This window comes from Pseudomonas sp. 008, assembly GCF_016861935.1.
Taxonomy (GTDB): domain Bacteria; phylum Pseudomonadota; class Gammaproteobacteria; order Pseudomonadales; family Pseudomonadaceae; genus Aquipseudomonas.
This window is the reverse complement of the sequence record NZ_BOMA01000017.1, coordinates 57,672-114,184: the sequence shown is the minus strand read 5'-3', so window position 1 is coordinate 114,184 and position 56,513 is coordinate 57,672. Positions and strand designations below refer to the sequence as shown.

55 protein-coding genes and 1 pseudogene (1 of these 56 only partly in view) are annotated in these 56,513 nt (G+C 59.8%); 30 read left to right on the top strand and 26 right to left on the bottom strand.

All coding sequences use genetic code 11. From position 1 onward, the window contains the following. The 3 genes from JUI81_RS27965 to cysN all read left to right on the top strand — a co-directional run. Positions 1–137 carry the final stretch of a Nif3-like dinuclear metal center hexameric protein gene (locus JUI81_RS27965; RefSeq protein WP_018927191.1) on the top strand. 622 nt of this gene lie to the left of the window's left edge, so the window shows 137 of its 759 coding nt (coding positions 623–759); the start codon falls outside the window, past its left edge; its stop codon occupies positions 135–137. Between the two features lie 146 nt (positions 138–283). After that, the gene (cysD, locus tag JUI81_RS27960) at positions 284–1,201 is read left to right on the top strand and encodes a sulfate adenylyltransferase subunit CysD (RefSeq protein WP_007941268.1); all 918 of its coding nucleotides are present in this window, start codon (positions 284–286) and stop codon (positions 1,199–1,201) included. Positions 1,202–1,210: 9 nt separating this feature from the next. Then, a complete protein-coding gene (gene cysN, locus JUI81_RS27955) occupies positions 1,211–3,109 on the top strand; it encodes a sulfate adenylyltransferase subunit CysN (RefSeq protein WP_019581161.1) in 1,899 nt (632 codons plus the stop codon). 83 nt (positions 3,110–3,192) lie between these two features. Here cysN and JUI81_RS27950 read toward each other — a convergent pair whose 3' ends face one another. The 3 genes from JUI81_RS27950 to JUI81_RS27940 are packed head-to-tail and all read right to left on the bottom strand — an operon-like array spanning position 3,193 to position 6,597. Then, entirely contained in the window at positions 3,193–4,098 is a 906-nt protein-coding gene (locus tag JUI81_RS27950; protein WP_096479550.1) for an acyltransferase, read from the bottom strand. Continuing rightward, complete coding sequence (gene pta, locus JUI81_RS27945; RefSeq protein ID WP_019581159.1) at positions 4,099–6,198, bottom strand: phosphate acetyltransferase; 2,100 nt, start codon at positions 6,196–6,198, stop codon at positions 4,099–4,101. It abuts the gene before it with no gap. Between the two features lie 60 nt (positions 6,199–6,258). Further along, the gene (locus JUI81_RS27940; RefSeq protein ID WP_204125458.1) at positions 6,259–6,597 is read right to left on the bottom strand and encodes a DUF3565 domain-containing protein; all 339 of its coding nucleotides are present in this window, start codon (positions 6,595–6,597) and stop codon (positions 6,259–6,261) included. On the opposite strand from JUI81_RS27940, the gene JUI81_RS27935 reads away from it, so the two are divergent. From JUI81_RS27935 to JUI81_RS27925, 3 genes are all read left to right on the top strand, one after another. After that, positions 6,566–7,051 (top strand): peptidylprolyl isomerase, encoded by a 486-nt coding sequence (locus tag JUI81_RS27935; protein ID WP_007942189.1) that lies wholly within the window; start codon positions 6,566–6,568, stop codon positions 7,049–7,051. The two genes, JUI81_RS27940 and JUI81_RS27935, sit on opposite strands and share 32 nt — an antisense overlap. Before the next feature lie 124 nt (positions 7,052–7,175). Then, positions 7,176–7,658, top strand: coding sequence for a glutathione peroxidase (locus JUI81_RS27930; RefSeq protein WP_018927186.1), 483 nt, complete (start codon positions 7,176–7,178; stop codon positions 7,656–7,658). A gap of 189 nt (positions 7,659–7,847) precedes the next feature. Beyond that, positions 7,848–8,951 (top strand): NADH:flavin oxidoreductase, encoded by a 1,104-nt coding sequence (locus tag JUI81_RS27925; protein WP_204125457.1) that lies wholly within the window; start codon positions 7,848–7,850, stop codon positions 8,949–8,951. Positions 8,952–9,021: 70 nt separating this feature from the next. Here JUI81_RS27925 and JUI81_RS27920 read toward each other — a convergent pair whose 3' ends face one another. Beyond that, positions 9,022–10,221, bottom strand: a complete 1,200-nt coding sequence (locus JUI81_RS27920) for a glycosyltransferase family 1 protein (protein ID WP_204125456.1) — start codon at positions 10,219–10,221, stop codon at positions 9,022–9,024. A gap of 40 nt (positions 10,222–10,261) precedes the next feature. Next, entirely contained in the window at positions 10,262–11,017 is a 756-nt protein-coding gene (gene cysZ / locus JUI81_RS27915; protein ID WP_019581155.1) for a sulfate transporter CysZ, read from the bottom strand. A gap of 314 nt (positions 11,018–11,331) precedes the next feature. Here cysZ and trxB point away from each other — a divergent pair, with 314 nt between their 5' ends. Further along, positions 11,332–12,294: a thioredoxin-disulfide reductase gene (gene trxB, locus JUI81_RS27910; RefSeq protein WP_028940302.1), complete on the top strand. Its 963-nt coding sequence runs from the start codon at positions 11,332–11,334 to the stop codon at positions 12,292–12,294. A 59-nt stretch (positions 12,295–12,353) separates the two neighbouring features. Here trxB and JUI81_RS27905 read toward each other — a convergent pair whose 3' ends face one another. The 7 genes from JUI81_RS27905 to JUI81_RS27875 form a co-directional block, all read right to left on the bottom strand. Then, positions 12,354–13,604, bottom strand: coding sequence for an aspartate aminotransferase family protein (locus tag JUI81_RS27905; RefSeq protein WP_204125455.1), 1,251 nt, complete (start codon positions 13,602–13,604; stop codon positions 12,354–12,356). A gap of 171 nt (positions 13,605–13,775) precedes the next feature. Next, positions 13,776–14,114 (bottom strand): HopJ type III effector protein, encoded by a 339-nt coding sequence (locus JUI81_RS27900; protein WP_018927180.1) that lies wholly within the window; start codon positions 14,112–14,114, stop codon positions 13,776–13,778. Then, on the bottom strand, positions 14,107–14,403 hold the full coding sequence (locus JUI81_RS27895; protein ID WP_018927179.1) for a DUF1244 domain-containing protein: 297 nt from the start codon (positions 14,401–14,403) through the stop codon (positions 14,107–14,109). Before JUI81_RS27895 ends, JUI81_RS27900 begins: the two co-directional genes overlap by 8 nt. Positions 14,404–14,471: 68 nt before the next feature. Beyond that, a complete protein-coding gene (gene folX / locus JUI81_RS27890) occupies positions 14,472–14,843 on the bottom strand; it encodes a dihydroneopterin triphosphate 2'-epimerase (RefSeq protein WP_007942179.1) in 372 nt (123 codons plus the stop codon). Positions 14,844–14,845: 2 nt separating this feature from the next. Then, entirely contained in the window at positions 14,846–15,421 is a 576-nt protein-coding gene (gene folE / locus JUI81_RS27885) for a GTP cyclohydrolase I FolE (protein ID WP_204125454.1), read from the bottom strand. A gap of 23 nt (positions 15,422–15,444) precedes the next feature. Continuing rightward, complete coding sequence (folM, locus tag JUI81_RS27880) at positions 15,445–16,155, bottom strand: dihydromonapterin reductase (protein WP_204125453.1); 711 nt, start codon at positions 16,153–16,155, stop codon at positions 15,445–15,447. A gap of 72 nt (positions 16,156–16,227) precedes the next feature. Next, positions 16,228–16,797, bottom strand: coding sequence for an antibiotic biosynthesis monooxygenase (locus JUI81_RS27875; protein ID WP_019581151.1), 570 nt, complete (start codon positions 16,795–16,797; stop codon positions 16,228–16,230). 210 nt (positions 16,798–17,007) lie between these two features. Here JUI81_RS27875 and JUI81_RS27870 point away from each other — a divergent pair, with 210 nt between their 5' ends. Then, positions 17,008–17,967: a MerR family transcriptional regulator gene (locus JUI81_RS27870; protein ID WP_239077739.1), complete on the top strand. Its 960-nt coding sequence runs from the start codon at positions 17,008–17,010 to the stop codon at positions 17,965–17,967. Between the two features lie 3 nt (positions 17,968–17,970). Here the strand turns inward: JUI81_RS27870 and JUI81_RS27865 are convergent, their stop codons facing one another. After that, a complete protein-coding gene (locus tag JUI81_RS27865) occupies positions 17,971–18,576 on the bottom strand; it encodes a hypothetical protein (RefSeq protein WP_018927173.1) in 606 nt (201 codons plus the stop codon). Positions 18,577–18,630: 54 nt separating this feature from the next. Then, positions 18,631–19,107 carry a PAS domain-containing protein gene (locus JUI81_RS27860; RefSeq protein WP_019581149.1) on the bottom strand — a complete coding sequence of 159 codons (477 nt, stop codon included), beginning with the start codon at positions 19,105–19,107 and terminating at the stop codon, positions 18,631–18,633. Positions 19,108–19,210: 103 nt separating this feature from the next. Here JUI81_RS27860 and JUI81_RS27855 point away from each other — a divergent pair, with 103 nt between their 5' ends. The 7 genes from JUI81_RS27855 (at position 19,211) to JUI81_RS27825 (ending at position 29,021) form a co-directional block, all read left to right on the top strand. Then, positions 19,211–19,666 (top strand): flavodoxin, encoded by a 456-nt coding sequence (locus JUI81_RS27855; protein WP_019581148.1) that lies wholly within the window; start codon positions 19,211–19,213, stop codon positions 19,664–19,666. Positions 19,667–19,838: 172 nt separating this feature from the next. After that, positions 19,839–20,621 (top strand): class II aldolase/adducin family protein, encoded by a 783-nt coding sequence (locus JUI81_RS27850; protein ID WP_204125451.1) that lies wholly within the window; start codon positions 19,839–19,841, stop codon positions 20,619–20,621. Beyond that, positions 20,622–21,524, top strand: a complete 903-nt coding sequence (locus JUI81_RS27845) for an alpha/beta fold hydrolase (protein ID WP_204125450.1) — start codon at positions 20,622–20,624, stop codon at positions 21,522–21,524. Between the two features lie 110 nt (positions 21,525–21,634). Next, entirely contained in the window at positions 21,635–22,546 is a 912-nt protein-coding gene (locus JUI81_RS27840) for an SDR family oxidoreductase (RefSeq protein WP_028940307.1), read from the top strand. A 588-nt stretch (positions 22,547–23,134) separates the two neighbouring features. Continuing rightward, positions 23,135–24,928 carry a DUF1302 domain-containing protein gene (locus JUI81_RS27835; protein ID WP_204125449.1) on the top strand — a complete coding sequence of 598 codons (1,794 nt, stop codon included), beginning with the start codon at positions 23,135–23,137 and terminating at the stop codon, positions 24,926–24,928. 23 nt (positions 24,929–24,951) lie between these two features. Then, entirely contained in the window at positions 24,952–26,319 is a 1,368-nt protein-coding gene (locus JUI81_RS27830; RefSeq protein ID WP_019581143.1) for a DUF1329 domain-containing protein, read from the top strand. Between the two features lie 149 nt (positions 26,320–26,468). Next, complete coding sequence (locus JUI81_RS27825; protein WP_204125463.1) at positions 26,469–29,021, top strand: LuxR C-terminal-related transcriptional regulator; 2,553 nt, start codon at positions 26,469–26,471, stop codon at positions 29,019–29,021. Positions 29,022–29,061: 40 nt separating this feature from the next. Here the strand turns inward: JUI81_RS27825 and JUI81_RS27820 are convergent, their stop codons facing one another. Further along, positions 29,062–29,850: an IclR family transcriptional regulator gene (locus JUI81_RS27820; RefSeq protein WP_096479560.1), complete on the bottom strand. Its 789-nt coding sequence runs from the start codon at positions 29,848–29,850 to the stop codon at positions 29,062–29,064. 163 nt (positions 29,851–30,013) lie between these two features. On the opposite strand from JUI81_RS27820, the gene hmgA reads away from it, so the two are divergent. From hmgA to maiA, 3 genes are read left to right on the top strand one after another with little or no spacing between them, the layout of a single operon-like run. Beyond that, positions 30,014–31,318, top strand: a complete 1,305-nt coding sequence (gene hmgA / locus JUI81_RS27815; protein WP_019581140.1) for a homogentisate 1,2-dioxygenase — start codon at positions 30,014–30,016, stop codon at positions 31,316–31,318. A 3-nt stretch (positions 31,319–31,321) separates the two neighbouring features. Then, the gene (gene fahA, locus JUI81_RS27810) at positions 31,322–32,629 is read left to right on the top strand and encodes a fumarylacetoacetase (protein ID WP_204125448.1); all 1,308 of its coding nucleotides are present in this window, start codon (positions 31,322–31,324) and stop codon (positions 32,627–32,629) included. A gap of 12 nt (positions 32,630–32,641) precedes the next feature. Then, positions 32,642–33,277 (top strand): maleylacetoacetate isomerase, encoded by a 636-nt coding sequence (gene maiA, locus JUI81_RS27805; RefSeq protein WP_018927159.1) that lies wholly within the window; start codon positions 32,642–32,644, stop codon positions 33,275–33,277. Positions 33,278–33,302: 25 nt separating this feature from the next. Here the strand turns inward: maiA and JUI81_RS27800 are convergent, their stop codons facing one another. Next, complete coding sequence (locus JUI81_RS27800; RefSeq protein ID WP_018927158.1) at positions 33,303–34,106, bottom strand: SirB1 family protein; 804 nt, start codon at positions 34,104–34,106, stop codon at positions 33,303–33,305. Positions 34,107–34,289: 183 nt separating this feature from the next. Between JUI81_RS27800 and JUI81_RS27795 the strand changes: the two genes are divergently transcribed. The 4 genes from JUI81_RS27795 (at position 34,290) to JUI81_RS27780 (ending at position 38,665) form a co-directional block, all read left to right on the top strand. Continuing rightward, the gene (locus tag JUI81_RS27795) at positions 34,290–35,309 is read left to right on the top strand and encodes a Glu/Leu/Phe/Val dehydrogenase dimerization domain-containing protein (protein ID WP_018927157.1); all 1,020 of its coding nucleotides are present in this window, start codon (positions 34,290–34,292) and stop codon (positions 35,307–35,309) included. Positions 35,310–35,441: 132 nt separating this feature from the next. Next, a complete protein-coding gene (gene pdhA / locus JUI81_RS27790) occupies positions 35,442–36,536 on the top strand; it encodes a pyruvate dehydrogenase (acetyl-transferring) E1 component subunit alpha (RefSeq protein ID WP_019581136.1) in 1,095 nt (364 codons plus the stop codon). Further along, positions 36,529–37,515, top strand: coding sequence for an alpha-ketoacid dehydrogenase subunit beta (locus JUI81_RS27785; protein ID WP_028940313.1), 987 nt, complete (start codon positions 36,529–36,531; stop codon positions 37,513–37,515). The genes pdhA and JUI81_RS27785 overlap by 8 nt, the downstream gene beginning before the upstream one ends. A 40-nt stretch (positions 37,516–37,555) precedes the next feature. Then, on the top strand, positions 37,556–38,665 hold the full coding sequence (locus JUI81_RS27780) for a dihydrolipoamide acetyltransferase family protein (protein WP_028940314.1): 1,110 nt from the start codon (positions 37,556–37,558) through the stop codon (positions 38,663–38,665). A gap of 173 nt (positions 38,666–38,838) precedes the next feature. Here JUI81_RS27780 and JUI81_RS27775 read toward each other — a convergent pair. After that, a pseudogene (locus JUI81_RS27775) lies at positions 38,839–39,078 on the bottom strand (YebG family protein); the annotation flags it as partial. Between the two features lie 316 nt (positions 39,079–39,394). Here JUI81_RS27775 and JUI81_RS27770 point away from each other — a divergent pair. Continuing rightward, entirely contained in the window at positions 39,395–39,895 is a 501-nt protein-coding gene (locus JUI81_RS27770) for a phosphate-starvation-inducible protein PsiE (RefSeq protein ID WP_018927152.1), read from the top strand. Here the strand turns inward: JUI81_RS27770 and JUI81_RS27765 are convergent. From JUI81_RS27765 to JUI81_RS27755, 3 genes are all read right to left on the bottom strand, one after another. Further along, a complete protein-coding gene (locus JUI81_RS27765) occupies positions 39,892–40,209 on the bottom strand; it encodes a DUF3509 domain-containing protein (protein ID WP_019581133.1) in 318 nt (105 codons plus the stop codon). The two genes, JUI81_RS27770 and JUI81_RS27765, sit on opposite strands and share 4 nt — an antisense overlap. 210 nt (positions 40,210–40,419) lie before the next feature. After that, positions 40,420–41,721 carry a serine/threonine transporter gene (locus JUI81_RS27760; RefSeq protein WP_019581132.1) on the bottom strand — a complete coding sequence of 434 codons (1,302 nt, stop codon included), beginning with the start codon at positions 41,719–41,721 and terminating at the stop codon, positions 40,420–40,422. A 203-nt stretch (positions 41,722–41,924) separates the two neighbouring features. Further along, positions 41,925–43,301 (bottom strand): L-serine ammonia-lyase, encoded by a 1,377-nt coding sequence (locus JUI81_RS27755; RefSeq protein WP_019581131.1) that lies wholly within the window; start codon positions 43,299–43,301, stop codon positions 41,925–41,927. 135 nt (positions 43,302–43,436) lie between these two features. Between JUI81_RS27755 and JUI81_RS27750 the strand changes: the two genes are divergently transcribed. Continuing rightward, positions 43,437–44,399, top strand: coding sequence for a LysR substrate-binding domain-containing protein (locus JUI81_RS27750; protein ID WP_019581130.1), 963 nt, complete (start codon positions 43,437–43,439; stop codon positions 44,397–44,399). Between the two features lie 199 nt (positions 44,400–44,598). Beyond that, a complete protein-coding gene (locus tag JUI81_RS27745) occupies positions 44,599–45,009 on the top strand; it encodes an HPF/RaiA family ribosome-associated protein (RefSeq protein ID WP_204125447.1) in 411 nt (136 codons plus the stop codon). 190 nt (positions 45,010–45,199) lie between these two features. Here the strand turns inward: JUI81_RS27745 and JUI81_RS27740 are convergent, their stop codons facing one another. After that, complete coding sequence (locus JUI81_RS27740) at positions 45,200–45,679, bottom strand: hypothetical protein (protein ID WP_204125446.1); 480 nt, start codon at positions 45,677–45,679, stop codon at positions 45,200–45,202. A gap of 133 nt (positions 45,680–45,812) precedes the next feature. Next, a complete protein-coding gene (locus JUI81_RS27735; RefSeq protein ID WP_028940317.1) occupies positions 45,813–46,685 on the bottom strand; it encodes an AraC family transcriptional regulator in 873 nt (290 codons plus the stop codon). Between the two features lie 138 nt (positions 46,686–46,823). On the opposite strand from JUI81_RS27735, the gene JUI81_RS27730 reads away from it, so the two are divergent. Further along, positions 46,824–47,726, top strand: a complete 903-nt coding sequence (locus JUI81_RS27730; RefSeq protein ID WP_019581128.1) for a DMT family transporter — start codon at positions 46,824–46,826, stop codon at positions 47,724–47,726. Between the two features lie 28 nt (positions 47,727–47,754). Here the strand turns inward: JUI81_RS27730 and JUI81_RS27725 are convergent, their stop codons facing one another. The 4 genes from JUI81_RS27725 to JUI81_RS27710 form a co-directional block, all read right to left on the bottom strand. Then, positions 47,755–48,264, bottom strand: coding sequence for a DUF2165 family protein (locus JUI81_RS27725; RefSeq protein WP_028940318.1), 510 nt, complete (start codon positions 48,262–48,264; stop codon positions 47,755–47,757). Positions 48,265–48,403: 139 nt separating this feature from the next. Beyond that, positions 48,404–49,378 carry a D-glycerate dehydrogenase gene (locus tag JUI81_RS27720; RefSeq protein ID WP_204125445.1) on the bottom strand — a complete coding sequence of 325 codons (975 nt, stop codon included), beginning with the start codon at positions 49,376–49,378 and terminating at the stop codon, positions 48,404–48,406. Between the two features lie 230 nt (positions 49,379–49,608). Next, complete coding sequence (locus JUI81_RS27715; protein WP_019581125.1) at positions 49,609–49,983, bottom strand: DUF6124 family protein; 375 nt, start codon at positions 49,981–49,983, stop codon at positions 49,609–49,611. Positions 49,984–50,317: 334 nt separating this feature from the next. Continuing rightward, positions 50,318–51,286 (bottom strand): LysR family transcriptional regulator, encoded by a 969-nt coding sequence (locus tag JUI81_RS27710; protein ID WP_019581124.1) that lies wholly within the window; start codon positions 51,284–51,286, stop codon positions 50,318–50,320. Between the two features lie 272 nt (positions 51,287–51,558). Between JUI81_RS27710 and JUI81_RS27705 the strand changes: the two genes are divergently transcribed. The 4 genes from JUI81_RS27705 to JUI81_RS27690 are packed head-to-tail and all read left to right on the top strand — an operon-like array spanning position 51,559 to position 56,389. After that, entirely contained in the window at positions 51,559–53,058 is a 1,500-nt protein-coding gene (locus JUI81_RS27705; protein ID WP_204125444.1) for an efflux transporter outer membrane subunit, read from the top strand. A gap of 59 nt (positions 53,059–53,117) precedes the next feature. Further along, positions 53,118–55,310, top strand: coding sequence for an FUSC family protein (locus JUI81_RS27700; protein WP_204125443.1), 2,193 nt, complete (start codon positions 53,118–53,120; stop codon positions 55,308–55,310). Continuing rightward, positions 55,300–55,500 (top strand): DUF1656 domain-containing protein, encoded by a 201-nt coding sequence (locus tag JUI81_RS27695; protein ID WP_007896379.1) that lies wholly within the window; start codon positions 55,300–55,302, stop codon positions 55,498–55,500. Before JUI81_RS27700 ends, JUI81_RS27695 begins: the two co-directional genes overlap by 11 nt. A gap of 25 nt (positions 55,501–55,525) precedes the next feature. Further along, positions 55,526–56,389: an HlyD family secretion protein gene (locus JUI81_RS27690; protein WP_028940321.1), complete on the top strand. Its 864-nt coding sequence runs from the start codon at positions 55,526–55,528 to the stop codon at positions 56,387–56,389. Positions 56,390–56,513: the final 124 nt, after the last annotated feature.

Here is a 56,513-nt window from a genome sequence, read left to right as displayed (position 1 = left end):
CCCGGGAAAACGACATCAGTTTCATCGCCGCGGGCCACCATGCCACCGAGCGTTACGGTGTGCAGGCTTTGGGTGATTACCTGGCGCGACGTTTCGCCCTCGAGCACATCTTCATCGATTGCCCGAACCCGATTTGACTACAGGGCTGGAGCCCAAACGAGGGGGTATATTCATATACCCTTTCGATCTAGCCACCGTCCTGATTAGAAGAGGGCGCTGTGCTAGGATTCCCCGCTCGAACACGGCCCGCAGGCCGTCCATAAGATCGTTTTCGTGAGTAGCCATGGTCGACAAACTGACGCATCTGAAACAGCTGGAGGCCGAAAGCATCCACATCATCCGCGAGGTCGCCGCCGAGTTCGATAACCCGGTGATGCTGTACTCCGTCGGTAAAGACTCCGCCGTGATGCTGCACCTTGCGCGCAAGGCATTCTTCCCGGGCAAACTTCCGTTTCCGGTGATGCACGTCGACACCCAGTGGAAGTTCAAGGAAATGTACGCGTTCCGCGACCGCATGGTCGAAGAGCTCGGCCTAGACCTGCTGGTACACGTCAACCCCGAGGGTGTTGCGCAGGGTATCAACCCGCTGACCCACGGCAGTGCCAAGCACACCGACATCATGAAGACCGAAGGCCTCAAACAGGCCCTCGACAAGTACGGCTTCGACGCTGCATTCGGTGGCGCCCGTCGTGACGAAGAGAAGTCCCGTGCCAAAGAGCGCGTGTATTCCTTCCGTGACAGCAAGCACCGCTGGGACCCGAAAAACCAGCGCCCGGAGCTGTGGAACGTCTACAACGGCAAGGTCAACAAGGGCGAATCGATCCGCGTATTCCCGTTGTCGAACTGGACCGAACTGGACATCTGGCAGTACATCTATCTGGAAGGCATCCCGATCGTGCCGCTGTACTTCGCTGCCGAGCGTGATGTCATCGAGATGAACGGCACCTGGATCATGATCGACGACGAACGCCTGCTCAATCACCTGAGCGACGAAGACAAGGCGCGCATCGTCAAGAAGAAGGTCCGTTTCCGTACACTGGGCGACTACCCGTTGACCGGTGCTGTCGAGTCCGAGGCCACTAGCCTGACCGACATCATTCAGGAAATGCTCCTGACGCGAACTTCCGAACGCCAGGGCCGAGTCATCGATCACGATGGCGCCGGTTCCATGGAAGAAAAGAAACGTCAGGGTTATTTCTAAGGGGTTGTCATGTCGCACGCATCTGATTTGATCAGCGAGGACATCCTCGCCTACCTGGGCCAGCATGAACGCAAGGAAATGCTGCGCTTTCTGACTTGTGGCAACGTCGACGACGGCAAGAGCACCCTGATCGGGCGCCTGCTGCACGACTCCAAAATGATCTACGAAGATCATCTGGAAGCCATTACCCGCGACTCGAAAAAAGTCGGCACCACCGGCGAAGACATCGACCTGGCGTTGCTGGTCGACGGCTTGCAGGCCGAGCGTGAGCAGGGCATCACCATCGATGTCGCCTACCGCTATTTCTCTACCGCCAAGCGCAAATTCATCATCGCCGATACCCCCGGCCATGAGCAGTACACCCGCAACATGGCCACCGGTGCATCCACCTGTGACCTGGCGATCATCCTGGTCGACGCCCGTTACGGCGTGCAGACCCAGACCCGTCGCCACAGCTTTATCGCCTCGTTGCTGGGCATCAAGCACATCGTGGTCGCTATCAACAAGATGGACCTCAACGGCTTCGACGAAAGCGTATTTGAGTCGATCAAGGCCGATTACCTGAAGTTCGCCGAAGGCATCGCGTTCAAGCCGAGCACCATGGCGTTCGTGCCAATGTCCGCGCTCAAGGGCGACAACGTGGTGAACAAGTCCGAGCGCTCGCCGTGGTACACCGGCCAGTCGCTGATGGAAATCCTCGAAACCGTCGAAATCGCCAGCGACCGCAACTACACCGACCTGCGTTTCCCGGTGCAGTACGTCAACCGTCCGAACCTGAACTTCCGTGGTTTCGCCGGCACCCTGGCCAGCGGCATCGTGCACAAGGGTGACGAAGTCGTTGTGTTGCCATCGGGCAAGAGCAGCCGCGTGAAATCCATTGTCACCTTCGAAGGTGAGCTGGAGCATGCTGGTCCTGGTCAAGCGGTGACGCTGACCATGGAAGACGAGATCGACATCTCCCGCGGCGACCTGCTGGTGCACGCCGATAACCAGCCGCAAGTGACCGACGCCTTCGACGCCATGCTGGTGTGGATGGCCGAAGAACCGATGCTGCCGGGCAAGAAATACGACATCAAGCGCGCCACGACTTACGTGCCGGGCTCGATCACCAGCATCGTCAATCGCGTGGACGTGAACACCTTGGCCGAAGGGCCTGCCAGCTCGTTGCAGCTGAACGAGATCGGTCGGGTCAAGATCAGCCTCGACGCGGCCATTGCGCTGGACGGTTACGACAGCAACCGCACCACCGGTTCGTTCATCGTCATCGACCGTTTGACCAACGGCACGGTCGCGGCCGGCATGATCATCGCTCAGCCGCTGGCGCATGGCAGCAGCTCCCACCACGGTAAACTGGCCCATGTAGCCACCGAAGAACGCGCCCAGCGCTTCGGTCAGCAACCGGCTACCGTGTTGTTCAGCGGCCTGTCGGGCGCGGGCAAAAGCACCCTGGCGTATGCGGTTGAACGCAAGCTGTTCGACATGGGTCGCGCGGTATTCGTACTCGATGGCCAGAACCTGCGCCATGACCTGAACAAAGGCCTGCCACATGACCGCGCCGGGCGTACCGAGAATTGGCGTCGTGCGGCGCACGTTGCGCGTCAGTTCAACGAAGCCGGCCTGCTGACACTGGCGGCGTTCGTTGCCCCGAGTGCCGAAGGTCGTGAGCAGGCCAAGGACCTGATTGGCAAGGAGCGTCTGCTGACGGTCTACGTCCAGGCCTCGCCGACGGTCTGTGCCGAGCGTGATCCGCAAGGTCTGTACGCGGCGGGTGGCGACAACATCCCGGGCGAATCCTTCCCGTACGACGTGCCGCTGAATGCCGATCTGGTGATCGACACCCAGTCGCTGTCGCTGGAAGAAAGCGTCAAGCAAGTGCTGGATCTGCTGCGCAAGCGTGGCGCGATCTAAGCATTAGCTGAAAACAAAAAGCCCGCAGATGAGCGATCGTCTGCGGGCTTTTTTGTGTCCGGGAGGACACCTTCGCGAGCACCTCAAGAATTCACTGGATACTCACGGTGCATCTGCCCCAGCAGCGCATCCTTGTCCTGCCACAGCTGATTGATCCAGCCCTGAAACTCCAGGCGATACACCCCGTCCTGGTCATAGTTCTTGCCGACGAACTGCGGCGGAATCTTCAGCTCCTGAAAGTGCACCACCACGTCTTTCACATTACCGCAGAGCAAATCCCAGTAACCCGGACGCCCCGCCGGGTAGTGGATGGTCACGTTGACGATGGCTTCCAGCTGGTCGCCCATGGCATCCAGCACGAATGCAATGCCGCCCGCTTTCGGCTTGAGCAGGTAGCGGAACGGTGAACTCTGCTGGGCGTGCTTACCCTTGGTAAAGCGCGTGCCTTCGACGAAGTTGAAAATCCCCACCGGGTTATTGCGGAAGTTGTCGCAGGTCTTGCGGGTGGTTTCCAGGTCTTTGCCTTTCTTCTCCGGATGCTTTTCCAGATAGGCCTTGGAGTAACGCTTCATGAACGGAAAACCCAACGCCCACCACGCCAGGCCAATCACCGGTACCCAGATCAGTTCCTGTTTGAGGAAGAACTTCAGCGGGCGGATGCGACGGTTGAGCACGTACTGCAACACCATGATGTCGACCCAGCTCTGGTGGTTGCTGGTGATCAGATAGGAGTGCCGATAGTCGAGGTCTTGCAAACCGCTGAGGTGCCAGCGTGTGCGGCAAACCAGATTCATCCAGCCCTTGTTGTTACTGATCCACGCTTCGTGGGTATGACTCATCAGCCAGCGCGCGAAACGTTGGGTGAGGGCGAACGGCAGCACTTTGAACAGCGCCACACAGAACAGAAACGAGCAGAGCAGAATCGTATTCAGCGCCAACAGCAGCGAGGCGATCACACCGCGCACGGGTGCAGGTAGAAAATCCAGCATTTAAACATCCATAGGTCGGTTGGCAGCTTGAATCGCGGTCAACGCGATGGTGTACACGATGTCGTCGACTTGCGCGCCACGCGGCAGGTCGTTCACCGGTTTGCGCAGGCCTTGCAGCATCGGTCCGAGGCTGACGCAGTCGGCGCTGCGTTGCACGGCTTTGTGGGTGGTGTTGCCGGTGTTCAGGTCGGGGAACACGAACACCGTGGCGCGACCGGCCACCTGACTGTTCGGCGCCAGTTGCCGGGCCACGGTTTCGTTGGCGGCGGCGTCGTACTGCAACGGGCCGTCGATCAGCAGTGAGTGTTGCTGTTCGTGGGCGAGCAACGTGGCCTCGCGAACCTTCTCGACTTCTTCGCCGCTGGCCGATTCACCGCTGGAGTAGCTGATCATTGCCACTCGCGGAGTGATGCCGAACGCCGCTGCCGAATCGGCGCTTTGCAAGGCGATCTCGGCCAGTTCGCTGGCACTCGGGTGCGGGTTCATCACGCAGTCGCCGTAGACCAGCACTTCTTCGGGAAACAGCATGAAGAATACCGACGACACCAGGGTGCAACCCGGCGCGGTCTTGATCAGTTGCAGGGCCGGGCGGATGGTGTTGGCGGTGGAGTGAATGACCCCGGACACCAGCCCGTCGACTTCATCCAGCGCCAGCATCATGGTGCCGATCACCACGGTGTCTTCCAGTTGCTGCTCGGCCATCGGCGCGTTGAGGCTTTTGGTCTTGCGCAGCGCAACCATCGGCTCGACGTAACGCTCGCGGATCAGGTCCGGGTCGAGGATTTCCAGCCCCGGTGGCAACTCGATGCCTTGGGCGCGGGCGACCGCCTCGACGTCTGCCGGCTTGGCCAGCAACACGCAACGGGCGATGCCCCGTGCCTGGCAGATCGCGGCGGCCTGGACGGTCAACGGCTCGCTGCCCTCGGGCAACACGATGCGCTTGTTGGCGGCCTGGGCACGCTGGATCAGTTGATAGCGGAACACTGCAGGCGACAGGCGCATTTCCCGTGGTGTGCCGCAGCGCTGGTGCAGCCAGTTGGCGTCGAGGTGGCTGGCGACGAAATCGGTGATGATCTCTGCGCGCTCGCGGTCGTCGATCGGGATTTCCTTGTTCAAACCGTTCAACTGGTTGGCGGTGTCGTAGGAACCGGTGCTCACCGACAACACCGGCAGGCCGGCCTGCAAGGCGCCACGGCACAGCTCCATGATGCGCGGGTCGGGCAGGGTGTCGCTGGTCAGCAGCAGGCCGGCCAGGGGCACACCGTTCATCGCTGCGAGGCTGACCGCGAGGATGATGTCGTCGCGATCGCCGGGGGTCACCACCAGCACGCCGGGCTTGAGCAGCTCCACGGTGTTGCGCACGGTGCGGGCGCAAATGATGATTTTGGTCATGCGCCGGGTTTCGTAGTCACCGGCATTGAGCACCTGAGCGCCCATCAGCTCGGCCACGTCACGGGTGCGCGGCGCGTTCAGCTCCGGTTGAAACGGGATGCAGCCGAGCAGACGGAAGTCGCCACTGCGCAGCAACGGCGAGTGCTCTCTCAGGCGCGAGGCGAAGACGTCCATGCTTTCGTCGGTCTTGACCTTGTTGAGGATCACGCCCAGCACTTTCGGGTCTTTCGGCCCGCCGAACAATTGCGCCTGCAATTCCACCCGGCCGGACAATTCGGTCAGCACTTCGTTTTCCGGCGCCGAAACCAGAATCACGTCGGCGTCGAGGCTCTTGGCCAAGTGCAAGTTGACCCGCGCGGCGTAGCTGGCGCTGCGGGTCGGGACCATGCCTTCGACGATCAGCACGTCCTTGCCGACAGCGGCTTGCTGATAAAGGGTGATGATTTCTTCGAGCAATTCGTCCAGCTGACCGTCGCCGAGCATCCGCTCGACATGGGCCAGGCCCAATGGCTGAGGCGGTTTCAAGCCGTGGGTGCGGGCCACCAGTTCGGTGGAGCGTTCAGGGCCGGTGTCGCCCGGGTGCGGTTGGGCAATCGGTTTGAAAAAGCCGACTTTGAGGCCGGCCCGCTCAAGGGTACGCACCAGCCCGAGGCTGATGGAGGTCAGACCCACACCAAAATCGGTGGGCGCGATAAAAAAAGTTTGCATGCGGATTCTCTAAGGGTGCATGGCAATGGTGAACGCCTATGGCTGGCGTTCTACCGATATTCAGTGGTCAAGGTTATCGCTAACCGAGCCTTGTGCGCACCAACCGCAATCAAAGGGCTGGCCTATTTTTTCATTGCGCAGCACAGGGTCCAGCACCCAGGCCCGGGATTGCCACGGCGGCTGGTGCCGCAGGTGTTGGGTATGGCCGCAGGACAGCTCGGCCACCCAGTGCCCGTCCTCGTCCTGATGGAAACCTGTAATGGTCGAGGCTTTCATCGCACCCCGTTTGTCCGGGTTGTGTTCGCTTTCGGGCGATTGCTTCGCTAAACTTGGACATTCATCATTCTTATGCAAAAGGTCTCGCCCCATGCTGATCGCCGCCAATAAGGCTGTCTCCATCGACTATACCCTGACCAACGACGCTGGTGAGGTCATCGACAGCTCCGCCGGCGGCGCGCCGCTGGTCTATCTGCAAGGCGCAGGTAACATCATTCCGGGCCTGGAAAAGGCGCTGGAAGGCAAAGCAGTTGGTGACGAACTGACTGTTGCCGTAGAACCTGAAGATGCCTACGGCGAATACGCTGCCGAACTGGTCAGCACCCTGAGCCGCAGCATGTTCGAAGGCGTCGACGAACTGGAAGTGGGCATGCAGTTCCACGCTTCCGCTCCGGACGGCCAGATGCAGATCGTCACTATTCGCGATCTGGACGGCGACGATGTCACCGTCGACGGCAACCACCCGCTGGCCGGTCAGCGCCTGAATTTCCAGGTCAAGATCGTTGCCATCCGTGATGCCAGCCAGGAAGAAATCGCTCATGGTCACGTCCATGGCGAAGGTGGCCATCACCACTGATTTTCTGCGCTAAGCTTTCGAGAACTGGAGAGGCGCCCGAGGGCGCCTTTTTAGTCCGCGGCTGTCCTTGGCGACATGACCAAGTGGCTGTTTCGAGAAGAACACGGGAAATCTGGAGTCCGTCATGAGTGCTTTTCACGACCTTACATTGAAAACTTTGGATGGCCAGGAGTTACCTCTGGCGCCCTTCAAAGGGCACGTCGTGCTGGTGGTCAACGTCGCCTCCAAATGTGGCTTGACCCCACAGTACGCTGCTCTGGAAAACCTCTACCAGCAATACAAGGGCAAGGGTTTCAGCGTGCTGGGCTTGCCGTGCAACCAGTTTGCCGGGCAGGAACCGGGTACCGAGCAGGAGATCCAGGCGTTCTGCAGCCTCAACTATGGCGTGACCTTTCCGTTGTCCAGCAAGCTGGAAGTCAACGGTCACGAACGTCATCAGCTGTACCGCCTGCTGGCGGGCGAGGGCGCGGAGTTTCCGGGCGACATCACCTGGAACTTCGAAAAATTCCTGTTGGGCAAGGACGGTCGCGTATTGGCGCGGTTCTCGCCACGTACGGCGCCGGATGATCCTTCTGTTATCCAGGCGATTGAAAAAGCTCTGAGTTAAAAGCGCAGATCAAGATCAAAAGATCGCAGCCTTCGGCAGCTACAGGTGTTCACATTCCTCTGTAGAAGCTGCCGAAGGCTGCGATCTTTTCGTTTCTAATCCTTAATCACTAAAATCAATAGTGCTGTTCAAGGCAGGGCGCTCTCCATATTATCGTCGTCATAAAGTCTATGTTCCGTGGAGCGTCCAATGCCTGTCAAAGCCCTGTTCAAGCCTTTTCACCTCGGCGCTCTCGAACTGCCGACCCGCGTCGTCATGGCACCGATGACCCGCTCGTTTTCGCCGGGCGGCGTGCCCAACTCCAAAGTGATCGAATACTACCGTCGCCGCGCTGCCGCCGGAGTTGGCCTGATCATCACCGAAGGCACCACCGTCGGTCACAAGGCCTCCAACGGCTACCCGAACGTGCCGCACTTCTACGGTGAAGCTGCGCTGGCCGGCTGGAAAAAAGTCGTCGATGCAGTGCATGCCGAGGGCGGCAAGATCGTTCCCCAACTGTGGCATGTGGGCAGCGTGCGCCGTATCGGCACCGAGCCGGATGCCAGCGTGCCGGGTTACGGTCCGTCGGAAAAACTGAAAGACGGACAGGTCGTGGTTCACGGCATGACCCAGCAGGATATTCAGGAGGTGATCACTGCGTTCGCCCAAGCCGCCAAAGACGCCCAGAGCATCGGCATGGACGGCGTGGAAATCCACGGTGCCCATGGTTATCTGGTGGACCAGTTCTTCTGGGAAGGCAGCAACCAGCGCACCGACGAATACGGTGGCAGCCTGGCCAACCGTTCGCGCTTCGCCATCGAACTGATTCAGGCGGTGCGCGCAGCAGTCGGCGAGGGATTCCCGATCATCTTCCGTTTCTCCCAGTGGAAGCAGCAGGACTACACCGCGCGTCTGGTGCAGACGTCAGAGGCGTTGGGCGAATTTCTCAAGCCGTTGTCCGACGCCGGCGTGGATATTTTCCACTGCTCGACACGCCGTTTCTGGGAGCCGGAGTTCGACGGTTCCGAACTGAACCTGGCCGGCTGGACCCGCAAGCTCACCGGCAAGCCGACCATCACCGTTGGCAGCGTCGGCCTGGATGGCGAGTTCCTGCAATTCATGGTCAACACCGACAAGATCGCACAGCCCGCCAGCCTGGAAAAACTGCTGGAGCGTTTGAATAACGATGAGTTCGACCTGGTGGCGGTGGGTCGTGCGTTGTTGGTGGACCCGGACTGGGCGCAGAAAGTGCGTGACGGTCGTGAGCAGGACATTTTGCCGTTCAGCCGTGATGCGTTGATGACGCTGGTGTAAACGGCGACTGAAAAGGCCTTTTCGCGGGCAAGCCTCGCTCCTACAGGGGCGAGGCTTGCCCGCGAAGCTTTTAAGGCAACAACGCTGCATCGGATAGAACTTGTTCCTGCGCACAAGCCCCCCGCAACTGCCCCTCGAACTGCTCGATAATCGCCGCCCAGCCCTGACGGCTTGCATGCTGGCGGGCATTGAGCCGCACGCAGCGCAAGGTTTCGCGCTCCTCCAGCAGCCAGCGTGCCGCATCGCAGAACGCCTGCTCATCCCCGGGCATGGCCAATACGCCGTTGTAGCCATGGCGAATATGCTGAGCCGCCGCAGCCTGATCGTACGCCACCACCCCCAGCCCTGAGGCCAATGCCTCAAGCACCACATTGCCGAAGGTCTCGGTCAGGCTCGGAAACAGAAACACATCCCCCGAGGCATAGTGACTGGCCAGCGCTTCGCCGCGTTGTGAGCCGCAAAAAATCGCCTCGGGCAATTCCTTTTCCAGCGCCGATCGTTGCGGACCGTCGCCGACCACAATCAATTTCATGTTCCGCTGTGGATAAGTGGTTTTCAGCATGTCGAAACTGCGCTTGAGCAGACCAAGATTCTTCTCCTGGGCCAAACGTCCTACGTGGATGAAGGCGATGTCATCCTCGGCCAGTCCCCATTGCTCACGCAGTGATTTCAGTCGTCTGGCCGGATGGAACAACTGGCTGTCGACGCCTCGAGAGAGCAGCGCCAGGCGCTCGAAACTGCGCCGCTCCAGTTCCAGTCGCTGGCTGGCGCTGGGCACCAGGGTCAGGGTCGAGCGATTGTGAAACCAGCGCAGGTAGTGGGTCAGCAAACGCGTCAGCAACCCGAGCCCATACTGGCTGGAATACTGCTGAAAATTGGTATGAAAGCCGCTGACCACCGAAATCCCCAAACGCCGTGCCGCGCGTAACGCCGACAACCCCAGCGGTCCTTCGGTGGCGATGTACAGCACGTCCGGGCGATGGCGCTTCCAGCGCCGCAGCAACTTGTGCATTGACGACTGCCCCCATTGCAGGCCGGGATAACCCGGTAGCGGCCAGCCCCGACACAGTAGCAACTCATCATTGCTGCCCATCAGCGGGTCGCCGCCCTGACGTGGCCGCACCAACTCGATCTGATGCCCGCGCGCGCGCAAACCGTCGAACAAGCGGCCAAGGGTATTGGCCACGCCGTTGATTTCCGGGGGGAAGGTTTCGGTGATCAGAGTGATATGCAGAGCTGTCGTCATGACCTCAGTGTCGACTGAGGCCATGTCGTCATTGTGACGGTGGGATGATGGATATGTGACGCGATTAACGGCGCTCTGCCACCAGATTCTCCGCGCCACGCTCACGCACCCAGAACAGCGTCGCCCCGGCCACCGCAGCCGGCATCATCAGAATGTTGACCACCGGAATCAGCAGCACCAGATAAACGATCCCGCCGAAGCTCATGCTCTGCCAGCGCTTCTTGCGCAGCCAGGCGAGCATCTCGTTCCAGCCCAGCTTGTGGTTGTCCGCTGGGTAGTCGATGTACTGGATCGCCATCATCCACACCCCGAACAGCAGCCACAGCGGTGCGGCAATGATGTTGACCACCGGGATGAACGACAGGATGAACAGCCCGATGGCCCTTGGCAGGAAATAGCCTAGCTTGCGCATTTCCCGGGACAGGGTGCGGGGGATCATGGCAATCAGTTCACTCCAGCTGAAGGTCGGGAAATCGTCGGTGCCGCGCACCACCACTTCGACTTTCTCCGCGAGGAAGCCGTTGAACGGTGCGGCGATGACGTTGGCGAGCATCGTGAAGGTGAAGAACACCATCAACACCACCAACACCACGAATATCGGCCAGAGGATATAGCTGAGGAAGCTCAGCCAATCGGGCAGGGACGGCATCAGCGTATCGACCCATAGGCTGAACTGATGACCGGCCAGATAGATCAATCCGACGAACAGCACCAGGTTGATCGCCAGCGGCAGCAACACGAACAGACGCAGACTTGGGCTCAGGACCAGATTGAGGCCTTCGCGCAGGTATTGCGGGCCGGAGAGAACGGGGGCGGGCATAACGAGCTCCGAACAAGAGGGAAACGCGCCGACCTTACCGGCTTTGCCTGAGGTGCGAAAGCGCGGTAGCGGCATCGACATTAACTGTAACAAAGGCGTCTATACATTCACTGCAACGGAATAGAGACCGCCTATGAGCTGGATTGTTAAACCGTATTTCCTTAATCTTCGCCCCCTCGATACGCTGCACCCATTCTTTTACAGGACTGTCGAGTTCAAGCCTTCCCCAAGTGCTTTCAACGGTCCTTTTTTATTCCCGCCGGCAATCCGGCGTTCCGCGCCCAGTGTTTCGGGCCGGTCAACAGGAGCAGGTCATGTCTGAAGTTCGTCATTCGCGAGTGATTATTCTCGGTTCCGGCCCTGCCGGTTACAGCGCTGCGGTCTATGCTGCCCGTGCCAACCTCAAGCCACTGCTGATCACCGGCATGCAAGCCGGCGGTCAACTGACCACCACCACCGAAGTCGACAACTGGCCGGGCGACGTCCACGGCCTGACCGGCCCGGCGCTGATGGAACGGATGAAAGAGCACGCAGAGCGCTTTGAAACCGAGATCGTGTTTGATCACATCAATGCCGTGGACTTCGCTGCCAAGCCGTACACCCTGATTGGCGACAGCGCGACTTACACCTGCGACGCCCTGATCATCGCTACCGGTGCCAGCGCTCGTTACCTGGGCCTGCCGTCGGAAGAAGCGTTCATGGGCAAAGGCGTTTCGGCCTGCGCGACCTGTGACGGTTTCTTCTATCGCAACAAGCCAGTGGCTGTGGTCGGTGGCGGTAATACCGCTGTCGAAGAAGCACTGTATCTGGCCAACATCGCCAGCACCGTGACCCTGATTCACCGTCGCGAAACGTTCCGCGCCGAGAAAATCCTGATCGACAAGCTCAATGCCCGGGTTGCCGAAGGCAAGATCATCCTGAAGCTGAACGCGACCCTGGACGAAGTGTTGGGCGACAACATGGGCGTGACCGGTGCTCGCCTGAAGAACAACGATGGCAGCTTCGACGAAATCAAAGTCGACGGCGTGTTCATCGCCATCGGCCACACCCCGAACACGTCGTTGTTCGAAGGTCAGCTGACGTTGAAAGACGGCTACCTGGTTGTACAGGGCGGCCGTGACGGCAACGCCACTGCCACCAGCGTCGAAGGTATCTTTGCTGCCGGTGACGTGGCCGACCACGTTTACCGTCAAGCCATCACCTCGGCCGGCGCCGGCTGCATGGCGGCACTGGACACTGAGCGTTACCTAGACGGCCTGCAGAACGTTTCGTTCTGATTCCGTAGTAAACAAAAAACCGGCCTTGGCCGGTTTTTTTGTGGGCAGACGATTTTGCCTCAGGACAATTTCGCCAGGCACGCCTCAAAAATATCCAGCCCTTCCTCCAGCACGGCGGCCTCAGTGGTCAATGGCGCGAGCAGCCGAATGATGTGGCGCGACTTGCCGCTGGGCATCAGCAGCAAGCCCGACTCTCGCGCCAGGGCCAGCAACTGTGTCAGTTGCGCCGAAGCCGGTGTGCCGTCGGCATTGATCAACTCAATGCCGCGCATCGCACCCACGCCGGTCAAACGGCCTAGATACGGTGACAGTCCGCGTGCCCGCCAGGCTTCGTAGCGGCTGACAATCGCTTCTTCCTGCTGCGAGCCCCAAGCGTGCAGATGTGCATCACTCATTTCGTCCAGGGTCGCCAACGCGGCGGCGCAGGCGATGGGATTGCCTGAGTAGGTGCCGCCCAATCCGCCCTTGGGCAAGTTGTCGACTAGCGATTTGCGCCCGACAACCGCACCCAGCGGCACGCCGCCGGCAATGCTTTTGCCCAGCAGGATCAGGTCCGGCTCAATGCCCAGTCGCGAGAACGCAAACCGCTGGCCGGTGCGGCCGAAGCCGGACTGGATTTCATCGGCGATCAGCAAAATGCCTTTGTCATCACAGAAACGCCGCAGTGCCTGGGCGAATTCCACATCCATCGCCAGAAACCCGCCTTCGCCTTGCACCGGTTCGACGATAAAACAGGCCACGTCATTCACGTCGATCTCGACGCTGAACAGCCGATCCATCGCCTTCAGTGCCTCGGCGCAGGTCACGTCATTGTCTTTGCTAGGGAAGGGCAGGTGGTACACCGGACCCGGCAGCACGCCGACTTTCTGCTTGTAAGGCGCGACCTTGCCGTTGAGGTTGAGGGTGGCCAGCGTGCGGCCGTGGAAGGCGCCGTCAAAGGCAATGATCGCGGTGCGGCCGGTGGCGCCACGGACGATCTTCAGGGCGTTTTCCGCCGCTTCCGCGCCGCTGTTGGTAAGCATGCCACTGACCGGGTAATCCACCGGAATAAACGCAGCCAGGCGATCCATCAGGTCGATGTAAGGCATATGGGGCGCTGCGTTGAACGCGTAGTGAGTCAGGCGGGTGGCTTGTTCGCGAATAGCCTCGACGATGCGCGGATGGCAATGGCCGAGGTTCAGTACGCCGATTCCCCCGACAAAGTCGATGTAGCGCTTGCCATCGGTGCCCCAGACTTCGGCATTTTTGCCGTGGCTGAGACTGATGGGGTGAACAATGGAAATCGACTGACTGATGGTTTCGCTGCGCATGGATGGCTGACTCTGAAGAAGGGATACTTCTTTTTATCTAAGCCGCGAGCAGAGGTGCCCGGCAAACGAAATAAAGTTGCCGGGTCAATCTTAAAAGTCGGGATGTGCCCTGATGCCGATCGATGGCGACGCATAATCCGTGGCGAGGGAGCAAGCTCCCTCGCCACAGGTTTAGCGACGAGTCAGTGGCTGCTGAGCGAACTTCACACCCGCCAAGCCATGGGCAATCAACGCCCGGATATTGCCGTGGTCGCTGCCTTCGGGCGTGGCCACCACCGAACGATAATGCTCGCCAAACGCCAACAGCGCTTCTTCATCGCTCAGACCTTCCAGCAGCGCCAGGCCCAGGGTCTTGCACGAGCCTTCGTTCTGCCCGGCTGCGTTTTCCACGCCACCGTTGTTGAAAGCCTGGGGCTGGTAGTCATAACCGGCGGCAATGAACGCCAGGGTATCGGCGAAAACGTGTTCGCCACTCTTGAGGCTGGCGCGCAGGGTGTTCAAATCACTCATTGGGTTTTCCTTTGGCGAACGCCGCTTGTTGGTCGGCGCTGGCTTCTTTCTGGTATTGGGCTTTCCACTCGGCGTACGGCATGCCGTAAACCACTTCGCGGGCTTCATCGAGGCTGACGTCGATCTGGCGTTCGTCAGCGGCGGCCTTGTACCACTTGGACAGGCAGTTGCGGCAGAAACCCGAGAGGTTCATCAGGTCGATGTTCTGCACGTCCTTGCGGCTGTCCAGGTGGGCAACCAGCCGGCGAAAGGCGGCGGCTTCAAGTTCCAGGCGTTGTTGATCGTTCATGATGGGCTCTGTGCAATCAAATCGTGGCGCGGATGATAAAAGCCTGGCGAGCGATGCGCCAGACGCGGTCAGCGGCTTGCGGCCAGGGTAATCGACACCGACTCGGCGAAGCGCAAGGCGTGGGGCTTGTCGACTTCGACTTCGGCATACAGCACCGACTCGTTGGCCATGATCAGGTCCAGCAGCTCCTGGGTCAGGCGCTCGAGCAGGGCAAAGCGATTGCCTTCCACGTGGGCAATGATCGCCTTGGTGATGGTGCGGTAGTTCAGCGCGTGATCGATGTCGTTGTCACGCACGGCGTCCTGGGCGGCATACAGGATGGTCAGGTTGATCAGCACATCCTGCTTGTTGAGGATCTCGTCCTCGTTGATCCCGATGAAAGTTCGCAAACACAGGTCCTTGACCCGGATGCGTGCCATTCCTGGTTGAAGTTGTGGCATTGCTACTTGCTCCGTCCAATCAATTGCAGGAACTCCTGGCGGGTGTTGCTCGACTCGCGGAAGGCGCCGAGCATCACCGAGGTGTTCATGGTCGAATTCTGTTTCTCGACGCCGCGCATCATCATGCACATGTGCTGGGCTTCGATGACCACCGCGACACCGGCGGCATCGGTCACTTGCTGCACGGCCTCGGCGATTTGCCGGGTGAGGTTCTCCTGGATTTGCAGGCGGCGGGCGAACATATCCACAAGCCGTGCAATCTTCGACAGGCCGAGCACCTTGCCCGTTGGAATATAAGCCACATGCGCCTTGCCGATGAAGGGCAACATGTGATGTTCACACAGCGAGTACAACTCGATGTTGTCGACAATGATCATTTCATCGTTGTCGGAGGCGAACAGTGCGCCGTTGACGATCTCTTCGACACTCTGTTCGTAACCATGACACAGGTATTGCATCGCCTTGGCGGCGCGCAACGGGGTGTCTTGCAGCCCTTCGCGGTCGGGGTTTTCACCGAGGCCGATGAGGATCTTGCGATAGCTCTGGGACAGGGTGTTGTGGGGCAGGGATAACGTCATGGGGACATCCTCGCGGGGGCGGCTTATTTGACGTGCCGTCCGCCATTGACGGTCAGGGTCGTGCCGGTGACATAAGGGTTGTCGAGCAAATAGCGCAGGCTCTGGTAGATCACTTCGCTGCCGGGCTCGATGCCCAGTGCGGATTTGGCCAGGACCCTGGCGCGGTACGCCGCGTCGTCGTCGGGATTGAACAGTAGCAGGGCTGGCGCGATACCGTTGACCTTGATGTCTGGCGCGTACTTGGCGGCAAAGGACAGGGTCATGCTGTCGAGCCCGGCTTTGCTGGCGCAGTAGCCGATGTGCTTGCTGCTGCCCTTGCGGGTCACGTCATCGCTGATGTGCACGATGTCGGCGGGGCTTGAGCGTCTGAGTAAATCGGCACAGTGCAGGTTGATCAGGTAGGGCGCCAGCATGTGCACGCTGAACATGCGGGTGAAGGCTTCGACTTCGGCGCCCGGGGTTTCGGCCAGCCATTCGGAGGCGTTGTGGACTATCGCCCGCAGGCTGTCGGTGTGGTTCTTCAGTTCACCGATGAACGCGAGAATCCCGGCCTCGCTGGAAAAGTCCGCGAACACCGCGGTCGCTCCCAGATCGCGCAGGGTTTTTACGCCGGGGCGTTCGCTGCGGTAACTGAAAATGACCGGATGGCCGTCTTCGAGCAAACGCTGCGCGCAGTGCAAGCCGACACGCTGGCCGGCACCGGTGATGAGGATGGGGGCTGCGGAAGAGGTCATGAACGGCTCGCGTCGCGGTTAGAGCAAAACTATACCAGCGACGGGAGTCGTGCACCTACGCTCCTGCAAGCGTTACTGATTTTGGGTAGTAGGCGTTGCGGGCAACGGTTGTTGCGGTGCGGTGTTCAGCCAGCCGGCCAACAGATGGGTCGACAATGGAATGAAGAAATAGACCATCAGCGGCGTCAGGCACAGGGTGCTGACGAACACCCGGGCCAGCAATCCCGTTTCAGCCAATAACGGTCCCAGCACAAAGTTGAACAGCAGGGACACCGGAAAGAACGCCAGCCAGATCGCCACGGCCTGCTTCCAGCGTGGCGGGCGTTGCCCTGCTGCACCGAACCAGCCATCGATGCCACTGACCCGATGCTCCGAAGGATGGGCGAACAGATTGCTGCCGCGTCCCAGCCAAGCGGTACGCGAGGCGGAATGCTCCCAGGCGTGCAGGGTTTGCTCGTCGGCGAAGCGGAAAATAATCTGGAATTCGTCATCCTCGGGCGGCGGAGCAAGCACGCCAGAACCGAGATAGCCGGGGAAGTCGGTGGCCAGTTGTTCGCCTTCGCGCAACCAGGCCATCAGATCCTGATAACGCCCATCGGCGACGCGACGCGCAACCATCAGCGTGACGGGGGAAGTAGACATTGTGTATCTCCGTAGGGCAAACGCGTCGCTCCGGATAAGAGCTTCGCCAGACACAGCGCCGGGGTAGTGGGCTGCGTCTTGGGACAAGCAAGGATTATTCCTGATTGTGTCTTGGACGTCAGTGCTAATTAAATCAACGGCGTGTTGAATACTGCCGGGGCAGGAGAGTTAGAATGGGATCCAATATTTTGCATGGACGTAAATCCAAAGATGCCTGTGCTGACCGACGTTACGCCTGGCTTGTCCTCTGGTATCTCCCTGATTCGAGAAGAGCTGTTCCCGATTCGTGAGGTCGCGCGCATGACAGGGGTCAACCCGGTTACGCTTCGAGCCTGGGAGCGACGCTACGGGCTGATACAGCCCACCCGCACCGAAAGCGGGCACCGTTTGTATTCAATGATCGATATCGAGCGCGTTCGCAGCATCCTTGGCTGGATCGAGCGTGGTGTCGCGGTCAGCAAGGTTGGCAAGATACTGGCCAAGACCGAACCGCTCCAGGTGCTGGAGCGGATCATTCCCGACGAGCTCGTTCAAGCCGACTACGGCCAATGGCAGCAGCAGGTCAAGGCGGCGGTGAGTGTTTTTGACGAAGCTCAGCTGGAACACATCTACGGTCAGATTTTTTCCAGTTATCCGCTGACGGTTGTGTTCCAGGACATCCTGATTCCGATCTGGAAGCAATTGCTGCAACGCCATGATGCGTTCGGTCAGACCAGCGAGTGGCTTTTTCTGGATGGCTTTCTGCGTTCTCGAGTATTGCAACGCTTGCTGCTGGTGCGTGTCATGCAGCCGCGACGAGTGATTGTCTGCGCCTTGGCCGACCAATGTCGTGAACTCGAAGTGTTGGTCACGGCGCTCTATCTGAGCAGCATCGATTCGGCTATTCAGTTGTTGGCGATCGGGCAGCCCTTCGACGAGTTGATCCTGGTCTGTGAGAAGATCAAGCCCAGGGCGCTGGTGTTGATTTCCAATCACGCGCCGACTGCCGAACTGCCTCGACGTTTGAACCGTCTGGCCATGGGGCTGGAATGTCAGCTGTTTCTGGCCGGGGATGCGTCCGACCTGGCGCAAGAGAGTCTGGCCGGGTCGTCGGTCGGTTGCCTTGGAAACGAGGGGGGGGTGATGCGCCAGCGTCTGAAACAGTTCCTGGCGGGAAACCTGGATACCTGAGATTCAAATATGCAAAGCAGGATGGGTCAGGCGATGTTGCTGAAGGATGTACTGACGCAGACGCTCGGTTTCGTCCTTGTCACTCTGGCTCAACTCGTAGGCGTAGAAACCTTGCTCGGTCTCACGCTCCAGGGTGCCGCGCAACGCAATCCGCTCATAGCCTGACGGGCTGAACCACAGCGCGAAGTGCTTTGGCGCCTTGGTCTTGTTGCGAACTTCCAGCAAAACCCCTTTGAACGATATTTCGTGCACCCACATCGTGCCGGGTTGCCCCTTGGCATTTTCCAGCGCCACTGGCTCTTCGAGCGCCAGGCGCCATGGCCGAATCATTGGCCCGTCTTCATAAATGCTGGGGACACCGAGGCGTAGATGCATTGCGTGAAACTCATCTTCCACCAGGTGCAGCGGGAAGGTCATTTGCTGATTTTCGAAAGTGGCCTGGATGGTGACTTGCTCATGGGCGGCCAGGCGTGTGAGCAAATCACGGATCTGCGAGCCGCCGTTGACCAGCAAACTCGACGTCGCATCCCGCACATTGAGTTGCGGGTTGTGTTGCATGGTCTGGATAAAGTCCAGCTCATCCTGGGTCAGGAGTGCGTCGCGCTGCATGATTTGCTCGAAAGAAATAATTACAAAGTCATCGGTGATTGTAGTAAATGACCACTAATTCTCAGATTGGTTTGATCCGTTCGTCGACTTGAGATCAGCAAGTTCTGCCTGTACCTCGGCCAATTGCGCTTCCAGCTGTGCAACTCGCTGCTGTGCCTTGACCTGAACCGTGACGTCTTTCTGCACCCCGACAAAATAGGTTTGTCCGTCGTGCGGGTTTTTTACCGTGGAAAGCGACAGTTCGTTCCAGAACGGGGTGCCGTCCTTGCGGTAATTCCTGAGAATTTCCCGGCAGGAACCGCCATTGCCCAACGCCTGGCGAATCAATGCGAGGGCGGGCTGATCCCGGTCTCCTGCCTGCAAAAAACGGCAATCCTGATAGAGGATTTCTTCGCTCGTATAGCCCGTCAGGCGTTCGAACGCCGGGTTTACGTAAATCAGGATGTTGTCCTGTTCGCCTTCCTTTTCGGCAATCACGATGCCGTCGTTGGACGCCTCGATCACCATTTGCAGCAGTGAGGCATTGATCATCGCAGAGTCCTTTGCGTATTGATGGGTACGCTGCATTCTAAAAGATCAATGAGGGCTGTGCTGTTAATATCTTGGCCTTTTACTCAGCTTCAGGATCAGATTGATGAAAGTCGCCATTCTTTCCGGCTCGGTGTACGGCACGGCTGAAGAAGTCGCCCGCCACGCCGCAAGTCTATTGAACGCCGCCGGTTTTGAAACCTGGCACAACCCGCGCGCGACACTTGCCGATGTCCAGGCCTTTGGCCCGGAAGCATTTCTGGCGGTGACTTCGACCACCGGCATGGGTGAGTTGCCGGACAACCTGCAACCGTTGTATTCGACGATTCGCGATCAATTGCCCGCCGCCTGGCGTGGCTTGCCGGGTGCCGTTATCGGGTTGGGCGACTCGAGTTACGGCGATACGTTCTGCGGTGGCGGTGAGCAAATGCGTGAATTGTTCGGCGAACTGGGCGTGCGTGAAGTGCTGCCGATGTTGCGTCTGGACGCCAGTGAAACCGTAACGCCGGAAACCGACGCCGAGCCTTGGCTGGCGGATCTGGTCAGCGCTCTGCGGGGCTGACCGGCTTTTATTGGCGGCAGTGTTCTGACATGGATCCAGGCTCCCCCGCGCACTGACTCGCTCGGCCACCAAGCTGGCTGCCAATGCAACTAGCCGATCTCCGGGGGCTGACTAGACTGCTGTAACGTCAGTGAACATTAAGAACCCAGAACAATAAAAAGAGATCCTTGCCGTGAGCGTAACCCCCATCCAGTCGCCACACAGTCTCCAGGATAAAGTCAGTGCCGCCGAATGGCAGGCCCGCGTCGACCTGGCGGCCTGTTATCGCCTGGTCGCCCTCCACGGCTGGGACGATCTGATCTTCACGCACATTTCAGCCAAGGTGCCAGGCACTGAAGACTTCCTGATCAACCCGTTCGGGATGATGTTCCATGAAATCACCGCGTCGAGCCTGGTCAAGGTCGATCAGGCCGGCAACAAATTGATGGACAGCCCCTACGAGATCAACCCGGCGGGTTACACCATCCACAGCGCGGTGCATGAAGTCCGGCATGACGTCGTGTGTGTACTGCATACCCACACGGCGGCGGGCGTGGCGGTATCGGCGCAGAAACAGGGCATTTTGCCGATCAGTCAGCAGTCATTGTTCGTCCTGTCCAGCCTGGCTTATCACGCCTATGAAGGCGTGGCACTGAACCATGAAGAGAAGGCGCGGCTGCAAGCCGACCTGGGTGAAAACAATTTTCTGATGCTGCACAACCACGGTCTGCTGACCTGTGGCGGCACCATAGCCGACACGTTCCTGATGATGTTTACCTTTCAGCGCGCCTGCGAGATTCAGGTGCTGGCGCAGAACGGTGGCGCGGAGTTGATCGCCATCGAACCGCAGATTCTGGCGGGCGCCAAGGCGATGATCGCCGGCGTCACCAAAAGTGCTCAAGGGATGGGTGGCGCGCTGGCCTGGCCGGCGCTGCTGCGCAAACTCGATAAACAAGACCCGGGTTATAAACTCTAAATGGCACTCGCCGAAATTCCTCTGTGTGTCTGGCGTAAACGCGGCCAGACGTTCGTCTTCCGCGGTCAGACCATCCGCTATTGGGCAGCGGGGCAGGGCGAACCGCTGTTGTTGATCCATGGTTTCCCGACCGCCAGTTGGGACTGGCATTACCTGTGGCAGCCGCTGGCGCAGCGCTATCGGGTGATTGCCTGCGACATGCTTGGCTTCGGCGATTCGGCCAAACCGGTGAACCACAACTACAGCCTGCTGGAGCAGGCCGATCTGCAACAAGCGTTATTGGCGCACTTGAACGTCGAGCAACCCGTTCACGTGTTGGCACACGATTATGGCGACAGCGTGGCCCAGGAACTCTTGGCCCGGCATTACGAAGCACACGCTCATATCGCCAGTTGCGTGTTCCTCAATGGCGGGTTGTTTCCCGAAACCCATCGCCCGGTGTTAATGCAAAAACTCCTGCTAAGCCCCTTGGGCTGGATGATCGGGCTAGCTTTTACCCGTGACGCTCTGGTGAAGAGTTTCAAGCAGATTTTCGGTCCGCAGACCCGGCCCACGGAAAGTGAGCTGGATGATTTCTGGAGCCTGGTCGATAGCAATCACGGGCAGCGGATCATGCATAAATTGATCGGTTATATCCCGCAGCGGCGGGTCCAGCGTGAGCGTTGGGTCAGCGCCATGCAGCGCGGCGAGGTGCCGCTGCGCGTTATCGATGGTGAGGTCGATCCGGTTTCCGGTGCGCACATGGTGGCGCGCTATCGGCAACTGATTCCCGCCCCGGACACTGTCCTGCTGTCCGAGATCGGCCATTACCCACAGATCGAAGCGCCGGCGCAGGTGCTCAAGCACTATCTGGAATTTCGCGATCAGTTGATTTCACCGCCGCTCAAGTTGGCGTGTTCCTGACTATCCCGCTGCCTTATCGCGCACCATTCAGCCGCCCCCGTGTTCATTGTGACCGGCAGCCCCGTGCCTGACACTCGCTCCCATTGTCCCCTGGCCTGCTGGAGTTCCCCATGAATGAGTCTGTGCGCTTCGAAGATAAAGTCGTGATCGTCACCGGCGCGGGCGGCGGCTTGGGGCGAGCGCATGCATTGCTGTTCGCCAAACAGGGCGCCAAAGTGCTGGTCAATGATCTCGGCGGCTCGGCTCAGGGTGAAGGCGCCAATGCATCGGCGGCCGATCGGGTGGTAGCGGAAATTCGTGAAGCGGGCGGCATTGCCGAGGCAAACCATGACTCCGTCACCGACGGTGACAAAATAGTCCAGCACGCCCTCGATACGTTCGGTCGTATCGATGTCGTGGTGAACAACGCCGGCATCCTGCGGGACAAGACCTTTCACAAAATGGACGACAGCGATTGGGACCTGGTTTACCGCGTTCACGTCGAAGGCGCCTACAAGGTCACTCGCGCCGCCTGGCCACACATGCGTGAGCAAAACTATGGCCGCGTGATCTTCACCGCGTCGACCTCGGGCATCTATGGCAACTTCGGCCAGTCCAACTACGGCATGGCCAAGCTCGGCCTATACGGCCTGACCCGCACACTGGCCATCGAGGGCCGCAAGAACAACATCCTGGTCAACGCCATCGCCCCCACGGGTGGCACCCGCATGACCGAAGGCCTGATCCCGCCGCAAGTATTCGAGCAACTCAAACCGGAACTGGTCAGCCCGTTGGTGGTGTACCTGGCCAGCGAGCATTGCCAGGAAACGTCGGGTCTGTTCGAGGTCGGTGGTGGCTGGATGGGCAAGGTGCGCTGGGAGCGCAGCCTGGGTGCCGGGTTCGATCCGCGGGTCGGCTTCTCGCCGGAGGATGTGGCGGCGCATTGGCAGCAGATCTGCGATTTCGAAGGCGCGGCGCATCCGAAGGACAACATTGAGGCGCTGAAGGAAATGATGGAGAACTTGCAGAAGCATTCCCTCTGACGCTGATTTGCGCGACATCTGGCGGGGCTTGCCTGAGCCCCGTCATCTCCTCCCGATTGCTTCCTGCCTGAAAACCTTTCGCCCATAAAAAAGGCCGCTGCAAACGCAGCGGCCAAAGTAAGACGTGGATCCAGGAGCTACAAATCAACGTCAGTGAACACAGGGCGATGAGTCGAAAAATACGCTTCAAATCATCTGGATTCTGTCGCCAATGGGGGTGGTCTATCATCCCCATTGCTTTGTGCTTTCGGGCCGTTTTCCGTGAAAGCCAGGCAAGAATAAGGTATTGATCGCAAAGGAAAAATAGCGATTTCAGACATGCACTGTTACAGTCTTGGCAACAGTCTTCGGCTGACCTTTTGTAACAGCTGCCGTTAGCTGCGCCAGCTGTTACACATCCAACTTCAATCATGTCCCATGCACTTCACTGATAACCCTCCATCCAGCCCATCCATACCCCGCGCAAAACCCCGCCTCATGCGGGCCTTCATCCTTTGGAGGTACATCGCGAATACCTCCTTGGTGCGCTTATCGCTCCCGGCGAGCGGCAGTAGGGTGGGGTCTTCTGTCACTCACCGGGGAAGACGCATGACAAAAACAACAATGCGCGCCATCTTCAAGCCGCAAGCGCTGGCCGCTGCGGTGGCCTTGGGCTGCTGTGCCCAGGCGCAGGCTGTTTCATTCAACATCGGCGAAATCGAGGGGCAGTTCGATTCCTCGTTGTCCGTCGGCGCGAGCTGGGGCATGCGCGATGCCGACAAGTCGCTGGTGGGTACCGTCAATGGCGGGACCGGCCAATCCTCGACCGGTGATGACGGACGCCTGAACTTCAAGAAAGGCGAAACCTTCTCCAAGATCTTCAAGGGCATCCACGACCTCGAATTGAAGTACGGCGACACGGGCGTGTTCGTCCGTGGCAAGTACTGGTACGACTTCGAGCTCAAAGACGAAGACCGCGAGTTCAAGCAGATCAGCGACAGCGGTCGCAAGGAAGGCGCCAAGTCTTCGGGCGCGCAGATTCTCGATGCCTTCGTCTATCACAACTATTCCATCGCCGATCTGCCGGGCACCGTGCGTGCCGGTAAACAGGTGGTCAGCTGGGGTGAAAGTACTTTCATCGGCAACTCGATCAACAGCATCAACCCGGTCGACGTTTCGGCGTTCCGACGTCCCGGCGCGGAGATCAAGGAAGGCCTGATTCCGGTCAACATGCTGTTCGCTTCCCAGGGCTTGACCGATCAACTCACGGTGGAAGGTTTCTACCAACTGGAGTGGGATCAGACGGTTCTCGACAACTGTGGCACCTTCTTCGGTAACGACGTTGTGGCGGACGGTTGCAACAATAACTACACCGTCGGCAGCCCGGCGATTGCTCCGCTGGCACCGCTGGCGGCAGCCTTTGGCCAACCTATCCAGGTCACCCGTGAGGGCGTGATCGTGCCCCGTGGCGGTGACCGCGATGCACGGGATTCGGGGCAGTGGGGCGCGGCTTTGCGCTGGCTCGGTGACGACACCGAATATGGCCTCTACTTCATGAACTACCACAGTCGCACACCGACCGTCGGCACCACCACCGCCGGGCTGTCCACATTGGCCAGCCTGCCGGGCATGGTCAGCGCTGCCAACCGTCTGGCCCCGGGCAGCGGTTCGGGCCTGGCGCAAAGCGTGATGCTCGGGCGCGGCCAGTACTACCTCGAATACCCGGAGGACATTCGCCTGTACGGTGCGAGTTTCTCCACCACGTTGCCCACCGGCACTGCCTGGACCGGCGAAATCAGCTACCGGCCTAACGCTCCGGTGCAGGTCAACACCAACGACCTGACCCTGGCGTTGCTCAACCCGATCGCCGGCGGCGCGGCATCGCCTGTTGCGACCCGGCCTGGCGCCGACAATACCGGTTACCGCCGCAAGGAAGTGACCCAGGTGCAAAGCACCCTGACGCATTTCTTCGATCAAGTGCTGGGCGCCCAACGGCTGACCCTGGTCGGTGAAGCGGCGATGGTCCATGTCGGTGGTCTGGAGCCGCGAAGCAAGCTGCGTTACGGCCGTGATTCGGTCTACGGCCAGTACGGTTTCGGTGGCGATACCGACGGCTTCGTCACCTCGACCTCCTGGGGCTATCGCGCCCGGGCGATCCTCGATTATGCCAACGTGATTGGCGGGATCAACCTCAAACCCAACCTGTCCTGGTCCCATGACGTCGCCGGCTACGGCCCCAACGGGCTGTTCAACGAAGGCGCCAAAGCGGTCAGCGTCGGTGTCGATGCCGACTACCGCAACACCTATACCGCAAGCTTGAGTTACACCGACTTTTTCGGCGGGAATTACAACACCCTGACCGACCGCGACTTCCTGGCGCTGAGCTTCGGCGTGAACTTCTGATCTGGCTGAGAAGGATGATGTTAATGCGCAAGATGATTCTGCAATGCGGCGCCCTGGCACTGAGTCTGTTGGCTGCCAACGTGATGGCTGCGGTCTCGCCGGAAGAGGCCAGTAAGCTCGGCACCACCCTCACGCCGCTAGGCGCCGAGAAGGCCGGCAACGCCGATGGTTCGATCCCGGCCTGGACCGGTGGCATCCCGAAAAACGCTGGCGCGGTCGACAGCAAAGGCTTCCTGGCTGACCCGTTCGCCAGTGAAAAACCGCTGTTCACCATCACCGCCGCAACGGTCGACAAGTACAAGGACAAGCTTTCGGACGGTCAGGTGGCGATGTTCAAGCGCTACCCGGAAACCTACAAGATTCCGGTCTACCCAACCCATCGTACTGTGGCCGTGCCGCCGGAAATCTACGAGTCGGCCAAGCGCAGCGCGCTGAACGTGACCAGCATCAACGACGGTAACGGTCTGGCCAATTTCACCGGCAATCGCTACTACGCGTTCCCGATTCCGAAGAATGGCGTCGAGGTGCTGTGGAACCACATCACCCGTTACCACGGTGGTAATCTGCGACGGATCATCACCCAGGTGACCCCGCAGACCAACGGCAGCTACACGCCGATTCGCTTCGAAGAAGAGATCGCCGTACCGCAACTGATGAAGGACCTGGACCCGGACAAAGCCGCCAACGTGCTGACCTTCTTCAAACAGTCGGTGACCGCGCCGGCGCGGTTGGCGGGTAACGTATTGCTGGTGCACGAAACCCTCGATCAGGTGAAAGAGCCGCGACTGGCGTGGATCTACAACGCCGGTCAACGTCGTGTGCGTCGTGCACCGCAAGTGGCCTACGACGGACCGGGCACCGCCGCTGACGGCCTGCGGACTTCGGACAACTTCGACATGTTCTCCGGTGCGCCAGATCGCTACGACTGGAAACTGATCGGCAAAAAGGAAATGTACATTCCCTACAACAGCTACAAACTAGATTCGCCGAGCCTCAAGTACGATGACGTGGTGAAAGCCGGGCACATCAACCAGGACCTGACCCGCTACGAGTTGCACCGGGTCTGGGAAGTGGTCGGCACGGTCAAGCCGAGTGAGCGGCACATCTACGCCAAACGCCACATGTACCTCGACGAAGACAGCTGGCAAGTGGCGCTGGTGGACCACTACGACGGTCGCGGCCAACTGTGGCGAGTGGCCGAAGGTCACGCCCAGTACTACTACGATCACCAGACTCCGGCCTATACCCTCGAGGCGCTCTACGACATCATCGCTGGCCGATACATTGCCCTGGGAATGAAGAACGAAGAGAAGCACAGTTTTATATTTGGCTTTGACGCCAAGGCTGCCGACTACACACCGTCGGCTCTGCGCGCCGAGGGCGTTCGGTAAGGGTTTTGATACATTGGCATCACAAAAGGCGACCGGTGGGTCGCCTTTTTTATGGGCGCCAATCAGCGCGCTGAATACCTCTCAACAAGCGGGTTGGAGAGGGTTAGGGTTGTCGGACAATTATAAAAAGGCACGCTGCAATGACCGCAATGACCGCCATGACCCCGTGTCTGGACCGTTCTGGATTCCTGCCCCGCCTGTCCTCTCATCACCTGTCGCGGGCTCGCTTGACCGAGCAGCTACTGACCTCAACGGCCCGGGTGAAATTACTCTGCGCTCCCGCCGGCAGCGGCAAGAGTGCGCTGCTCGCCGAGTGCCTGTTGCGGGCGCCATCCCAGTGCCGGGTGCATTGGCTGCCCTTGTCTGGCGTGGTGTCGAGCGCGGCCGATTTTCGTCATCGTCTGGCACAGGTGCTGGGGTTAACCTCGTCGGGTGAAACCGAATTGCTGAGCAATCTGGCGCGATTGCAGACGCCGACCTGGCTGTTCCTCGATGACTACTGCCGTCTGCCGAACCCGGAGCTGGACTCGTTGCTGGATCGTATGTTGGCGATCAGCAGCCCGATGCTGACCTGGTGGCTCGGCACTCGTCGCCGGCCGCAATGCAACTGGCCACGGCTGTTGCTTGATGATGAATTGTACGAATGCGAGAGCGCTTCGCTGGCTTTTACTTCAGGTGAAGTGGAGCAGCTGTTGCGTCCCTGGGTGCCGGATCAGGCCAACAAGGTGGCCAGTCGGGTCATCCAGCGCACCGGCGGCTGGTGTGCCGGTGTGCGGATCGCGCTGTTGCAGAAGTGCGACTGGTCGCGTCAGGACAACCTCCAGGGACGGGCGGACACCTTGCTCGATTATCTGGAGCACGAGTTGTTCAGCTCGCTGACGCCTGAGTTGAGCGAGGCCTGGCGCGTGCTGGCCCACTTGCCACGCTTCAATGCCCGACTGTGTGATCACCTGTTTGGGGCCGGGGAGGGCGCGCAGTACCTGAGGACCTTGCAAGCACTGGGTTGTTTTATCGAACCCTGGCGCGACTCCACCGACTGGCTGCAGGTGTTCACCCCGTTCACCCAATTGCTGCGCGATGAGCAATGGCCGGCCGGACGCTCCTGGCATCGGCGGGCCTGCCAGTGGTTCTGCGCCGAGCAGGACTGGAAATCAGCCTTCGAACAAGCATTGCTCGCCGAGGAATACGAAGTGGCGGTCAGCCTGTTGCAGCACTTCAGTTTCGAGCAGTTGTTCGAGGAGCAGACGGTGGTGCTGTTGTTGCGTTTGCACGAGCAGCAAGGCGAGGAACTGACACTGGGCAGTCCGCAGTTGGTCGGATTGACTACCGCCGCCTTGTTGTTCGCCGGACGTTTCGAACAGGCGACCACCTGCATCGCTCGTTTGGCGCATTTCACGCCGCAACCCTCGGCCGTGCTTCAGCGTCGATTGATTGCCCGCTGGCAGTCCCTGCAGGGTTGGCTACTGCATTTGCAGGGGCGCATGGAGCCTTCTCGCGCGCACTTTCTTGACGCGTTGAGCGCACTCGATCCCGACTGTTGGACGGCGCGGTTGATGTGTTTGTCGGGGCTGACGCAACAGGCGTTGTTAAGGGGCGAACTCGACGTCGCACAAGCCCATAACCGTGAGGCCTTGTGCCTGGCGCGGGCGCAAGGTTCGCTGGTGTTCGAGGGCTTGATGGAACTCGATCATGCGCAGTTGCTGGAGCAACGGGGCGCGGCGTTACGGGCCGAAAGCCTGCTGTGTGACATCAATGAACTGCTCAGTCAGCGTTCGGACCGACCTGCTCCCTTGCTGGGACGAATTGCGTTGCGTCGTGGGCGGCTGGCCATGAGTCTGGGGGCAGACGAACACGCCGCCGAACTCTTTCAGACGGGGCTGGACGATTGCTTGCACAACCATGACAAGCGCGTGCTGTATGGGTTTCTCGGTCTGGCGCAACTGGCGGCCAATCATCGAGATTATGCGGCGGCGTTTGTTCATCTGCGCGACGCCGAACGATTGATGCAGCAGCGGCAGATTCCCGAAACGGTTTATCGGGGTGTACTGCTGCAAATCAGCAGCCATATCTGGTTGCAGCAGGGGCGCCCCGAGTTGGCCTGCGAAGCCTTGAGTCGGGTGCTCCGTCATTATCATGGCTCCCCCGTGCGGCAGGCACCGCCAGCGACACTAGAGCTGATACCGGTTCTGGAATACCTGTTGATACTGGCCGAGGTTCATCTAGGACTGGCCCAAGCGCCGTTAGCCCGGCTCGAGGCCCAGTTGCAATGGGCGCGACAGCGAGGCATGTCGCGACTACAAGCACAGTTGCATTTGGTCATGGCCGAAGTGGCCTGGTTGACCGACGACCCTTCTGCTCAGCAGTCGTTGCAGGACGGATTGGCCCTGGTTGAGCGCTGCAACCTCCAACAAGTCTTGTGCGATTTGCAACTACGCCAGCCTGAATTACTTGGCGCAATCCGTCTTGCCACAACGGGAACCCCTTTGAATGGGGAGACCTTCCCACAAAGTCAATTGAGTCTGCGTGAAATAGAAGTATTGAAGTTAGTGGCGCAGGGTAATTCCAATCAACAGATTGCCGATCTTCTATTTATTTCATTGCACACCGTTAAAACCCATGCGCGGAGAATTAATGTGAAGTTGGGGGTGGAGCGAAGAACTCAGGCGGTTGCTCAGGCAAAGTTGTTGGGGATGCTCGGTTAGTGTTGGGTTTTCTTTGTATGGGTTCGGCTTCTGATAACGATCAATCGGCCAGGGCGGGTGGCTGATACCCCATCCGCCAACTCACGGCCCGGGTCGCCGCCAGCAAGCGCTGTGCCGCCGGGCCGTTTTCGTCAGCGTGGAACAACGAGGTTGGGCCGACGATAGTCATCACTGCCGCCACCTGGCCGACAGCGTTGAACACCGGAGCCGACAACGCATCCACGCCGGGCATCAGCAAACCGTGCACATGATGCAAACCGCGTTCGCGGATCTGTTCGCATAGGGTGGCATAGGCTTTTTCGTCGGCCAGGGGATGGGCATCGACAGTGATTTCCTGTTCGCGCAATTCATCGGTTTCCCGATGTGGCAGGTAGGCACTGAACACCAGCCCTGTCGACGAACTGAGCAACGGCAACACCGAGCCCAATTGCGTGACCACCGTCACCGCTCGCACCGCCGGCTCGATGTGCACCACCGTCGCGCCCTGATTACCCCACACCGCCAAAAAACAGGTTTCGTTCAGATCGTCGCGCAGTTCGGCCAAGGGCAGGGCGGCGACTTTCAGCACGTCCATACTGTTCAGGGCAGCCAGGCCGACCCTAAGCGCTTCACGACCGAGGCCGTAATGGTTGGTGGCCGCGTTCTGCTCGGCAAAACCGCTGGCGATCAACGCCTGTAGATAACGGTGAACCTTGCTCGCCGGCATCTGCACGTGTTCGGCCAAGCGCGACAACGAGGTCGAGGGCGACAGCTCGGCGAGGGCCTTGAGGATGTCGGTGCCGACTTCGGCCGAGCGGACTTTCTGTTTACCGTTGCTTTCGCTGGTCATGGAGGCGGTGTGATCCCGGGACGAATGGGCGTCTTTATAGCTTGACGGTCAATACCAATCAAATTACGTTATGCGTAATTGAATTACGATAAAAATAACCCGGGCGTGCCAAGACCTCATCGCAGAGCAACTGGCCATTGCCTACTCCCGTTCAGGAGGCTCCATGAACCTCGATTCAACGGCGCCAGCGCTGGCTTATCAGTCAGGCTTTGGCAACGAATTCAGCAGCGAAGCGTTGCCCGGCGCACTGCCCGTCGGCCAGAACTCCCCGCAAAAAGCCCCTTACGGCCTGTACACCGAGCTGTTCTCCGGCACTGCGTTCACCATGGCCCGCAGCGAAGCACGCCGGACCTGGATGTACCGCATTCAGCCGTCGGCCAATCACCCGGCATTCGTCAAACTGGATCGGCAACTGGCCGGTGGTCCGTTGGGTGAAGTGACCCCCAATCGCCTGCGCTGGAACCCCTTGGACATTCCGACCGAGCCCACCGATTTCATCGACGGGCTGGTGAGCATGGCCGCCAATTCGGGCGCGGATAAACCGGCCGGGATCAGCATCTACAACTACCGCGCCAACCGTTCCATGGAGCGGGTGTTCTTCAACGCCGACGGCGAACTGCTGTTGGTACCGGAACTGGGCCGCCTGCGCATCGCCACCGAACTGGGCGTGCTGGAACTGGAGCCGCTGGAAATCGCCGTGTTGCCTCGCGGGCTGAAATTCCGCATCGAACTGCTCGATCCGCAAGCGCGGGGCTATGTGGCCGAAAACCACGGCGCGCCACTGCGCCTGCCGGACCTGGGGCCGATCGGCAGCAACGGTCTGGCCAACCCTCGCGACTTCCTGACCCCGGTGGCGCATTACGAAAACCTCAAGCAACCGACCACCCTGGTGCAGAAATTCCTCGGCCAATTGTGGGGCTGCGAGCTCGATCATTCGCCGCTGAACGTGGTCGCCTGGCACGGCAATAACGTGCCGTACAAATATGACCTGCGTCGCTTCAACACCATTGGCACGGTGAGTTTCGATCACCCGGATCCGTCGATTTTCACCGTCCTGACCTCGCCGACCAGCGTGCACGGTCTGGCCAACCTCGACTTCGTGATCTTCCCGCCACGCTGGATGGTGGCCGAGAAAACCTTCCGTCCGCCGTGGTTCCACCGCAACCTGATGAACGAATACATGGGCCTGATCAAGGGCGAGTACGATGCCAAAGCCGAAGGTTTCGTGCCGGGCGGCGCCTCGTTGCACAGCTGCATGAGTGCTCACGGCCCCGATGGCGAGACCTGCACCAAGGCGATCAACGCTGAACTGGCGCCGGCTAAAATCGACAACACCATGGCTTTCATGTTCGAGACCAGCCAGGTGCTGCGCCCGAGCCGGTTCGCCCTGGATTGCCCACAGCTGCAAAACGATTACGACGCCTGCTGGGCCTCGTTGCCCGCCACTTTCGACCCGACCCGGAGATAACCCATGACTCAGACTTCCATCACTCGTAGCTGGGTTGCCTCCGCCAACGGCCACGCGGATTTCCCGCTGCAAAACCTGCCGTTGGGTGTGTTCAGCGTAAAGGGCGGAGCGCCGCGCAGTGGCGTGGCGATCGGCGACCATATCTTTGATCTGGGAGCGGCACTCGATGCCGGGCTGTTCGACGACGGTGCCGCGCGGACCGCCGTCGAAGCCACCCGTGGCGGCCAGTTGAATGCATTTTTCGAGCTGGGTCGCGAGGCTCGCGTCGCCCTGCGTGAACGCTTGATCGAGTTGTTCAAGGAAGGCAGCACCCTGCACGGCAAGATCGAAGCCCAGGGCGCTAAACTGCTGCCGCTGGCGGCGGATTGCCAGATGCACCTGCCGGCGAAGATCAACGACTACACCGACTTCTACGTCGGCATCGAGCACGCGCAGAATGTCGGCAAACTGTTTCGCCCGGATAACCCGTTGCTGCCGAACTACAAGTACGTGCCGATCGGTTATCACGGCCGCGCCTCGACCATTCGCCCGTCCGGCACCGACGTGCGGCGTCCGAAAGGCCAGACCCTGCCGGCCGGCCAGATCGAGCCGACGTTTGGCCCGTGCGCACGCCTGGATTACGAACTGGAACTGGGTATCTGGATCGGTCCGGGCAATGCCATGGGTGACTCGATCGCCATCGGTGACGCCGCCGATCACATCGCCGGTTTCTGCCTGCTCAACGACTGGTCGGCGCGGGATATCCAGGCCTGGGAATACCAGCCGCTGGGGCCGTTCCTGTCCAAGAGTTTCATCACCAGCATTTCGCCGTGGGTGGTGACGGCCGAAGCGCTGGAACCGTTCCGTCGTGCGCAGCCGGCGCGCCCGGAAGGCGACCCGCAGCCGCTGCCTTACCTGTTCGACAAACGTGATCAGGCGGCCGGTGCCTTCGACATCGAACTCGAAGTGCTGCTGCTGACCGAATCGATGCGCGAACAGAATCTGCCGGCCCATCGCCTGACCCTCAGCAACACCCAACACATGTACTGGACCGTTGCGCAGATGGTGGCGCATCACAGCGTCAACGGCTGCCAGTTGCAGGCCGGCGACCTGTTCGGTTCGGGCACGTTGTCCGGCCCTGAAAGCGGTCAGTTCGGCAGCCTGCTGGAAATCACCGAGGGCGGTAAAAAGCCGATCGAACTGGCCTCGGGTGAGGTGCGTAAATTCCTCGAGGATGGCGACGAAATCATCCTGCGGGGACGTTGCAGCCGTGAGGGTTTTGCTTCCATCGGTTTCGGCGAGTGCCGCGGCAAAGTGCTGCCGGCGCGCTAAGAGGATCGGCCCATGGAACTCTATACCTATTACCGTTCGACCTCGTCTTTCCGGGTACGCATTGCGCTGGCGTTGAAGGGGCTGGATTACCAGGCACTGCCGGTCAACCTGATCGCGCCGCAGGGGGGCGAACATCGCCAGCCGGCGTATCTGGGCATCAACCCGCAAGGCCGGGTGCCGGCCTTGCGCACCGATGAAGGCGAATTGCTGATCCAGTCACCGGCGATCATCGAGTACCTGGAGGAACGTTATCCACAGGTGCCGCTGCTGTCCAAAGACCTCGCCGCCCGCGCCCACGAGCGTGGAGTGGCGGCGGTGATCGGCTGCGACGTTCACCCACTGCACAACGTCAGCGTGCTCAATAAGCTGCGGCAGTTGGGGCACGATGAGCCGCAAGTGGTCGAGTGGATCGGTCACTGGATCAGTCAAGGGTTGGCGACGGTGGAGCAGTTGATCGGTGACGCCGGTTATTGCTTCGGCGATCAACCGGGGCTGGCGGACGTTTACCTGATCCCGCAGCTGTATGCGGCCGAGCGTTTCAATATTTCACTGGACGCCTACCCGCGTATTCGTCGAGTGGCAGCGTTGGCGGCGCAACATCCGGCGTTCATCAAGGCGCATCCGGCGAACCAGCCCGATACCCCTTGATGGCTTCACATTGACCCCTGTGGGATCAGTGGACGATGGCGTTGGGCGGCAAGTGCCCCAACCGTTCGGTCAGGCGAATCCGCTGGATCGGGTCGTCGCAGAGCAGCAGCGCGTGTTCCAGGTCAAAACGCTCGGCATTCGGGCAATCCAGCCGTTGATAGAGGCTGGCCCGGGCCAGGTAGTCGGAGGCGTTGGCGTTGCCCAGCTCCAGCACGCGCTCGGCGTCGATCAGGGCGTCGATGTAGTCATCGTTCGTGAGGTACAACTGGCGCAGGTTGCGTGACAGCCGTTGCAGCATCTGCGCAGGTTCGGCGGTCTGCAAATGCTCGGCGCTGAGCTGCATGTTCGGGCCGTACTGGCGTTGCAGCAATTCACGGCAATCGTTGGGGTACAGCCGGCGCCCGCCGCACGGGTCGAGCAGGTGATCGGCGCCTTGCACCCGCAGCAGGAAATGCCCGGGGAAGTTGACCCCGACCATGGGGATTTCCAGTCTTCTGGCCAGCTCCAGGGCAATCAGGCCCAGCGCCAATGGCTGACCGCGCCGGCGTTCCAGCACTTTATGGAGCAACGCCACTTGCGGGCGCAAGGGCGTGAAGTCGTCCTGGGCGAACCCCAGGTCATTCATGCGCCGCAACAACGGTTGCGCCAACTCATTTACCGGCAGCATCGGCAATCCGTAGCTGACCCGCTGTTGCAGGTCCTTGAAGTCCGCCAGCACAGCTTCGGGATTCAGCTCTTTATCGTGTTCGGCGGCGATCCACAACGCCGCCTCGAACAGCGCGGGCGGTGATCGTTGCAGACAGTCGAAAAAGCGTTGGCGCGGGGTCATCAAAATCTCCGGGGAATGCCTCGTTTTAGCCCCGTCGCAGGCTTTCGTCCAGTGCTGAACACAGGCCGTAACAGGTTATGTCCGAAAACCTTTAAAGCCGCGCTGCTTATTCCTGTGCGCTTCTGCAATTTTTGTGCGCAAGCCTATACTGGCGACTACAAGAAGTGATTCGGGAGCCCTACGATGTTCGCTCTCATGCAAAGCACTCGCCTTGAATCGCTGCACCTGAGCGTCGATCCGGTCACCGGGTTGAAGGCGGTGATTGCCATCCATAACAGCCGCCTGGGACCTGCCTTGGGCGGGTGTCGTTACCTTGCCTACCCCAGCGATGAATCCGCGATCGAGGATGCCGTGCGCCTCGCCCAAGGCATGAGTTACAAGGCGGCCCTGGCTGGCCTGGCTCAGGGCGGTGGCGTTGCGGTGATTATTCGCCCGGCCCATGTGGAAAACCGCGCCGCTGTATTCGAAGCGTTCGGGCGCTGGATCAATCAGCTCGACGGTCGCTACATCACCGCCATCGACGCCGGCACCTCGGTGGCGGACATGGACTGCATCGCCCAACATACGCAATTCGTCACCAGCACCACCGCTGCGGGGGACCCAGCACCGCATGCCGCCATGGGCGTATTCGCCGGCATTCGCAGCACCGCCATGGCCCGCTTGGGCAGCGATAATCTGGAAGGGCTGCGCATTGCCGTTCAAGGCCTGGGCAATGTTGGTTATGCCCTGGCCGAACAGCTGCACGCGGCTGGCGCCGAGCTGCTGGTCAGCGACATCGATCACGGCAAAGTACAACTGGCCATGGAGCAGTTGGGCGCTCATCCGATCGCCAACGAAGCGCTGCTCAGCACCCCTTGCGACATTCTCGCGCCTTGTGGCTTGGGCGGTGTGCTTAACAGGACCAGCGTGACGCAACTGCGCTGCTCGGCGGTCGCAGGTTCGGCAAACAATCAACTGACCCATCTGGAAGTCGCCGATCAGCTGGAACGCCGGGGCATTCTGTATGCGCCGGATTACGTGATCAACGCCGGCGGGCTGATCTACGTGTCGCTCAAACACCGTGGGGAAGAGCTGACGACCATCACCGCGCACCTGTCGAAAATCAGTTCACGGCTGACCGAAGTCTTCGCCCATGCCCAGGCGGAAAAACGTTCTCCGGCCAGGGTCGCGGATGAGTTGGCGGAGAAAGTGTTGTACCGGTGATGCTGTACCGGTGAAAAGTTTTGAACCGATGAAGGAGTGAGCGCTTATCCGGCCAACTTGCTCCCCAAGCCCTGCGCCACAAACGTCGGGCCTGACAATCGCACGCCGACCCCGCGTGCCAGGAGCCCTGTGATGCTTCACAAGGTTGAGCTGCCCTACACCCGTTTTTTATCCCCTGACGGCCAGGTGCTCTGCGATCTCCCTCCCTGGGCCGACGACTTCAATCTGTTGACGCGCTTGTATCGGCAGATGGTCCTGACCCGCCTTTTTGACCAGAAAGCGGTCGCCCTGCAACGCACCGGGCGCATCGGTACCTACGCGCCGACCCTGGGCCAGGAAGCCATTGGCGTTGCGGTCGGCAGCCTGATGCACGCCGAAGACGTGCTGATCCCGTATTACCGCGACACTGCCGTGCAGCTGATGCGTGGTGTGCGCATGGAAGAAATCCTGTTGTATTGGGGCGGCGATGAGCGTGGTAGCGACTTTGTCGACCCGGCGGTGGCGCAGGATTTCCCGATCTGTGTGCCGATCGCCACCCAGGCCCTGCATGCCTGCGGTGTTGCCAGCGCATTCAAGATCCGTGGCGAGCATCGGGTCGCCGTCACCACCTGCGGCGATGGCGGCACCAGCAAAGGTGATTTTCTCGAGGCCCTCAATGTCGCTGGCGCCTGGCAGTTGCCGGTGGTGTTCATAGTCAACAACAACCAATGGGCGATCTCGGTACCGCGGCGCATTCAGTGCGGCGCTCCCACGTTGGCGCAGAAAGCCATTGGCGCCGGGTTCCACGGCGAGCAAGTCGACGGCAATGACATACTCGCCGTGTATGACCGCGTGCAAGCGGCCCTCGAACGGGCGCGCCACGGCAAAGGCCCGGTGTTGCTCGAATGCCTGAGTTATCGCCTCGGCGATCACACCACGGCCGACGATGCCACACGCTACCGGTCGGCGGACGAAGTCAAGCAAGCCTGGCTCGAAGAACCGATCAAACGTCTGCAGCGTTTCATGGTCGGGCAGGGCGTGTGGGATGAAAGTCGCGAGCAGGCGCTGATCAGCGAATGCCAGGGGTTGGTGCAGGTTGCTGTGGATAACTTCGAAGCGGCGGGCCTGCAGGCGCCGGCATCAGTGATCGATCATGTCTACGCCCAGTGGCCGCCAGCCTTGGCCGAGCAGCGTGAAGACTTCCTCGAACGAGTGGCGCGCCGGACGGGAGGTTCGGGCCATGAGTAACGGTAAGGTAACGCTGCTGGAGGCGGTGAATCTGGCGTTGCATCGGGCCATGCGCGAGGACGAGAACGTTATCGTCCTCGGTGAAGACGTCGGGGTGAACGGTGGCGTGTTTCGCGCCACGCTGGGCCTGCGCGACAGCTTTGGTTTCAAGCGGGTCATCGATTCGCCGCTGGCCGAAACCATGATCAGCGGGCTGGCAGTGGGCATGGCGGCCCAAGGCTTGAAACCGGTGGTGGAAATCCAGTTCATGGGGTTTATCTACGCCACCATGGAGCACCTGGTGTCCCACGCCAGTCGCATGCGCAATCGCACGCGCGGGAGGCTCACTTGCCCGATGGTGCTGCGCTCGCCGATGGGCGCCGGGATTCGTGCGCCGGAACATCACAGCGAAAGCACCGAAGCACTGTTCGCGCACATTCCGGGGTTGCGGGTGGTGATCCCGTCCTCGCCGGCCCGGGCCTATGGTTTGTTGCTCGCGGCCATCGACGACCCGGACCCGGTGATCTTTCTCGAACCGACCCGACTCTATCGCATGAACCCGCAACCGTTGTTGGATGACGGTAAACGCTTGCCGCTGGACAGCTGCTTCACCCTGCGCGAAGGCAGCGACATCACCTTGATCAGTTGGGGCGCCAGTGTGATGGAAACCCTGCAAGCTGCCACGGCGTTGGCCGAGCAGGGCATCTCGGCGGAAGTGATCGATGTCGCCAGTATCAAACCGTTGGACCTCGACACGATGGAGGCCTCGGTGCGCAAGACCGGTCGCTGCGTGATCGTGCATGAGGCGCCGCGCTCCTGCGGGGTCGGCGCGGAAATCGCCGCCAGTCTCTACGAACGGGTGTTTCTACAGTTGCAGGCACCGATCCAGCGAGTCACCGCGCCGGACATTCCGCCACCGCTGTATCGACTGGAATCGCTGTACATGCCTGGCGTCGAGGACATTCTTCACGCCTGTGACACCGTGTTGCGCCACGCCTGAAGAAGCCCTTGAAGAAACGCCAGAGGCCGAGGAGATTGCGATGAAATATTTCAAACTGCCGGATCTGGGCGAAGGCTTGCAGGAGGCGGAAATCGTCCGCTGGCACGTCAAGATCGGCGATACCGTCAAGGCTGACCAATTGCTGGTGTCGGTGGAAACCGCCAAGGCGCTGGTGGACATTCCCGCGCCTTACGACGGCGTGGTGGCGAAAACCTTCGGCGGCGAGGGCGACATCCTGCATGTGGGTGAGCCGTTGCTCGGTTACGAAGGTGAAGCGGACGCGGGCACCGTGGTCGGACGGCTTGAGGGCGGCGGCACGAATCAGGAGGATGCCTTTTTTATCGGCGCCGCTCCATCGACCCGCGAATACCTGGCGAACCGCGCCACGCCGGCAGTGCGTCAATTGGCGCGACAACTGGGCGTTGAATTGAGCGCCTTGATCGGCTCCGGCCAGGACGGCCAGATCACCCGCAGCGATGTGGAAAATGCGGCCCAGACGGAACGTGAGCGTTTCGGCGGTGAGAAGCTGCGCGGTGTGCGGCGCAGCATGGCGCTGAACATGGCCAGGTCCCATGCCGAAGTGGTGCCGGTAACGATTTTCGGCGATGCCGATCTGCATCGCTGGGGGCAGGCGCGAGAACCACTGATTCGTCTGGCCAAAGCCATGGCAGCGGCCTGTGCGGTGGAGCCGGTACTCAACAGCGGCTTCGATGGCAAAACCCTTTCGCTCAAACAACACGAACGGCTCGACCTGGGCATCGCCGTGGATACGCCGGACGGTTTGTTCGTGCCGGTGCTGCGCGATGTCGGCAATCGCACGTCGGCGGATTTAAAGGAAGGTGTGATGCGCCTGCGCGCTGATGTGCAGGCGCGCTCGATTCCGCCCAAGGAGATGATGGGCGCGACCCTGACCCTGTCGAATTTCGGCACCTTGTTCGGTCGCTACGCCAACCCGGTGGTAGTGCCGCCGCAAGTGGCGATCCTCGCCGCCGGGGCGATCCGCGATGAACCGGTGGCGGTCGAGGGGGCGGTGGCGGTGCATCCGATCCTGCCGCTGTCCCTGACCTTCGATCACCGCGTGGTCACCGGCGGCGAAGCGGCGCGGTTTTTCAAGGCGTTGGTCGACGCACTGGAGCAACCTGACGCCTGATTTTGTGCGGGCATGAAAAAGGCCCTGAGCCATTGGACTCAGGGCCTATTCAATTCGGGTATTGCTTACTTCGGCGTCTTGGCGGCTTTGGCTGGCTTGGTCGGCTCAGCTTGCTCCACTTCAACAGGTGCAGCCACTTCAACAGGTTTAGCGACTTCAGCCGGCACGTTGAGCAATTCGGACAGTGCGTCCGGCTGGCTCTTGAACGCCTTGGCGAACACATCGCGGTTTTTCGCCATGTAGATCCCGGCTTCTTCCACTTGCTGTTCGGTCAGGGACGGAACGGCTTTTTGCAACACTTCAGCCAGCAATTCGGCCAGTTCGAGCATTTTGTCATGACGGTCAGCTTCGGCTTTATCCATGAACAAGCGCTCCAGATCTCGGCTGCTGCGGTATACCACTTCGACGGCCATTCACCACCTCACATGCCTTCACATTTAGTTGTCTTTGCGACTACTGTATCTATATACAGCGAAAAGGATAAGCGAATCCCTGAGCTTTGGGTAGTGGCTTTTTAATGTAGACCGGATTCGGGGTTTGTCAGGTGAACGGTGGCGCTCCATTCGCGGCTACAGGTTTGGTGTTGACCTGCGACCAAACGCCACGGAGCGTGTTTTAAAGCACCTCGCCATCATGTGGCAGGCAACCCCTGGCCTTTTTTCTGCATGCAGAACAACCGTCACGTCCAACCCGCATCATCCGCTCGAACCGAGCTAAGGAACAATCATCGTGAAAATCAACTGGGCCGAGAACCTGCGGCAGAACGTGCATCAACTGGCCGAGTCCCTGGGCAACCTGTTCGTCGAGACCTTCCACTACCTGGCGCTGTTCGCCATCGGTGCGGTGACTGCCTGGGCGGCGGTCATGGAGTTCATCGGGATGCTGGAACAGGGGCACATCAAGATCGATGACATCCTGTTGCTGTTCATCTACCTGGAACTGGGGGCGATGGTCGGGATTTACTTCAAGACCAACCATATGCCGGTGCGGTTCCTGATCTACGTGGCGATCACCGCGCTGACACGGCTGCTGATCTCCAACGTCTCGCACCACAATCCGCCGGACCTGGGGATCATCTACCTGTGCGGCGGGATCCTGCTGCTGGCGTTTTCGATTCTGGTGGTGCGTTACGCCTCGTCGCAATTTCCTTCGGTGAAGATCGAACACCCGCAGCGCAAGATCGGTGCGGGTTCCGGTGAGCATCCCGAAGTGGAGAAGGGCGAGCTTTAAAACCCGATTTCAGGTCGGGGCCGGGCTTTGGCCTGTGGCGGCGGCAGCTTACGGTTGTCGCCGTCGGTCATGGCTTCGAGGATGGCCACGGCACATTCACCCTGTTCGATGGCGATGCCGAACTGAATGCTTTGTACCAGACGTTTGAGGCGCTTGGGGTCATTGCGTTGTTCGGCGCTGATCATCCGTTTGGCCACCACGCGGCCAGCGTTGGAGAGGGTCAGCATGATGCTGCCGTCCAGGCCCTGGATGCTCAGGTTGATTTGATAATCCGCTGCAAAAGCATCGGTAATGAGCTGAAAAGGGTTGTCCATAATGCGTCACCGCCTGATTGAACGTGCAGTTGTTGACGGCCATGATCGGGATTAGTTCGCAATACCAGACCACCGGCCTTCCATGTTCATGCGCTTTCTTCCGTGCCGCACAAGGGAGATAGCAAGGGGCATGCCGGAAAAACTGTCGGACAATGTTTACGGCAAAAAAACGGCGGGCACTCTGGCCCGCCTTCTTTTTGCCTGCCCGTTTCAGGGCATAAATGAATAGATGATCGCAGACAGTGCAATCAGACCGACCAACACCACGAACACGTTGGAGGCCTGGCCCGAGTACTGGCGCAAGGCCGGTACGCGGCGGATGGCGTACATCGGCATCAGGAACAACAGGCAGGCGATGATCGGCCCGCCGAGGGTTTCGATCATGCCCAGGATGCTCGGGTTGAAGGTCGCCACGGCCCAGCAACTGAGGATCATGAACAGCGCAGTGAGGCGGTTCAGCCAGCCGGCAGAGACGACTCGACCACGGCCACGCAGGCTTTTCACGATCAGGCCCTGAAAGCCTTCGCTGGCGCCGATGTAATGGCCCAGGAAGGATTTGGTGATTGCCACCAGCGCAATCAGCGGCGCGGCGTAAGCGATGACCGGTGTCTGGAAGTGGTTGGCCAGGTACGACAGGATCGAAATGTTCTGCGCCTTCGCCGCGGCCAAATCAGCCGGGGACAACGCCAGCACGCAGCTGAAGCAAAAGAACATCACCGTGACGACCATCATGGCGTGAGCGATCGCCAGAATGCCGCTGCTTTTGCGTTCGGCTTGCTTGCCGTAACGCTGCTTCTGATCGACGGCGAAGGCGGAAATGATCGGCGAATGGTTGAACGAGAACACCATCACCGGGATCGCCAGCCACAAGGTCTTGAAGAACAGCGGCAACGGCATGCCCTCGCTGGCGGTGGCGAAGAACGCGCCGTTCCAGTTCGGGATCAGGCTGATGCCCAGTAGCAGCAATGCCGCGACGAACGGGTAAACCAGCACACTCATGCATTTGACGATGACGCCCTGACCACAACGGACGATGGCCATCAGGCCGAGAATCAACCCCAGTGACAGGATCGCCCGAGGCGGTGGCGTCATGTGCAACTGGTGCTCCATGAGGCTGCTCAGGGTATTGGTCAGCGCTACGCTGTACACCAGCAGAATCGGGAAAATCGCGAAGAAATACAGCAGCGTGATCAGCTTGCCGGCACCGATGCCGAAGTGTTCTTCCACCACTTCAGTGATGTCCCCGGAACGACCGGACAACACGAAACGAGTCAGGCCGCGGTGTGCAAAGAATGTCATCGGAAACGCCAGCACTGCCAGGATCAGCAGCGGCCAGAAACCACCCACGCCGGCGTTGATCGGCAAAAACAGCGTGCCGGCGCCAATCGCTGTGCCATAGAGGCCAAGCATCCAGGTGGTGTCGTGTTTACTCCAGCCTTTGTGGGTTATTTCGCTACTGCGTGTGAGGTCTACAGCGGGATTATCGGCAGCAGGTGTACGTACATCGGTCATCGTTTTCGCCTCGTTATTGTTTTTACTCGGGCTCACGGCGGGCAGACCGTTTGAAACTACTGCGCTCGACAATCCTGCGTTAAAAACAGGCTCGGAATGCTCATTTACAGCCAGTAAACTCCGCGTCCTCGCCTGTTTTTACCTTGTCTTGTCTTCGCTCGCTACGTTTCAAACGGCCTGCCGGGACGGTCAGGAGATGCTCCTCAGCATTCCACCCAGCTGACAGCCAGGCCGCCCCGTGAAGTTTCTTTGTATTTGTCGTGCATATCGGCGCCGGTATCGCGCATGGTGCGGATCACCCGGTCCAGGGAAATGAAGTGTTTGCCGTCACCGCGCAGGGCCATTTGCGTGGCGTTGATCGCCTTCACCGCGGCAATCGCGTTGCGCTCGATGCACGGCACTTGCACCAGACCGCCGACCGGGTCGCAGGTCAGGCCGAGGTTGTGTTCCAGGCCGATTTCAGCGGCGTTTTCCAGTTGCTCCGGGGTGGCGCCGAGCACGTCGGCCAAACCGGCGGCGGCCATGGCACAGGCGGAACCGACCTCACCCTGGCAGCCGACTTCTGCGCCAGAGATCGAGGCGTTTTTCTTACAGAGAATGCCTACGGCGGCCGCGCCCAAAAAGAACGCCACGACGTCATCGTCCGACGCGTCCGGGTTGAATTTCATGTAGTAGTGCAGCACGGCCGGAATGATCCCCGCCGCCCCGTTTGTAGGTGCGGTGACCATCCGTCCGCCCGCGGCGTTTTCTTCGTTCACGGCGAGGGCGAACAGGTTCACCCACTCCATGGCAGACAGGGTGGAGCTGATGACGTTCGGTTTGCCGATTTCCAACAGGCTGCGATGCAATTTCGCGGCGCGGCGCGGAACATTCAGACCGCCGGGAAGGATGCCTTCGTGACGCAAGCCTTGCTCGACGCACTCGCGCATTACCGACCAGATGTGCAACAGGCCCTGACGGACTTCGGCTTCGCTGCGCCAGGCCAATTCATTGGCCATCATCAATTCGGACACCCGCAGACCGTGCTGTTTGCAGAGCTTGAGCAATTCGGCGGCGCTGGAAAAATCGTACGGCAGCACGACGTCGCTGGCCGGCGCAACGCCGGACTCGGCTTCGGCCGCGTCGATGATGAAACCGCCGCCCACCGAGTAGTACGTCTGCTCGAACAGCTCACCGGTTTCGCCGAAGGCTGTCAGGGACATGGCGTTAGGGTGGTAGGGCAGGCTCTCGTCGAGCAGCAGGAGATCGTGCTGCCAGTTGAAGGCGATGGTCGCTTTGCCGGCCAGGGACAGCTTGCCGGTTTCCCGCAGGTGCTGGATGCGCGAATCGATGGTGGTCGGGTCGATGCTATCCGGCCATTCGCCCATCAGGCCCATGACACAGGCGCGGTCGGTGGCATGGCCGACGCCGGTGGCTGAAAGCGAACCGTAAAGGCGGATTTCTACCCGACGTACGGCGGCCAGTAAATTCTGGTCAATCAGTGCTTGGGCAAAGGTCGCTGCAGCGCGCATCGGGCCGACGGTGTGGGAACTGGACGGACCGATGCCGACTTTGAAGAGATCGAAAACACTGATAGCCATGCTAAAGCCTATACAAGCAATGGAAGAGAAATCGCCGCCATTTTTGTAGGCCAAGCGCAATGTCGGCGATACTGCCTACCTCGGTCCTACGTGACCAACGAAACTTCCTAAGATAGCCTTTAGCAGGACTAAACGATGAGTCGTCAATTGCACGCCCAGACTTATGTCTGGCTGCACGTGTTTTCCTGTGCCGCGCGGCACCTGTCGTTCACCCGTTGTGCCGAAGAACTGCACATCACGCCGGGTGCGGTCAGTCAGCAAATTCGGCAACTGGAGGAGCGGCTGGGTTTTCGCCTGTTCCACCGTCGCGCTCGTGGCGTGGAATTGAGTGCGCAAGGCCAGCGCCTGGCCATTACGGTCAACGAGGCTTACGGCAGCATCGACGCAGAATTGCGACGACTGGATGCGGGAATGATCAGCGGGATTTTGCGGGTGCGTTCGATTCCCTCGTTCCTGAGCAAATGGCTGACCCCGCGTTTGCCGCGTTTGCAGCAGCGCTTCCCGGACATTCAATTGCGCCTGGTGGCGGAGGACAGCAGCGTGCCGTTGCACGAGGGAGATTTCGACCTGGCGATCGATCTGAATGACGGCAGCTATCCCGGATTGTTATCCACAGCCTTGCTCGACGAGCAGATATTTCCGGTGTGCGCCCCGAGCCTGTTGCGAGGACGTCCGCCGCTGCACGGGCCGGCAGACTTGATGCACTTTCCGTTGTTGCACGACATCACCGCGTGGCGCGGTAGCTACGAGTACGCGGAATGGGAGTTTTACCTCAATGCCATCGGCTTCGAAGGCGCGGATGTGCGGCGCGGGCACACCTTCAACCGCAATCACCTGACCATCGAAGCGGCGATTGCCGGGATGGGCGTGGCGATTGCGCGGCGAACGCTGCTTAACGATGAGCTGGAACGGGGTACGCTGATCGTGCCGTTTGGCTTGGCGGTGCCTAATCACAAGCGCTACGTGCTGCTCTACGCGCCGGGTGCGCTGAGCCATCCGGGCGTGCGCGCGGTGCATGACTGGCTGGTGGAAGAGGCGGGGATTTTTCGTGACCTGCATCCGCTGGGGGGCGCGGCAGATGTGACCATTTTTGACTGAGGACAGGGCCGACCCAACTCCCGACATTAACAGCGCTTTTGCTCGTTGTCCGGCTTTTTTTGCGTATGAATATTTATCTTTTTTTAGGGGTTGAAATGTTCCGCGCACACACCGATTGTGTAACCAAGAGGTTGCGGTGATGACGCCCAAGGGCCAGCCGATGCGCCTCTTGCGAGCTAGCTGAAATAAGGGAAGAACTATGCAAATCCAAGTCAATAGCGATAACCATATTCAAAGCAGTAAACGACTGGAGGAGTGGGTACGTACTACCATTGAGAGCACGCTCGAACGTTATGAAGAGGACCTGACCCGCGTCGAGGTCCATCTGCGGGACGAGAACGGCGACAAGCCTGGTCCCCATGACATGCGCTGCCAGCTGGAAGCGCGGCCAAAAGGCCATCAACCGATTTCCGTTACCCATAAAGCCGCCTCCCTGGAACTGGCGATCGACGGGGCAGCCGAAAAACTTGAACATGCGCTGGAGCATATGTTTGGCAAATTACGCGGCAAACCACGCGCCGCTGTGGTGCCGTTCGACAGGGGCGCACATGCTGATGTGCTGCTGGAAGAAGAGTTTCTCGAGAACGAACAGGCTGCGCTCAATGGCTGAGGTCTAAGGCGGCACTATATTCCCACTGCTTTCCAACTAAAAAAGGGGCCTGCGTTGCAGGCCCCTCCTTGTTTCAGTGTCCACCGGTCCCCTGTGGCAAAGGAGCTTGCTGTGGTGAGGGGGCACGTCCCATCGCCAGAATTTAAATGCTTGAGGAACCCTGTCGCTTTGGTGACAGGCGCGCCGATCACTACTTATGGACGGGGTGCTGACGGGTTTGTTGCATGCCCGAAACAGCGACTTTGCCCTCTGTTTTGGTCGTGGTGCCGGGAAAACCTTCCCGTGTTACGGTACATTTAAAGTCAAACTCGAGCTCTCCCTTAACAAAGTCAACCTTGATGACTGTTATTCCTCCACTTCCAGGGTCGGCGATAAAAACGTGATCATAATCAGGATCGTGTGGGACTGTTTGCACATATATGAAATTGTTGATTTCGGGAGCCCCAATATTATATTTCCCGAGTGTGAGATTGTCCTTGAAAATAAACTCCCAGTGTCTGCCGTTCATTATTCCTATGATCTGGATTGCACTGTCTGAAATGCGCCTGAAAATAACTTGGGTGCTTTCAAAGTCGGGGCGGCTTTCAATTGTTGATTTCACAGTGCCGGATGCGAAGGGGCCTTTTTTCAGAATTTTGGAGTTCAGTTCAATAAGCATGCCTGCGGACATTTTTATCTCTCCATAGATTGAGTTAAAAATGATCCGCTTTCAGTATTTATATGGCTACTGTCAAATCTGACAGATGTTTAGTGATTTTAATAATGTCTCGCAATAAGAGAGCGCGTATATTGCGCAATGGGTTCTAACGAAATGCCTGACGATACTCGCCAGGCGTCCCACCCAAAGCCTGGCGAAACCGATTGGTAAAGTGACTGGCACTGGCAAAACCGCACGCCAGCGCAATTTCCCCCAATGGCTGCGATGTTGCGCGCAATAACTCCCGAGCCCGGCTCAATCGCCGCGCCAACACATACTGATGCGGCGGCAAGCCGAAGCTCACACGAAACATCCGCGCAAAGTGATATTCCGACAGCGCGCACAAGCTCGCCAATTGCCCAAGGCTGATCGCCTCCGCCAACTGACTGTCGATGAACTCCACCAGCTGCCGCCGCTGATGCGCCGCCAATCCACCCTTGAGGCGCAAGCCCTGACGCACACCAACCTGGCTGAGCAAGGCGTGGCTGAGCATCTCGTGGGCCAGGCTGCTGGTGAGCAGGCGTTCGCCGGGTTCGTCCCAGTTGAGGGTGATCAACTGCCGAAAGTGCCGTACTTGCTGCGGGTCTTCGAGGAACGTGCGCTCGCGCAACTGCAATTCCCGCGGCTCGCGATCCAGCAGCGTGACGCAACCAAGGGCAAATTGTTCGGGGCTGAAATACAGGTGGGCCAGGCGAATGTCGCCGTTGATCACCCAGCCAGACTGATGGTCGGCCGGCAGAATGCACAGCTTGTCCGGGCCGCCCTTGGTGCCGGGCTGGTCGCGGCGAAAGGTGCCGGTACCGCCGGCGATGTAGCACGACAAAGTGTGATGGCTCGGCGCTTCGTAGTCCTGGGCGTCATGGTGGTTGCTCCACAAAGCCGCAGCCATGCCGTCACCGAGCTCGGCGCTGTGCTCCAGGCGAGCATTGGGCGAGCGGTTGAGGGCTTGAAAGACTTGCAACGTTTCCAGTGCGGCCATGATCGGTTCTCTCCAACGCCTTGCATCCTACTCCGTAGACGCTGGCCTGCCAGCCTGCCGACCGACAAAAGCGCAAGTTTATGCAAGTGCAAAAGGGTGTCGCGCCGGACACTGAAGGCCTATTCAGGAGTCTTCACCATGAACCTCTCGTTATACCTGCTGACCGTATTGATCTGGGGCACCACCTGGATTGCCTTGAAATGGCAACTGGGCGTGGTGGCGATTCCAGTGTCGATCGTCTATCGCTTCGGTCTCGCCGCGCTGGTGCTGTTCGTGATGTTGCTGCTCAGCCGGCGCCTGCAAGTGATGAACCGTCGCGGGCATCTGATTTGCCTGGCGCAGGGGCTGTGCCTGTTCTGTATCAATTTCATGTGCTTCCTCACCGCCAGCCAATGGATCCCCAGCGGCCTGGTCGCCGTGGTGTTTTCCACCGCAACATTGTGGAACGCCTTCAATGCGCGGGTGTTCTTCGGCCAGAAAATCGCCCGCAACGTGCTGATGGGCGGCGCGCTGGGCTTGCTCGGTCTTGGTCTGTTGTTCTGGCCGGAGCTTGCCGGTCATACCGCCAGCCCGGAAACCTTGCTCGGGTTGGCTCTGGCGTTGCTCGGAACCTTGTGCTTCTCGGCGGGCAACATGCTGTCGAGTCTGCAGCAGAGGGCCGGCCTGAAACCCCTGACCACCAATGCCTGGGGCATGGCTTATGGCGCGGCGATGTTGTCAGTGTGGTGCCTGGTCAAAGGCATCCCGTTCGACATGGAATGGAACGCCCGTTACATCGGCTCGTTGCTGTACCTGGTGATACCGGGCTCGGTGATTGGCTTCACCGCCTACTTGACGCTGGTCGGGCGCATGGGGCCGGAGCGGGCGGCGTATTGCACCGTGTTGTTCCCCGTGGTCGCGCTGAATGTGTCGGCGTTTGCCGAGGGCTATCAATGGACGGCGCCGGCATTGGTGGGGTTGGTGCTGGTGATGTTGGGCAATGTGCTGGTGTTTCGTAAGCCCAAGGCACCGATGGTGCAGGCGAGCGGTAAGTTGGCTTGAGCTGATTAATGGTCGAGCGCGGTCTGTCTCAGCGCTCGATCTTCAGCGTCACATACATTAATAATGGCAACATAAAGTCAACAATATGCCGAGCCCAGTCTTTGGCGTTCCATGTTTGTGATTTGTCCATGTTGAACCACTCGACACCCACGACTTGCAGGCAGACGTAATAAATAAACAAACCGATCAATAAGCCGATGATGGAGAATTTTTTAGCCTCGTGAAACTTTTTGGCTGAAGCGTGAATATTCCGAAAAAGCTGATATGTACCCATTAGGCAATAAACGGTATACGTCACTTCGAGGGTAATGATGAGCCAGTAGATACGGTGGTGAAGCAGGGGAGAGGTGATTGCCCGATAGCTGGTTTTTTCGTTGTTTTGAGTCGTGTCCATGCTTAGGACGTGAGCGACATATTCATAGTTTGTTGCGTAGTCAGTGAAGTTGCTATACATCACCAGCAGGCCAAAAAAACTGATATACGCCATCAATATTACTTTGCTGTATCTGATGATCTGGTCGGTTGTCAGGTGGTTCAATATGAGGGTTCTCCATAAGTAGGCTCCGTAAGCAGCTAAGTAGTGGAGAGTCTATAGCGTGTATCTGTTTTTCGGCGGCAGACTGAATTGCAAGTTGTGTATTGAAAGGGCAGGCGTTTAAAACACCTGCCCGTTTTGATCAGCCTTTCCACACTTGTGGGTTCACCAGATCCTGCGGTCGTTCACCCAACAAGGCACTGCGCAAGTTAGCCAGCGCACGGTTGGCCATCGCTTCGCGGGTTTCGTGTGTGGCCGAGCCGATATGCGGCAGGGTCACGGCGTTTTTCAGTTGGAACAGCGGTGATTCAGCCAGTGGTTCTTTCTCGTAAACGTCCAGCCCGGCGCCACGAATCCGGTTGTTTTGCAGCGCTTCGACCAGCGCCGGTTCGTCCACCACCGGGCCGCGGGCGATGTTCACCAGAATGGCGCTCGGTTTCATCAACGCCAGTTCACGGTGGCTGATCAGGTGCCTGGTTTTTTCGCTGAGCGGCACCACCAGGCAGACGAAATCGGCTTCGGCCAGCAGTTGATCCAGGCTACGGAACTGTGCGCCGAGTTCTTGTTCCAGTGCGGTCTTGCGACTGTTGCCGCTGTAGATGACCGGCATGTTGAAGCCCAGTCGACCACGACGGGCGATGGCCGCGCCAATGTTGCCCATGCCGACGATGCCTAAGGTTTTGCCATGCACATCGCTGCCGAACAACGGTGCGCCGACGGTGGCTTGCCATTGGCCAGCCTTGGTCCAGGCGTCCAGCTCGGCGATGCGGCGGGCGCTGCTCATCAGCAGGGCGAAGGCCAGATCAGCGGTGCTTTCGGTGAGTACGTCGGGGGTGTTGGTGAGCATGATCCCGCGTTCGTTGAAATAGGCGAGGTCGTAGTTGTCGTAGCCGACGGAGACGCTGGAGACCACTTCCAGTTTGCTGGCGTTTTCCAGTTGTGCGCGACCGAGTTTGCGGCCAACGCCGATCAGGCCGTGAGCGTGGGGTAGGGCTTCGTTGAACTGGGCGGCAATGTCGCCGTTTTTCGGGTTCGGCACAATCACATCGAAATCCTGTTGCAGGCGTTCGATCATGGGCGGGGTGATGCGGCTGAAGGCGAGGACGGTTTTTTTCATTGGAGAGGGGCTCGTCGGGCGTGGAGATTGCCAAGCAAGCTAACATTCTTCGCGGACATTATGCGAGGGTGTACGCCATCCAAAACTGTAGGCGCGACCTGTGGCGAGGGGGCTTGCCCCCGTTGGGCTGCGAAGCAGCCCCAAAATCTCTGGTGGTCCAAAGATATTGTGAGTGCTACGCACTCAAACGGGGGAAAGCCCCCTCGCCACGGCCTCGCTCCTACAACGGGTCAGCTGTGTGGCGCAGGCTTCGGTACGTCGACGTTATCCAGTACTCGGTTCACTGCCAGCTCGGCCAACATGATGACCTGCTGAATCGCCAGGATCGTATACCGCTGCGGGGCATCGACGTAGGCTGCGATGTCGCTGGTCATGACGCTGGCCGAGGCCAGGGATTCGCAGACATGGGCCAGCAGGCTTTCGTTGTCCATGTCCGGCGCAACCTGAAACATCCTGCTTGGCTTGCGGCCTTCTGGTTTTTTCGGAGTGGGCTTGAGGTAGTGGTCGAGCGCGCGTTCGGCGGCTTCGTTGAGTTTTTTGGAATCGAGAGATTCGTAGGGCGAAACGTCGTCGGTTTCCGGAGGGTTCGGTGTTTCTTTAATCATGCGGAAGTACTCATTGGCAGATGAAGTGGAACTGCCATCTTTCGTTTTCCAGACGAAAGGGTGGCAGCTGTGCGCGGACTGGAAAAACCGGAACACCCACCAAAACCCGGCAGACCCGAAGGTCTCCCGCGCACAGCCGCCATAACAAGGATTGCGTGCAGTAAAAAGCGCCGCAGTATGCCATGGGGTGTGGTCAGTGTTCGCCAGGTTTTCCAGACCTGATCGCTGATTTTGCAGCGACCCACAAAGCCTACCCACTTCGCTTCCGACGCAACAACAGCCAAAACTTGTCGGAAACCTCCCCAAAAATCACCGCGTCTGTAGGACCGTGAAATCAGTTCGCCACCCGAGCCCCACCCAAGCTCCCACTCAACTCATACGCCGCCAATTCCGCCTGATGCGCCGCCAGAATCTCCGGCAACGACCCGCGCAAATACTCGACCCACGTCTTGATCTTCGCGTCCAGATACTGCCGCGACGGGTAAATCGCATACAGGTTCAATTCCTGCGAGCGGTACTTTGGCATCACCCGTACCAGCGTACCGTTGCGCAGCCCTTCAATCGCCGCATACACCGGCAACACACCAACGCCCATGCCACTGGTGATCGCTGTCTTCATCGCGTCAGCGGAGTTCACCAAGAACGGTGAGCTGTTGATGGTGACCATTTCCTGGCCTTCCGGGCCGTCGAAGGCCCACTTTTCCAGGGGGATCACCGGGCTCACCAGGCGCAAGCACATGTGATTGAGCAAATCGCTGGGCTTCTGCGCGCAGCCGTTGGCTTTTACATAGGCGGGGGATGCGCAAACGATGCTGTAGGTGATGCCCAAACGCTGGGAGACGAAGCCCGAGTCGGGCAGTTCGCTGGCGAGCACGATGGACACGTCGTAGCCCTCGTCGAGCAAGTCCGGCACACGGTTGGCCATGGTCAGGTCGAAGGTCACGTCGGGGTGGGTCTTGCGGTAGCGAGCGATGGCGTCGATCACGAAGTGCTGACCGATGCCGGTCATGGTGTGCACCTTGAGCTGCCCGGCCGGGCGCGCGTGGGCGTCACTGGCCTCGGCTTCGGCTTCTTCGACATAGGCCAGGATCTGCTCGCAGCGCAACAGATAGCGCTTGCCCGCTTCGGTCAGGGCAATGCGCCGGGTGGTGCGGTTGAGCAGGCGGGTTTGCAGGTGGGCTTCCAGGTTGGAGACCGCGCGCGAGACATTGGCCGTGGTGGTGTCCAGTTGTACGGCGGCGGCGGTGAAGCTGCCGGCCTCGGCCACGTAACTGAAGGCGCGCATGTTTTGCAAAGTGTCCATGGGGTGCTCTCTTGGCGGATGGCAAATTGTGACACGAAGTTTCAGAGACTGAGACCCCGACCAAGGGATTATCTCGTTAACGGTAACAAAGATTCACAAGATTCCCGGCTTATCGCCAACAAGGCCCACCCCTAGAATTGCGCCGACTGTAGGAGCCGGCTTGCTGGCGATGGCATCACTGCGGTCTTCAGATAGACCGCGGCGTTCCCATCGCCAGCAAGCCGGCTCCTACAGGATCTCGTGACTCTCCCCCCTTTCAGGAATTTGCAGCAGTGCCGCGTCGCATCAACAGAGCGCTCAAGACGCTCAGTGTTTTGGCTTTAACCCTGGCAATCAGCGGCTGCATCGGAACCGGCGGTATTGCCCCACAAGGCAAGGCACTGGAGGCCAATTCATTGGCCACCGACGAAGCCATCCAGAGCGCCGCCCGGGACGCTCACTGGCCCACCGCCCAATGGTGGCAAGCCTACGGCGACCCGCAACTGAACCGCTGGATCTCCCTCGCCCTGCGAGATAGTCCGAACATGGCCATGGCCGCCGCGCGAGTGCGTCAGGCCCGGTCCATGGCGGGTATTGCCGAGTCCGCCGAGTCGCTGCAGATCAATGGCCAGTCGACCCTCAAACGCCACAACTGGCCCACCGATCAGTTCTACGGCCCCGGTGAGTTGGCCAACACCACCACTTGGGACAACAACGCCGCGCTGGGCTTCAGCTATGCCCTCGACCTCTGGGGGCGCGAAAGCAACGCCACCGAGCAAGCGGTGGACATGGCGCACATGAGCGCTGCCGAAGCACGGCAGGCCCAGCTCGAATTGCAGAACAACATCGTGCGTGCCTACATCGAACTCTCGTTGCATTACGCGCAACGGGACATCGTCGCGGCGACCTTGAAGCAGCAACAGCAAATCCTCGACCTGGCGCAAAAACGCCTGGACGGTGGCATCGGCACGCACTTCGAAGTCAGCCAGGCCGAAACGCCGCTACCGGAAACCCATCGCCAACTCGATGCGCTGGATGAAGAAATCGCCCTCAGCCGTAACCAGCTCGCGGCCTTGGCCGGTAAGGGGCCGGGGCAGGGCGCGCAGTTGCAACGGCCGACGCTGTCGTTGGGGACGGCGCTGAAGTTACCGTCGTCGCTGCCGGCGCAATTGCTCGGGCAACGCCCGGACGTGGTTGCCAGTCGTTGGCAAGTGGCGGCCCAGGCGCGGGGCATCGATGTCGCTCACGCAGGTTTCTACCCCAACGTCGATCTGGTCGGCAGCCTCGGTTACATGGCCACTGGCGGCGGTGTGCTGGAGTTCCTGACCGGCAAGAAGCTCAACTACAGCGTGGGGCCTGCGATTACATTGCCGATTTTCGATGGCGGCCGTTTGCGTTCCGAGTTGGGTGAAGCCTCGGCCGGTTATGACATCGCCGTGGCCAAATACAACCAGACGCTGGTCAATGCGCTGAAGAACATCTCCGACCAGTTGATCCGCCGCGAGTCGATGGACAAGCAGCAAACGTTCGCCGCCGAATCGGTGGCCACGGCGCAGAAGACCTACGACATCGCGATGATCGCCTATCAACGTGGGCTCACCGATTACCTCAACGTACTCAATGCGCAGACCTTGTTGTTCAAGCAACAGCAAGTGCAGCAGCAGGTTCAGGCTGCGCGGTTGAGTGCTCATGCGGAGTTGGTGACGGCGCTCGGCGGCGGACTCGATGCGGGCGACGACGTCCCGAGAGCCGAGAAAACCCAGCCCCCGAAAACCCCGAGCCTTTTGAAGTGAGCACGACGTTTCAGGCACACCCACAGTTCCTCAAGCCCTAGACCATTGAGCAAAATTTCATGACTCCCTTGCCCGCACCTTTGCGCTGGCTGTATTCCCTTGAATGGCGCCGGGGTTTCTTCGACTGGGCGCGCAGCGACGGCGTGACTTGGGTCTACATTTTCAAGGTGCTGTTCGCCGCATTCCTCACGCTGTGGCTGGCCATGCGTCTTGAATTGCCGCAACCGCGCACCGCGATGATCACCGTGTTCATCGTCATGCAACCGCAAAGCGGCCAGGTGTTCGCCAAGAGTTTCTATCGCTTCCTCGGCACGTTGGCCGGGTCGGCGGTGATGGTCGCGCTGATTGCCTTGTTCGCGCAGAACACCGAACTGTTCCTCGGCTCGCTGGCGATCTGGGTCGGCCTGTGCACGGCTGGCGCAGCGCGTTGTCGCAACTTCCGCGCCTATGGATTTGTGCTCGCCGGTTATACGGCGGCGATGGTTGGGCTGCCCGCTCTGGCTCACCCGGACGGCGCATTCATGGCTGCGGTCTGGCGAGTGCTGGAAATCTCCCTGGGGATTCTCTGCTCGACGCTGGTCAGCGCCGCGATCCTGCCGCAAACCGCCAGTGCGGCGATGCGCAATGCGTTGTATCAACGCTTCGGTGTGTTTGCGTTGTTCGTTACTGATGGCTTGCGCGGTCGCAGTCGGCGCGAAGCGTTTGAAGCAAGCAACGTTCGGTTCATCGCCGAAGCGGTGGGCCTGGAAGGATTGCGCAGTGTCACGGTGTTCGAAGACCCGCATATGCGTCGACGCAACGGGCGACTCAGTCGTTTGAACAGCGAGTTCATGGGCGTCACCACACGCTTCAATGCCCTGCATCAGTTGCTCGAGCGCCTGCGCGGCAGCGGCGCCGATCATGTTGTCGCGGCGATCAAACCAGGGTTGCAGGACCTGGCCGAAGTGCTCGACGGTTTCAGCGGTCGTGCGTTGACCAGCCCTGATGCCGCTCGCCTGGCCAGCGCCTTGGCGATCTACAAGGACAACTTGCCGGCGCGGGTGCGCAAGTTGCGGGCGAGCTTTCAGGAGAGCGATCCGAGCGACGCCGAGCAGTTGGATTTTCACACCGCCTACGAACTGCTTTATCGCTTCGTCGACGACTTGCACAGTTATGCACAGACCCACGCGTCCCTGGCCGATCACAGCCACGAACGGGAGCGTTGGGACGAACCCTTCACCCCGCAAACCAATTGGCTGGCCTCGGCCGCGTCGGGGATTCGCGCCGCGTTCATCCTTGTGGTGCTCGGCAGCTATTGGGTGGCCACCGCGTGGCCGAGCGGGGCGACCATGACCCTGATCGCCGCCGCCACCGTCGGCCTTTCAGCGGCGACACCGAACCCCAAGCGCATGGCGTTTCAGATGGCCTGCGGGACCTTGCTCGGGGCGCTGATCGGCTTCGTCGAGATGTTTTTTATCTTTCCCTGGATCGACGGTTTTCCATTGCTTTGCGTGATGCTCGCGCCGGTGATCGTGCTCGGCTCGTTCCTCACTTCTCGGCCGCAATACGCCGGTGTCGGCCTGGGGTTGCTGATCTTCTTCAGCACCGGTTCGGTGCCGGACAACCTTACGGTCTACAACCCTTACGCCTTCATCAACGACTACATCGCCATGGTGATGGGCATGCTGGTGTGCGCGGCGGCCGGGGCAATCATTCTGCCGCCCAACAGCCGCTGGTTGTGGCGGCGGCTGGAGCAGGACTTGCGCGGGCAAGTGGTGTACGCCATCAGCGGCAAACTCAAAGGGCTGGCGTCGAGTTTCGAAAGCCGCACGCGGGACTTGCTGCATCAGGCCTACGGCCTTGCAGTGGGGCAGCCGCAGGTGCAACGGGACTTGTTGCGCTGGATGTTGGTGGTGCTGGAAGTCGGCCACGCGATTATCGAACTGCGTAAGGAACAAGCGATTCTGCCGGTGCACCCGGCGTATGCCGAATCCCAGCCATGGCGCCAGTCCATACGGGTGATGGGGCGTTCGCTGGTGCGGCTGTTTCTGCAACCGGGCCAGAGCAATCTGGAGCGGGCGCTGGTCGCCGTCGACCACGCGATCGGCCGCGTGCAGGCCACCGACGAACCCTTCGCGCCACACTTCGATACCTCTGCCTTGCGCCGGGTGAAGAGCTACCTGCACTTCATCCGCACCTCGTTGCTCGACCCGCAATCGCCGCTGGCCTCATACACCATTGCCAAGCCCCAAGGACTTGAACATGCCTCGTGAAATCGCCTTCCACGGCGTGTACATGCCGACCATGACCCTGATGTTTTTCATTGCGGCGGCGCTGGCCTGGGCGCTTGACCGGTTCTTGTCCGGGTTCGATCTGTACCGTTTCTTCTGGCACCCGGCGCTGCTGCGCCTGAGCCTGTTTACCTGTCTGTTCGGCGCTTTGGCGCTGACTGTCTACCGTTGACTCTCTATCACTGAAGAAGGCCTTGATGAAAAAGCTTTTCAGCCTGCTCGCGACCCTGCTGGTGCTGGCCCTTGCCCTGTGGATCGGCCGGACCTTGTGGGTGCATTACATGAACACGCCCTGGACCCGTGACGGCCGGGTGCGCGCCGACATCATCAACGTCGCCGCCGACGTGACCGGTGAGGTGGTGGAGGTGCCGGTGCGCGATAACCAGTTGGTGAAAAAGGGCGACTTGCTGATGCGCATCGACCCCGAGCACTACCGTCTCGCGGTGAAACAGGCGCAGAGCCTGGTGGCCTCGCGCAAGGCCACGTGGGAGATGCGCAAGGTCAACGCCCATCGCCGCGCCGACCTCGACAACCTGGTGATCTCCCGGGAAAATCGCGACGACGCCACCAACATCGCCGACTCGGCCCTGGCCGATTACCAGAACGCACAAGCGCAACTGGAAGCCGCCGAACTGAACCTCCAACGCACCGAAGTGCGGGCGGCGGTGGACGGCTACGTCACCAACCTCAATGTCCATCGCGGTGACTATGCGCGCATCGGCGAAGCGAAAATGGCGGTGGTCGACATGAACTCGTTCTGGGTTTATGGCTTCTTCGAAGAAACCAAACTGCCGCATGTTCGCGTGGGCGATAAAGCCGACATGCAATTGATGAGTGGCGAAGTGCTCAAGGGCCACGTGGAAAGTATTTCTCGCGGCATCTACGACCGCGATAATCCGGAAAGCCGCGAGCTGATCGCTGATGTGAATCCGACTTTTAACTGGGTGCGTCTGGCGCAGCGGGTGCCAGTAAGGATTCATATTGATGAAGTGCCGGAGGGCGTGCTGTTGGCGGCGGGGATTACGTGTACGGTGGTGGTGACCCCCCCGGCTGGCGAATAACCTGTGGCGAGGGGGCTTGCCCCCGTTGGGCTGCGCAGCAGCCCCCAAAAATCTGCAAACCGGTACGGTCAGACACACCGCGGAATCAGCCTTGCGACGGCTGCGCCGCCGAACGGGGGCAAGC

Coding starts and splice junctions, on each gene's coding strand:
- cysD (WP_007941268.1), top strand. CDS start 284: ATGGTCGACAAACTGACGCATCTGAAACAGCTGGAGGCCGAAAGCATC.
- cysN (WP_019581161.1), top strand. CDS start 1,211: ATGTCGCACGCATCTGATTTGATCAGCGAGGACATCCTCGCCTACCTG.
- JUI81_RS27950 (WP_096479550.1), bottom strand. CDS start 4,098: ATGCTGGATTTTCTACCTGCACCCGTGCGCGGTGTGATCGCCTCGCTG.
- pta (WP_019581159.1), bottom strand. CDS start 6,198: ATGCAAACTTTTTTTATCGCGCCCACCGATTTTGGTGTGGGTCTGACC.
- JUI81_RS27935 (WP_007942189.1), top strand. CDS start 6,566: ATGCTGATCGCCGCCAATAAGGCTGTCTCCATCGACTATACCCTGACC.
- JUI81_RS27940 (WP_204125458.1), bottom strand. CDS start 6,597: ATGGAGACAGCCTTATTGGCGGCGATCAGCATGGGGCGAGACCTTTTG.
- JUI81_RS27930 (WP_018927186.1), top strand. CDS start 7,176: ATGAGTGCTTTTCACGACCTTACATTGAAAACTTTGGATGGCCAGGAG.
- JUI81_RS27925 (WP_204125457.1), top strand. CDS start 7,848: ATGCCTGTCAAAGCCCTGTTCAAGCCTTTTCACCTCGGCGCTCTCGAA.
- JUI81_RS27920 (WP_204125456.1), bottom strand. CDS start 10,221: ATGGCCTCAGTCGACACTGAGGTCATGACGACAGCTCTGCATATCACT.
- cysZ (WP_019581155.1), bottom strand. CDS start 11,017: ATGCCCGCCCCCGTTCTCTCCGGCCCGCAATACCTGCGCGAAGGCCTC.
- trxB (WP_028940302.1), top strand. CDS start 11,332: ATGTCTGAAGTTCGTCATTCGCGAGTGATTATTCTCGGTTCCGGCCCT.
- JUI81_RS27905 (WP_204125455.1), bottom strand. CDS start 13,604: ATGCGCAGCGAAACCATCAGTCAGTCGATTTCCATTGTTCACCCCATC.
- JUI81_RS27900 (WP_018927180.1), bottom strand. CDS start 14,114: ATGAGTGATTTGAACACCCTGCGCGCCAGCCTCAAGAGTGGCGAACAC.
- JUI81_RS27895 (WP_018927179.1), bottom strand. CDS start 14,403: ATGAACGATCAACAACGCCTGGAACTTGAAGCCGCCGCCTTTCGCCGG.
- folX (WP_007942179.1), bottom strand. CDS start 14,843: ATGCCACAACTTCAACCAGGAATGGCACGCATCCGGGTCAAGGACCTG.
- folE (WP_204125454.1), bottom strand. CDS start 15,421: ATGACGTTATCCCTGCCCCACAACACCCTGTCCCAGAGCTATCGCAAG.
- folM (WP_204125453.1), bottom strand. CDS start 16,155: ATGACCTCTTCCGCAGCCCCCATCCTCATCACCGGTGCCGGCCAGCGT.
- JUI81_RS27875 (WP_019581151.1), bottom strand. CDS start 16,797: ATGTCTACTTCCCCCGTCACGCTGATGGTTGCGCGTCGCGTCGCCGAT.
- JUI81_RS27870 (WP_239077739.1), top strand. CDS start 17,008: ATGCCTGTGCTGACCGACGTTACGCCTGGCTTGTCCTCTGGTATCTCC.
- JUI81_RS27865 (WP_018927173.1), bottom strand. CDS start 18,576: ATGCAGCGCGACGCACTCCTGACCCAGGATGAGCTGGACTTTATCCAG.
- JUI81_RS27860 (WP_019581149.1), bottom strand. CDS start 19,107: ATGATCAATGCCTCACTGCTGCAAATGGTGATCGAGGCGTCCAACGAC.
- JUI81_RS27855 (WP_019581148.1), top strand. CDS start 19,211: ATGAAAGTCGCCATTCTTTCCGGCTCGGTGTACGGCACGGCTGAAGAA.
- JUI81_RS27845 (WP_204125450.1), top strand. CDS start 20,622: ATGGCACTCGCCGAAATTCCTCTGTGTGTCTGGCGTAAACGCGGCCAG.
- JUI81_RS27840 (WP_028940307.1), top strand. CDS start 21,635: ATGAATGAGTCTGTGCGCTTCGAAGATAAAGTCGTGATCGTCACCGGC.
- JUI81_RS27835 (WP_204125449.1), top strand. CDS start 23,135: ATGACAAAAACAACAATGCGCGCCATCTTCAAGCCGCAAGCGCTGGCC.
- JUI81_RS27830 (WP_019581143.1), top strand. CDS start 24,952: ATGCGCAAGATGATTCTGCAATGCGGCGCCCTGGCACTGAGTCTGTTG.
- JUI81_RS27825 (WP_204125463.1), top strand. CDS start 26,469: ATGACCGCCATGACCCCGTGTCTGGACCGTTCTGGATTCCTGCCCCGC.
- JUI81_RS27820 (WP_096479560.1), bottom strand. CDS start 29,850: ATGACCAGCGAAAGCAACGGTAAACAGAAAGTCCGCTCGGCCGAAGTC.
- hmgA (WP_019581140.1), top strand. CDS start 30,014: ATGAACCTCGATTCAACGGCGCCAGCGCTGGCTTATCAGTCAGGCTTT.
- fahA (WP_204125448.1), top strand. CDS start 31,322: ATGACTCAGACTTCCATCACTCGTAGCTGGGTTGCCTCCGCCAACGGC.
- maiA (WP_018927159.1), top strand. CDS start 32,642: ATGGAACTCTATACCTATTACCGTTCGACCTCGTCTTTCCGGGTACGC.
- JUI81_RS27800 (WP_018927158.1), bottom strand. CDS start 34,106: ATGACCCCGCGCCAACGCTTTTTCGACTGTCTGCAACGATCACCGCCC.
- JUI81_RS27795 (WP_018927157.1), top strand. CDS start 34,290: ATGTTCGCTCTCATGCAAAGCACTCGCCTTGAATCGCTGCACCTGAGC.
- pdhA (WP_019581136.1), top strand. CDS start 35,442: ATGCTTCACAAGGTTGAGCTGCCCTACACCCGTTTTTTATCCCCTGAC.
- JUI81_RS27785 (WP_028940313.1), top strand. CDS start 36,529: ATGAGTAACGGTAAGGTAACGCTGCTGGAGGCGGTGAATCTGGCGTTG.
- JUI81_RS27780 (WP_028940314.1), top strand. CDS start 37,556: ATGAAATATTTCAAACTGCCGGATCTGGGCGAAGGCTTGCAGGAGGCG.
- JUI81_RS27765 (WP_019581133.1), bottom strand. CDS start 40,209: ATGGACAACCCTTTTCAGCTCATTACCGATGCTTTTGCAGCGGATTAT.
- JUI81_RS27760 (WP_019581132.1), bottom strand. CDS start 41,721: ATGACCGATGTACGTACACCTGCTGCCGATAATCCCGCTGTAGACCTC.
- JUI81_RS27755 (WP_019581131.1), bottom strand. CDS start 43,301: ATGGCTATCAGTGTTTTCGATCTCTTCAAAGTCGGCATCGGTCCGTCC.
- JUI81_RS27750 (WP_019581130.1), top strand. CDS start 43,437: ATGAGTCGTCAATTGCACGCCCAGACTTATGTCTGGCTGCACGTGTTT.
- JUI81_RS27745 (WP_204125447.1), top strand. CDS start 44,599: ATGCAAATCCAAGTCAATAGCGATAACCATATTCAAAGCAGTAAACGA.
- JUI81_RS27740 (WP_204125446.1), bottom strand. CDS start 45,679: ATGTCCGCAGGCATGCTTATTGAACTGAACTCCAAAATTCTGAAAAAA.
- JUI81_RS27735 (WP_028940317.1), bottom strand. CDS start 46,685: ATGGCCGCACTGGAAACGTTGCAAGTCTTTCAAGCCCTCAACCGCTCG.
- JUI81_RS27730 (WP_019581128.1), top strand. CDS start 46,824: ATGAACCTCTCGTTATACCTGCTGACCGTATTGATCTGGGGCACCACC.
- JUI81_RS27720 (WP_204125445.1), bottom strand. CDS start 49,378: ATGAAAAAAACCGTCCTCGCCTTCAGCCGCATCACCCCGCCCATGATC.
- JUI81_RS27715 (WP_019581125.1), bottom strand. CDS start 49,983: ATGATTAAAGAAACACCGAACCCTCCGGAAACCGACGACGTTTCGCCC.
- JUI81_RS27710 (WP_019581124.1), bottom strand. CDS start 51,286: ATGGACACTTTGCAAAACATGCGCGCCTTCAGTTACGTGGCCGAGGCC.
- JUI81_RS27700 (WP_204125443.1), top strand. CDS start 53,118: ATGACTCCCTTGCCCGCACCTTTGCGCTGGCTGTATTCCCTTGAATGG.
- JUI81_RS27695 (WP_007896379.1), top strand. CDS start 55,300: ATGCCTCGTGAAATCGCCTTCCACGGCGTGTACATGCCGACCATGACC.
- JUI81_RS27690 (WP_028940321.1), top strand. CDS start 55,526: ATGAAAAAGCTTTTCAGCCTGCTCGCGACCCTGCTGGTGCTGGCCCTT.